Source organism: Kitasatospora sp. NPDC048296 (genome assembly GCF_043201815.1).
Taxonomy (GTDB): domain Bacteria; phylum Actinomycetota; class Actinomycetes; order Streptomycetales; family Streptomycetaceae; genus Kitasatospora.
Map to the genome: position 1 here is coordinate 1 of NZ_JBICZB010000057.1, position 52,492 is coordinate 52,492.

At 72.3% G+C, this 52,492-nt stretch carries 43 protein-coding genes and 2 pseudogenes; 15 read left to right on the forward strand and 30 right to left on the reverse strand.

Annotation, left to right across the window (positions count from 1 at the left end):
- Positions 1–176 precede the first annotated feature (176 nt).
- The 7 genes from ACGF12_RS27825 (at position 177) to ACGF12_RS27855 (ending at position 6,761) form a co-directional block, all read left to right on the forward strand.
- Positions 177–827 (forward strand): hypothetical protein, encoded by a 651-nt coding sequence (locus ACGF12_RS27825; RefSeq protein WP_393035586.1) that lies wholly within the window; start codon positions 177–179, stop codon positions 825–827.
- Positions 828–1,045: 218 nt separating this feature from the next.
- Positions 1,046–1,831 carry a thioredoxin domain-containing protein gene (locus tag ACGF12_RS27830; protein ID WP_393035589.1) on the forward strand — a complete coding sequence of 262 codons (786 nt, stop codon included), beginning with the start codon at positions 1,046–1,048 and terminating at the stop codon, positions 1,829–1,831.
- A gap of 19 nt (positions 1,832–1,850) precedes the next feature.
- Positions 1,851–2,495: a vitamin K epoxide reductase family protein gene (locus ACGF12_RS27835; RefSeq protein WP_393035592.1), complete on the forward strand. Its 645-nt coding sequence runs from the start codon at positions 1,851–1,853 to the stop codon at positions 2,493–2,495.
- A 147-nt stretch (positions 2,496–2,642) separates the two neighbouring features.
- Complete coding sequence (locus ACGF12_RS27840; RefSeq protein WP_393035594.1) at positions 2,643–3,644, forward strand: hypothetical protein; 1,002 nt, start codon at positions 2,643–2,645, stop codon at positions 3,642–3,644.
- Positions 3,645–3,792: 148 nt separating this feature from the next.
- Complete coding sequence (locus ACGF12_RS27845; protein WP_393035597.1) at positions 3,793–4,893, forward strand: ABC transporter substrate-binding protein; 1,101 nt, start codon at positions 3,793–3,795, stop codon at positions 4,891–4,893.
- Positions 4,894–5,952: a FecCD family ABC transporter permease gene (locus ACGF12_RS27850; protein WP_393035600.1), complete on the forward strand. Its 1,059-nt coding sequence runs from the start codon at positions 4,894–4,896 to the stop codon at positions 5,950–5,952.
- Complete coding sequence (locus tag ACGF12_RS27855; RefSeq protein ID WP_393035603.1) at positions 5,952–6,761, forward strand: ABC transporter ATP-binding protein; 810 nt, start codon at positions 5,952–5,954, stop codon at positions 6,759–6,761. The genes ACGF12_RS27850 and ACGF12_RS27855 overlap by 1 nt, the downstream gene beginning before the upstream one ends.
- Positions 6,762–6,825: 64 nt before the next feature.
- On the opposite strand, the gene ACGF12_RS27860 is transcribed toward ACGF12_RS27855, so the two are convergent.
- The 10 genes from ACGF12_RS27860 to ACGF12_RS27905 form a co-directional block, all read right to left on the reverse strand.
- Complete coding sequence (locus ACGF12_RS27860; RefSeq protein WP_393035606.1) at positions 6,826–7,770, reverse strand: L-tyrosine/L-tryptophan isonitrile synthase family protein; 945 nt, start codon at positions 7,768–7,770, stop codon at positions 6,826–6,828.
- 118 nt (positions 7,771–7,888) lie between these two features.
- Positions 7,889–9,160 (reverse strand): cytochrome P450, encoded by a 1,272-nt coding sequence (locus tag ACGF12_RS27865; RefSeq protein ID WP_393035609.1) that lies wholly within the window; start codon positions 9,158–9,160, stop codon positions 7,889–7,891.
- A 39-nt stretch (positions 9,161–9,199) separates the two neighbouring features.
- Positions 9,200–11,032, reverse strand: a complete 1,833-nt coding sequence (gene asnB, locus ACGF12_RS27870; protein ID WP_393035612.1) for an asparagine synthase (glutamine-hydrolyzing) — start codon at positions 11,030–11,032, stop codon at positions 9,200–9,202.
- A 40-nt stretch (positions 11,033–11,072) separates the two neighbouring features.
- The gene (locus tag ACGF12_RS27875) at positions 11,073–12,434 is read right to left on the reverse strand and encodes an MFS transporter (RefSeq protein WP_393035615.1); all 1,362 of its coding nucleotides are present in this window, start codon (positions 12,432–12,434) and stop codon (positions 11,073–11,075) included.
- 301 nt (positions 12,435–12,735) lie between these two features.
- A complete protein-coding gene (gene rpmF, locus ACGF12_RS27880) occupies positions 12,736–12,900 on the reverse strand; it encodes a 50S ribosomal protein L32 (RefSeq protein ID WP_393035618.1) in 165 nt (54 codons plus the stop codon).
- 14 nt (positions 12,901–12,914) lie between these two features.
- Complete coding sequence (gene rpsR, locus ACGF12_RS27885; protein WP_393035621.1) at positions 12,915–13,157, reverse strand: 30S ribosomal protein S18; 243 nt, start codon at positions 13,155–13,157, stop codon at positions 12,915–12,917.
- 38 nt (positions 13,158–13,195) lie between these two features.
- On the reverse strand, positions 13,196–14,359 hold the full coding sequence (locus ACGF12_RS27890) for a CobW family GTP-binding protein (RefSeq protein WP_393035624.1): 1,164 nt from the start codon (positions 14,357–14,359) through the stop codon (positions 13,196–13,198).
- Positions 14,360–14,364: 5 nt separating this feature from the next.
- Positions 14,365–14,670 (reverse strand): 30S ribosomal protein S14, encoded by a 306-nt coding sequence (gene rpsN, locus ACGF12_RS27895; RefSeq protein WP_393035627.1) that lies wholly within the window; start codon positions 14,668–14,670, stop codon positions 14,365–14,367.
- A complete protein-coding gene (rpmB, locus tag ACGF12_RS27900) occupies positions 14,670–14,906 on the reverse strand; it encodes a 50S ribosomal protein L28 (protein WP_393035630.1) in 237 nt (78 codons plus the stop codon). Before rpmB ends, rpsN begins: the two co-directional genes overlap by 1 nt.
- A gap of 85 nt (positions 14,907–14,991) precedes the next feature.
- Entirely contained in the window at positions 14,992–15,177 is a 186-nt protein-coding gene (locus ACGF12_RS27905) for a hypothetical protein (protein ID WP_393035633.1), read from the reverse strand.
- 84 nt (positions 15,178–15,261) lie between these two features.
- Between ACGF12_RS27905 and ACGF12_RS27910 the strand changes: the two are divergent.
- A pseudogene (locus tag ACGF12_RS27910) lies at positions 15,262–15,570 on the forward strand (hypothetical protein); the annotation flags it as partial.
- Positions 15,571–15,694: 124 nt separating this feature from the next.
- On the opposite strand, the gene ACGF12_RS27915 reads toward ACGF12_RS27910, so the two are convergent.
- Positions 15,695–16,453 carry a DeoR/GlpR family DNA-binding transcription regulator gene (locus ACGF12_RS27915; RefSeq protein ID WP_393035636.1) on the reverse strand — a complete coding sequence of 253 codons (759 nt, stop codon included), beginning with the start codon at positions 16,451–16,453 and terminating at the stop codon, positions 15,695–15,697.
- A 141-nt stretch (positions 16,454–16,594) separates the two neighbouring features.
- Here ACGF12_RS27915 and nagA point away from each other — a divergent pair, with 141 nt between their 5' ends.
- Entirely contained in the window at positions 16,595–17,770 is a 1,176-nt protein-coding gene (gene nagA / locus ACGF12_RS27920; protein WP_393035639.1) for an N-acetylglucosamine-6-phosphate deacetylase, read from the forward strand.
- A gap of 202 nt (positions 17,771–17,972) precedes the next feature.
- Here nagA and ACGF12_RS27925 read toward each other — a convergent pair whose 3' ends face one another.
- From ACGF12_RS27925 to ACGF12_RS27940, 4 genes are all read right to left on the reverse strand, one after another.
- On the reverse strand, positions 17,973–19,952 hold the full coding sequence (locus tag ACGF12_RS27925; protein ID WP_393035642.1) for a hypothetical protein: 1,980 nt from the start codon (positions 19,950–19,952) through the stop codon (positions 17,973–17,975).
- Positions 19,953–19,963: 11 nt separating this feature from the next.
- Positions 19,964–20,824, reverse strand: a complete 861-nt coding sequence (locus ACGF12_RS27930; protein ID WP_393035644.1) for a carbohydrate ABC transporter permease — start codon at positions 20,822–20,824, stop codon at positions 19,964–19,966.
- Positions 20,821–21,765: a carbohydrate ABC transporter permease gene (locus ACGF12_RS27935; protein WP_393035647.1), complete on the reverse strand. Its 945-nt coding sequence runs from the start codon at positions 21,763–21,765 to the stop codon at positions 20,821–20,823. Before ACGF12_RS27935 ends, ACGF12_RS27930 begins: the two co-directional genes overlap by 4 nt.
- 125 nt (positions 21,766–21,890) lie before the next feature.
- Entirely contained in the window at positions 21,891–23,204 is a 1,314-nt protein-coding gene (locus ACGF12_RS27940) for an ABC transporter substrate-binding protein (protein WP_393035650.1), read from the reverse strand.
- A 346-nt stretch (positions 23,205–23,550) separates the two neighbouring features.
- On the opposite strand from ACGF12_RS27940, the gene ACGF12_RS27945 reads away from it, so the two are divergent.
- On the forward strand, positions 23,551–25,308 hold the full coding sequence (locus ACGF12_RS27945; protein WP_393035653.1) for a DUF885 domain-containing protein: 1,758 nt from the start codon (positions 23,551–23,553) through the stop codon (positions 25,306–25,308).
- Between the two features lie 252 nt (positions 25,309–25,560).
- Here ACGF12_RS27945 and ACGF12_RS27950 read toward each other — a convergent pair whose 3' ends face one another.
- Entirely contained in the window at positions 25,561–27,051 is a 1,491-nt protein-coding gene (locus ACGF12_RS27950; protein ID WP_393035656.1) for a hypothetical protein, read from the reverse strand.
- Between the two features lie 324 nt (positions 27,052–27,375).
- On the opposite strand from ACGF12_RS27950, the gene ACGF12_RS27955 reads away from it, so the two are divergent.
- Entirely contained in the window at positions 27,376–27,957 is a 582-nt protein-coding gene (locus tag ACGF12_RS27955) for a TetR/AcrR family transcriptional regulator (RefSeq protein WP_393035659.1), read from the forward strand.
- Positions 27,958–28,143: 186 nt separating this feature from the next.
- Complete coding sequence (locus ACGF12_RS27960; protein ID WP_393035662.1) at positions 28,144–29,259, forward strand: LacI family DNA-binding transcriptional regulator; 1,116 nt, start codon at positions 28,144–28,146, stop codon at positions 29,257–29,259.
- Between the two features lie 100 nt (positions 29,260–29,359).
- Here the strand turns inward: ACGF12_RS27960 and ACGF12_RS27965 are convergent, their stop codons facing one another.
- Positions 29,360–31,240, reverse strand: coding sequence for a glycoside hydrolase family 27 protein (locus tag ACGF12_RS27965; RefSeq protein ID WP_393035665.1), 1,881 nt, complete (start codon positions 31,238–31,240; stop codon positions 29,360–29,362).
- A gap of 738 nt (positions 31,241–31,978) precedes the next feature.
- Here ACGF12_RS27965 and ACGF12_RS27970 point away from each other — a divergent pair.
- Positions 31,979–33,055 (forward strand): LacI family DNA-binding transcriptional regulator, encoded by a 1,077-nt coding sequence (locus tag ACGF12_RS27970; RefSeq protein ID WP_393035668.1) that lies wholly within the window; start codon positions 31,979–31,981, stop codon positions 33,053–33,055.
- A 156-nt stretch (positions 33,056–33,211) separates the two neighbouring features.
- On the opposite strand, the gene ACGF12_RS27975 is transcribed toward ACGF12_RS27970, so the two are convergent.
- The 11 genes from ACGF12_RS27975 to ACGF12_RS28025 form a co-directional block, all read right to left on the reverse strand.
- Positions 33,212–35,146 carry a hypothetical protein gene (locus ACGF12_RS27975; protein ID WP_393035671.1) on the reverse strand — a complete coding sequence of 645 codons (1,935 nt, stop codon included), beginning with the start codon at positions 35,144–35,146 and terminating at the stop codon, positions 33,212–33,214.
- A 205-nt stretch (positions 35,147–35,351) separates the two neighbouring features.
- Positions 35,352–37,298, reverse strand: coding sequence for a glycoside hydrolase family 5 protein (locus ACGF12_RS27980; protein WP_393035674.1), 1,947 nt, complete (start codon positions 37,296–37,298; stop codon positions 35,352–35,354).
- A gap of 124 nt (positions 37,299–37,422) precedes the next feature.
- Complete coding sequence (locus ACGF12_RS27985; RefSeq protein WP_393035677.1) at positions 37,423–38,718, reverse strand: alkaline phosphatase family protein; 1,296 nt, start codon at positions 38,716–38,718, stop codon at positions 37,423–37,425.
- Positions 38,719–39,101: 383 nt separating this feature from the next.
- Positions 39,102–40,184: a glycerate kinase gene (locus ACGF12_RS27990; protein ID WP_393035680.1), complete on the reverse strand. Its 1,083-nt coding sequence runs from the start codon at positions 40,182–40,184 to the stop codon at positions 39,102–39,104.
- A complete protein-coding gene (locus tag ACGF12_RS27995) occupies positions 40,181–40,993 on the reverse strand; it encodes a sugar phosphate isomerase/epimerase family protein (protein WP_393035683.1) in 813 nt (270 codons plus the stop codon). The genes ACGF12_RS27990 and ACGF12_RS27995 overlap by 4 nt, the downstream gene beginning before the upstream one ends.
- A 5-nt stretch (positions 40,994–40,998) precedes the next feature.
- On the reverse strand, positions 40,999–42,156 hold the full coding sequence (locus ACGF12_RS28000) for a dihydrodipicolinate synthase family protein (protein ID WP_393035685.1): 1,158 nt from the start codon (positions 42,154–42,156) through the stop codon (positions 40,999–41,001).
- Between the two features lie 5 nt (positions 42,157–42,161).
- Positions 42,162–43,313: a Gfo/Idh/MocA family protein gene (locus tag ACGF12_RS28005; RefSeq protein ID WP_393035688.1), complete on the reverse strand. Its 1,152-nt coding sequence runs from the start codon at positions 43,311–43,313 to the stop codon at positions 42,162–42,164.
- A 54-nt stretch (positions 43,314–43,367) separates the two neighbouring features.
- Positions 43,368–44,348, reverse strand: a complete 981-nt coding sequence (locus ACGF12_RS28010) for a hydroxyacid dehydrogenase (protein WP_393035706.1) — start codon at positions 44,346–44,348, stop codon at positions 43,368–43,370.
- 122 nt (positions 44,349–44,470) lie between these two features.
- Positions 44,471–45,367 carry a carbohydrate ABC transporter permease gene (locus ACGF12_RS28015; protein ID WP_393035691.1) on the reverse strand — a complete coding sequence of 299 codons (897 nt, stop codon included), beginning with the start codon at positions 45,365–45,367 and terminating at the stop codon, positions 44,471–44,473.
- Positions 45,364–46,323: a carbohydrate ABC transporter permease gene (locus ACGF12_RS28020; protein ID WP_393035709.1), complete on the reverse strand. Its 960-nt coding sequence runs from the start codon at positions 46,321–46,323 to the stop codon at positions 45,364–45,366. Before ACGF12_RS28020 ends, ACGF12_RS28015 begins: the two co-directional genes overlap by 4 nt.
- Before the next feature lie 2 nt (positions 46,324–46,325).
- On the reverse strand, positions 46,326–47,672 hold the full coding sequence (locus ACGF12_RS28025; protein ID WP_393035694.1) for an ABC transporter substrate-binding protein: 1,347 nt from the start codon (positions 47,670–47,672) through the stop codon (positions 46,326–46,328).
- Positions 47,673–47,932: 260 nt separating this feature from the next.
- On the opposite strand from ACGF12_RS28025, the gene ACGF12_RS28030 reads away from it, so the two are divergent.
- Both ACGF12_RS28030 and ACGF12_RS28035 read left to right on the forward strand, forming a co-directional pair.
- The gene (locus ACGF12_RS28030) at positions 47,933–49,888 is read left to right on the forward strand and encodes a DUF2264 domain-containing protein (protein WP_393035697.1); all 1,956 of its coding nucleotides are present in this window, start codon (positions 47,933–47,935) and stop codon (positions 49,886–49,888) included.
- 5 nt (positions 49,889–49,893) lie between these two features.
- A complete protein-coding gene (locus ACGF12_RS28035) occupies positions 49,894–50,670 on the forward strand; it encodes a sugar phosphate isomerase/epimerase family protein (RefSeq protein WP_393035700.1) in 777 nt (258 codons plus the stop codon).
- A 20-nt stretch (positions 50,671–50,690) separates the two neighbouring features.
- Here the strand turns inward: ACGF12_RS28035 and ACGF12_RS28040 are convergent, their stop codons facing one another.
- Complete coding sequence (locus ACGF12_RS28040) at positions 50,691–51,743, reverse strand: substrate-binding domain-containing protein (RefSeq protein ID WP_393035703.1); 1,053 nt, start codon at positions 51,741–51,743, stop codon at positions 50,691–50,693.
- A gap of 146 nt (positions 51,744–51,889) precedes the next feature.
- A pseudogene (locus ACGF12_RS28045) lies at positions 51,890–52,492 on the reverse strand (ABC transporter permease); the annotation flags it as partial.

Sequence of the window (52,492 nt, forward strand, 5' to 3'; positions counted from 1 at the left end):
CGCCGGCGGGGGGCCCCCCCCCCCGGTCTTCCCGGCCGCCGGGGCCGCCCCCCCGCGGCGACCCCCCCGGCTACTGGGCCGGGGGGGGGGGGGCCCCCCCCCCCCCCCCCGCCTCCGCCCGGCAACCGCGCACCGACGGGGTCAGAAATCGAACAGGCCGTGCCATACTCGGCCGCATGGAGCCCGGGACGGCGGTCCGCACAGCACGCGCGGGAGTGTTCACCGCGCTGCTGCTGTCGCTGTCGGCCGGCGGCCACGTCCTGCTGACCGGCACGCCACTGCCCGCCACCGTCATGGCCATGGCCGCCGTGGTGGTCTTCGGCGCCGCGCTGCTGCTGTCCTCCGCCGAGCGGGCCTTCCTCCAGATCGCCGCGGTCCTCTTCCCGCTCGAACTGGCGCTGAACGCCGTCTACAACGTCGGCCAGGACACCTGCGGAACCGGCCGCCGCCCCAGCGGTGGCCTGCTGCCCGACCTGCTGTGCGGCGGTGGCCCCGTCCACGGCACGGGCCCCGTACCCGAACTGCCCGGGCAGCTCACCGGCGGCCAGCTGGCCGCCGTGTTCCTCGCCCACCTGGCCGCCGCGCTCGTCGCGGCCGTGTGGCTGCGCCAGGGCGAGAAGGCCGTCTTCCGGCTGCTGGGCGTGGCTGCCGCGCTCACGATGCGGCCGGTGCGACTCCTGCTGGCCTGGCTGGTTCCGGCCGAGCCCGAGCAGGCCGTGCGCACCCGGGCGCTCCCCGACGACGATCGTCCGGCGCCCCAGGAGGTCCTGCGGCGCGGCGTCCAGCGGCGCGGCCCGCCGTCACTCCTCCCGGCGCTGAGCGGCTGACCGGGCGGCCCGACGCTCGTCCACCGAGTGTGCCGTCCGCGGGGTGATCGCCCCGGCAGCCCACCGCGCCCGTCCCTGCAGCCCACCCGGGCGGAACCGCGTCGGCGCGCGCCCGCCCGTACTTCCCCTTCCCCGAACCTGCACGGAGACGTCCCGGACCCGGGTTTCCGGCCCTCGCGGCCGTGCCCGGCGTCCGCGAGACGGGAGACGAGGCCACCATGAGCGACCGGAACAGCCAGGACGCCAAGAAGTCCGCACGCGAGCGGATGCGCACCGAGCGTCAACGTCAGCAGCGGGCCGCATCCCGCCGCAAGAAGATCGTCATCGGCGGCATAGCCGTCGCCGTCGTCGGCGCGGCCGTCGGCATCAGCATCGCGCTGGCCGGGAACGGCGGCAGCAGCGGCCCGCTGGTGGTGCCCGCGAACGCCAGTGGCCCCAACGGCACCGTGATCGTCTACGGCAACCCGGACAACAAGAACGTCCTGGACGTGTACGAGGACTTCCGCTGCCCGGTCTGCGACAAGCTGGAGCAGGCCGACGGCCCGACCATCCAGCAGCTCGCCGACAACGGCACGTACGCCATCCACTACCACCTGGCGACCTTCCTGGACGCCAACCTCGGCGGCAGCGGGTCGAAGAACGCCCTCGCCGCCGCGGGCGCGGCACTGAACGAGAGCACGGCGAAGTTCAAGCAGTTCCACGACGTGCTCTACGCCAACCAGCCGAACGAACAGGACGACGCCTTCGCCAACACCGGCCACCTGCTCGACCTCGCCGCCAAGGTCCCCGGCCTGGTCACCCCCGACTTCACCAAGGCGGTCCAGGACGGCACCTACAAGCCCTGGGCCGGGAAGGTCAACGACGCCTTCAACAGCAGCGGCGTGTCCGGGACGCCCACGCTGAAGCTCAACGGCAAGCAGCTCGAGGTGTTCGACAGCCAGGGCAACCCGATCACCCCGGACCAGTACACCCAACTGATCCAGCAGACCATCGCCGCCAAGTAGAGCCGGGGGACCACACACCATGACCGCCTCCGCCCGACCCGGCACCGGACCGACGACCGGCCGGCTCACCGAAGCCGTCCGTAGCAGCCGGGCGTTCGGCCTGCTGCTGCTCATCGCCGGCGCCCTCGGCCTGGCCGCCTCCGTCACCCTCACGCTGGAGAAGATCCGGCTCCTGGAGAACCCCGCCTACGTCCCCAGCTGCAACATCAACCCGATCATCAGCTGCGGCTCGGTGATGCGCACCCCCCAGGCGTCGGCCTTCGGCTTCCCCAACTCCCTCATCGGCGTCGGCGCCTTCGCCGTCGTCGTCACCATCGGGGTCTGCGTGCTGGCCGGAGCGCGGCTGCCGCGCTGGTTCTGGCTGGGCCTCCAGGCCGGGACCCTGTTCGGGGTCGGTTTCGTCACCTGGCTGATGGACCAGACGCTGTACGAGATCGGCGCGGTCTGCCCGTACTGCATCGTCGTGTGGATCGCCACCATCCCACTGTTCTGGTACACCACCCTGCACAACGTCAGGCAGGGGGTGATCCCGCTGCCCGCGCGGTGGCGCCCGGCGACCGAACTGGCCGCCCGCTACCACTGGGTCGTCCCGGCCGTCTGGTACCTGGTGATCGCCCTGCTCATCCTCAACCGCTTCTGGTACTACTGGCACACCCTGCTGTGACATCCCAGGGCAGCTGTGCACACCGTCCTCGCCCGCACCGTCGGAAGGAACGCCTCCCCGCCCGCAGCTTTTCGTTATCGCCACCGGCCGCTCGGATCTCCTGAATAGCACGGCCCAACCGGCCGGACGAGAGGAGAGCGGGCAAGGATGAGCACCGGCACCGAACACGAGAAGTCGGCGTCCCCGGACCGGGGAAGCCCCTCATCGACCAACCGCTGGCCGGCCCATCGCATCCTCTACGCCTGCTCCCTCGCCCTGGCGGTCTGCGCGATCGCCCTGCTCACGCTGGCCGCGCGCGGGCCGTCCACGCAGGCGGGACAACCCGGCATGCCCGGCATGGACCACGGCGCGATGGCCATGTCGGGCACGGCGCCGTCGGGCATGCCCACCATGCCAGGGATGCCGGGGATGTCCGGGATGCCAGGAATGTCGCCCGGTGACGGGCTCGCCACCGAACACGACGGCTACCGCCTCGACTCCGCGGCCACCAGCCTCCCCGCCGGCCAAGCGGTGACCTACCCGTTCACCGTCACCGGCCCGGACGGACGCCCGGTCACCGACTTCACCGACGTCCAGACCAAGCGGCTGCACTTCTACGCGATCCGCTCGGACCTCACCGGCTATCAGCACCTGCACCCCACGATGGCACCCGACGGCGCCTGGACCGCCGACCTCGCCGCCCTCGAACCGGGCGACTGGCGTCTGTACGCCTCGTTCACACCGAACTCCGGCCCCCACAAGGGCAGGGAATTCGTCCTCAGCCGCACCGTGACGGTGCCCGGCCAGGCCACCGCGGTACCACTGCCCACCGCGACCGACAGCACTACGGTCGACGGCTACACCGTCGCAGTCCGAGGAGAGTTGACGGCCGGAACGCCCGCCCCGCTCACCGTCACCATCAGCAAGGACGGTCAACCGGTCACCGACCTCCAGCCGTACCTCGACAGCTACGCCCACCTCAGCATCTTCCACGAGGGCGACCAGGCGCTGGCCCACCTCCACCCCGTCACCCCCGTCAACGCGGACCACGGCGGGCCGACGCTGACCCTCTACGCCCTGCTCGGCGAACCCGGCAACTGGCGGGCCTATCTGCAGTTCCAGACCGCCGGACAACTCCACACCGCGGCACTCACACTCCACGTCACCTGACACGCCGACGGTCTCACGCCGTCGGCGCCCGACCGCGCCGGAGGACTTTCCGGACGCCCTTCGGAACTTTCCCCGGCCTCGATCCGACTACCAGTGCCGGGCCCGCACACCGCTGGCCCCCGCCCTCGGATCGTCCCAGGAGAGTTCCATGCGTTCTCGTGTTCTGTACGGCACGGCCGCCGCCGTCGCCCTGCTCGTGACGGGCTGCGGCAGCGGTGGGAGCGCCGAGTCCGGCGAGGCGGGCGCCACCACGGCCGCCGCGCCGGGCGCCGGAGCCTCCTCGGTCGCGGCGGCCTTCCCGGTCAAGGTCACGGACTGCACCGGGAAGGAGACGGTGTTCGACTCCACGCCGAAGAGGATCGTCACCAGCAACGCCTCCAGCCTGGAGATGCTGCTGAAGCTCGGTGCGGGCGACAGAGTGATCGGAACCGGCTTCCCGCCCGGCAAGGGCGCGCTGCCCGCCGACGTCGCCGATGCCGGGGCGAAGGTCCCGGTCCTCGGTGACATGGTGATCCCGAAGGAGAAGCTGCTCGGCTCCGGTGCGGACCTGTACGTGGAGACCTTCGCCGACATGGGCGGCATGGGCGGTGGCATGGGCACCGCCCCGACCGCCCAGGAGTACCAGGCCGCCGGGATCAAGCGGGTCTTCCTGCACTCCACCGCCTGCGCGGCCATGGCCCCGGCCGCGGTGCGGGACCTGACCGGCGTCGAGGGCGACATCAAGAGCCTCGGCCAGGTCACCGGCACCTCCGCCAAGGCCGACGCGCTGGTCGCGGACATGGAGAAGAAGGTCGGCGCGGTGAAGACCGCGCTGGCGGGCGTGGCGGCGGACAAGCGTCCCGGCTACTTCTTCTTCGACTTCGACGCGGGCACCAAGCAGCCGATGGCGGTGGGCAACCGGCAGGTCGCCAACGCGGTGATCACCCTGGCCGGCGCGCGCAACGTGTTCGGCGACGTCGACGGCGACTTCAAGCCCGTCTCCTGGGAGGACGTCGTCGCCAGGAACCCGGACTGGATCCAGCTCGGGGTGCGCAACCGCGGCAGCGACGCCGAGAACAAGAAGGCCTTCGACGACGCCGAGAAGTTCCTGCGCGAGTTCCCCGCCACCAAGGGCCTCAAGGCCGTCCAGGAAGGCCACTTCGTGCGCATCGGTTCCGAGCTGACCACCATCGCCGGCACCCGCGACGCCGACACCGTCCAGCAGATCGCCCACACCCTCTTCCCCGACCAGGTCAAGGACGCCCGGTAGATGACCGCCGCCACCGCGGCGACCGGCCGCCGGCCCGCGCGCGCCGCGCGGGCCGGCCTCGTCGCGTCCGCGCTCTCCCTCGCCCTGGTCCTCGCCCTCACCCTCGCCGTCTCCCTCGGCGCGGTGGACATCCCCGTCCGGGAGGTGTGGACCGTCGTCGGCCACCGGCTCACCGGTTCGGCCCCGGAAGCCGGCACCCGGGACCTGATCGTCTGGCAGCTGCGGGTGCCCCGCGCCCTGCTGGCCGCGATCGTCGGAGCCGGACTCGGCCTGGTCGGCACCGCCGTCCAGGCCCTGGTCCGCAACCCGCTCGCCGACCCCTACCTGCTGGGCATCTCCTCCGGCGCCTCGCTCGGCGCGGTCGCCGTCATCGTCCTCGGCGCCGGCACCGGCTTCGCGTTCGGTTTCGGCGTCTCGGCCGCCGCGTTCGCCGGAGCCCTGGCCTCCTTCGCCCTCGTCTGGGCGATCGCCCGGCGCGGCGGCGGCTTCGCCCCGATGCGCCTGGTCCTCGCCGGGGTGGCCATCGGGCAGTTCCTCTCCGGCTTCACCAGCTTCCTCGTCCTCCAGGCCGGCGACGACCAGCAGACCCGGGGCGTGCTGTTCTGGCTGATGGGCAGCCTCGGCGCCGCCACCTGGGACCAACTCGCCGTCCCGGCCGCCGCCGTCGCCCTGGGCTGGCTGGCCCTCCAGGGCCGCGCCCGGCACCTCAACGCGCTGCTGATGGGCGACGAGACCGCCGCCGGCCTCGGCGTCGACACCGCCCGGCTGCGCCGTGAACTGTTCGCCGTCACCAGCCTGCTCACCGGCGTCCTGGTGGCGGTCTCCGGCGCGATCGGCTTCGTCGGCCTGCTGGTGCCGCACGTGTGCCGGCTCGTCGTGGGCGGCGACCACCGCCGGCTGCTGCCGCTGTCCGCCCTGACCGGCGCCGTCCTCCTGGTGGCCGTCGACACCGTCGCCCGCACCGCCCTGGACACCCAGGAACTGCCGATCGGCGTCGTGACCGCCGTCATCGGCGCACCCGTCCTGCTGTACCTCCTCGACCGGAAGCTGGAGCGCTGATGAGGATCACCGTCGAGGACATCACCGTCACCCTCGGCGGGCGCGACGTCCTCTCCGACGTCGGCCTGATCGCCGCCGAGGGCGAGATCGCCGGTCTCGTCGGGCCCAACGGCAGCGGCAAGTCCACCCTGCTGCGCACCGTCTACCGGCATCTGCGCCCGCACGCCGGGCGGGTGCTGCTGGCCGACCGGGACGTCCGGTCCCTGGCCCCGGCCGAGGCGGCCCGGCACATCGCGGCGCTGCCCCAGGAGCGCGGCTCGGACTTCGAGTTCACCGTGCGCGAGGTCGTCGCGATGGGCCGTACCCCGTTCAAGCGGGCCTTCGCCGGGGACGACGAACGCGACCACGCGACGGTGGCCGAGGCCCTGGAGCGTGTCGGTCTCCAGCCGTACGCGCAACGCCGGTTCGCGGAGCTGTCCGGCGGCGAGCGCCAACGGGTCCTGCTCGCGCGGGCGTTCGCCCAGCAGCCGGATGTCCTGGTGCTGGACGAGCCGACCAACCACCTCGACGTCCAGCACCAGGTGGAGCTGCTCGCCCTGCTGCGCGAACAGCGCCGCACCACGCTGATCTCGCTGCACGACCTGAACGCCGCGGCCTCGCTCTGCGACCGGCTCCACGTCCTGCACGACGGCGCTGTCGTCGCCTCCGGGACACCCCGGGAGGTGCTCACCCCGGACTTGCTGGCGAAGGTGTTCGGGGTGCGGGCCACCGTGGTCGAGCACCCGCTGACCGGCGACCCGCTGATCGCCTTCGACCACCGGAACACCCTGTCCACCCCGACCGCCGAGGAGTCACCCGTCACGGTGTGAGATCGGTGCGGGTGGCCCCCGGTCCCCCCACGGGACCGGGGGCCACCCGCACTCCCGGAGGTGGTCAGAAGGCCTCGAAGTGGCTCGGCCGGCCGTCGCGCAGCACCAGGGTGCCCTGCCGCTCGGCGTCGGCCCGGCGCATCAGCTGCCGGCTGCCGTCGGGCCGGTGCAGGACGGCCGAGTGCCACGGGGTGGTCCAGGCGTCGGGGGCGTCCAGGAGGCGGATGCCGAACTTGGCGGCGCCGCGCGGCTGGGGGTGGATGGACAGGCGGACGGTACGGGGGTGGTGCTCGGCGATGAGGTCGCCCCAGGCGCGGCTGCGCTGGATGACGCCGTAGGCGCGCTGCCGGCATTCGCGCTGGAGGGCCGACCTGGTGCCGGTGAAGTCGACGGTGTCCTCGGTGAGGAAGCGGGTGATGCCGCAGTAGAGGGCGAGCGTGTGCTCGTCGCTCTTCACCTCGGCGCGCAGTTCCTCGACGGTCGGGGCGTGGGCGGCGTGGACGTGGGCGCGCTTCTCGTCGTACGGGAGGTCGCCGAGCACGTCACGCAGGTCGAAGACGGACAGGTGGGTCAGGCCCTCGCGCCGGATCACGGCGGCGAGTTCGTCGGAGTAGGCGTCGATCTGCGGGTCGGGGACGCGGATCAGATCGCCGAAGACGTGGCCGTCGGAGCAGATCTCCATCCGCGCGCCCGGCTCGTACACCTCGCCGATCGCGCGGCAGAGGTCGTCGAGGAAGGTGAGGGAGAGGCGCTCGCCCTCGTCGGGCAGGTGGCCGAGGACCTTGTCGGGGCTGGGGGACTTGCAGGGGAAGCCGGGCAGGGTGAACACGATCGGATCGCCGTACTCGGCGAACTCGCCTATCTGGCGCAGCTGTTCGGGGAAGTCGTCGACGGTGGCCGGGGTGGCGGTGTCGGTGGCCCGGCGGTGGGGCAGGAGCAGTTCCAGGACGGCGGCGCTGATCTGCCGGACGTCTCTGGACCTGGGTGTGGCGGTACCGGTGGTGGTCATGCGGCTTCTCCGTGAGGGCATGGCGGGATGGCGTCCCGGCGCGCCCGCGCCCTCCGGTGGGGGCGGGCGGGCCGGGCCGCCTGAGACGGGCGGGTCGGGGCGCGGTGGGGCCGGTCGGTCAGATGCGCTTGTCGTAGGCGACGGGCAGCTGGTTGACGCCCCGGGCGAGGACGGCCGGAATCCAGGTCAGGTCGTCCAGGGGGCCCGCGGGCCGCAGGCCGGGCAGGCGGGTGAGCAGGGTGGCGACGGCGATCTGGAGTTCGGCGCGGGCGAGGGCGGCGCCGGGGCAGAAATGGATGCCGTGACCGAAGGCCAGGTGGGGGTTGGGGCTGCGCTCCAGGTCGAGGGTGTCGGCGTCCGGGAACTGGTCGCCGTCGCGGTTGGCGGCGCACAGCGAGACGATGACGGAGTCGCCGGCCGGGATGCGGGTGCCGTGCAGGTCGCTGTCCCGGGCGAAGAACCGCCAGGTGGTCAGCTCGAAGGCGCTGTCGTAGCGCAGGAGTTCCTCGATCGCCCGGGGCATCAGGGCGGGGTCGTCCCGTAGCCGTTCCAGTTGCTCGGGGTGGCGGAGCAGAGTGATCAGCATGGTGGTGATCTGGTTGGTGACGGGCTCCTGGCCGGCGACCAGGAGCTGGAAGATCATCGAGTCGAGTTCCTCCTGGGTGAGCTCCTTGCGGTCCTTGGCTACGACCAGGCGGGAGAGCAGGTCGTCCTCCCAGTGCTCGCGCTTGTGGGCGACGACGTCGGCGATGTAGGTCTGCAGGCCGAGCAGCCTGGCCTCGTAGGCGGGGCGGCCCGGGTCCTGGGGGCCGACCGGCTGGACGACCTTGCCCCAGTCGCGGTCGAAGCGGGCGGCGAGCTCCGGGGGCAGGCCGATGACCTCGGCCAGGACCTTGAAGGGGTAGTGCGCGGCGAAGCCCGCGACCAGGTCGGCGCCGTTCTCGGCGGGCAGCGCGTCGACCAGGGCGTCGGCGATCTCCTGGAACCTGGGCCGCAGCGACTCCACCCGCCGCGGGGCGAAGGCGTCCAGGACGAGGCGGCGCATCCGGGTGTGCTCCGGCGGGTCCTGGTGCAGCAGGTGGACCTGGAGCTGGGAGTGCTGGGGCTCGGGCATGATCGAGGCGAGGGAGCGCCAGTAGTCGTTGCCCAGGCGGTGGTTCTTGCCCAGTCGGGGGTCGCCCAGCGCGGCGTGGGCGGCCTCGTAGCCGGTGACGAGCCAGGCGGCGATGCCGGAGGGGAAGCGCACCCGGTGGACGGGCCCGGCGTCGCGCATCCGCCGGTAGAGGTCGTACGGGTCGGTCTTGTACGCGGCTCCGTACAGCGGTATCGGCTCGCCGGCGGTGGCGCCGGCGACGGGGCAGCGGCCCTCGGTGCGGTCGGGGGTGGTCATGTCCGGGTTCCTCCGGGAGGGGTGGTGCGGTGGAGAGGTTCAGAGGGCGAGGGCGGGGCGGTGGTGGTCGAGCCAGAGCGCGAGGTCGACGACCCGTTCCAGGCGCAGGCGGTGACCCCATGCCAGCTGGTCGGCGGGGGTGTCGAGGGTGGCCTCGATGACCGTCTCGTCGGCGATGTCGCGCACGTGCGGCGCGTCCAGCGCCTCCCGGGCGAGCCGCTGGAGGCCGGCGTTGTAGTCGGCGTGGTGGGTGGCCGGGTAGTGGTTCTTCGGCCGCCACAGCACCGAGTCGGGGGCGATTGCCCGACCGGTGTCGCGCAGCAGGCTCTTCTCCCGGCCGTCGTGGCTCTTCATCGCCCAGGGGGTGTTGAAGGCGTACTCGACGAGGCGGTGGTCGCAGTAGGGGACGCGGACCTCCAGGCCCTGGGCCATGCTCAGCCGGTCCTTGCGGTGGAGCAGCTGGCGCAGCCAGCGGGTGAGCGAGAGGTGCTGCAGCTCGCGCCGGCGGTGCTCGGCCGGGCTCTCGCCGTCCAGGTGCGGGACGGCCGCGAGGGAGCTGCGGTAGGTGTCCTCGCGGAACTCGCGGATGCGCAGGTGGGCGGCGAGGTCGGGGGCGATCGGCATGGCGGCGGCGTCGCCGGTGACGAGCAGCCAGGGGAAGGTCCGCGCGGCGAGCGCTTCGGGGGTGTGGAACCAGGGGTAGCCGCCGAACACCTCGTCCGCGGCCTCGCCGGAGAGCGCGACCGTGGAGTGCTTGCGGATCTCGCCGAACAGCAGGTAGAGCGAGGTGTCCATGTCGCCGACACCGATCGGCGAGTCCCGGGCGACCACGACGGCCCGCCGGTTCTCCGGGTCGAGCAGCGCGCGCGGGTCGAGGACGACGGTGGAGTGCTCGGTGCCGATGAAGGCGCCCGCCTCGGCGGCGAACGGGGTGTCGTGGCCGGTGCGCAGCACGTCGCCGGTGAACCGCTCGGCCTGGTCGCTGTAGTCGACGGCGTAGGAGCGCAGCTTCGCCTCGTGCCCCTGGGTGCGCCGGAGTTCGTCGGCGACGAGGGCGGTGACGACGGTGGAGTCGAGGCCGCCGGAGAGCAGGCTGCACAGCGGGACGTCCGCTTCCAGCTGCGACCTGGCGGCGCGGTCGACCAGCTCACCGACCCGTTCCTTGGTGGTCTCCAGCCGATCTGCGTGCGGGCGTGCGGTCAGCTCCCAGTAGCGGCGCTCGCGGACGCCGTCCCGGTCGAGGACGAGCAGGCCTCCGGGGTGGACCTCGCGGACGCCCGCCCAGACGGTGGGGCCGGTGTTGAACAGCAGGCTGTACGCCTCGCGCAGGCCGTCGGCGTCCACAGTGGGGGCGACCTCGGGGTGGGCGAACAACGCCTTGGGCTCGGAGCCGAAGACCAGGCCACCGTCGACGGCGGCCCAGAACAGCGGCTTGACGCCGAGCCGGTCGCGCACCAGGACGAGCCGCTGTTCGCGCTCGTCCCAGATGCCGAAGGCGTACATGCCCTCCAGGTGGTCGACCAGGGCATCGCCCCACTCCAGGTAGGCGCGGAGCACGACCTCGGTGTCACTGCGGGTCCCGAAGCGGTGGCCTCTGTTTCTGAGGCGCTCCCGCAGTTCGTGGTGGTTGTAGACCTCGCCGCTGTAGGTGAGGACCACCTGTGGCCGGTCGGGGCGGTCGGCCATGGGCTGGGCTCCGCCGTCGACGTCGATCACGGCGAGCCGTCGGTGGCCGAGCGCGGCGTTGCGCCCGAGCCAGACGCCGGCGGCGTCGGGGCCGCGCAGGGCCATGGTGGCGGTCATCGCCTCGATGACCGGGGCGTTCTGGCGGACGTCCTGGTGGAAGGACACCCAGCCGGTGATTCCGCACATGCGTGTGCTCCTGACGGTGAGCGGGGTGGAAGCGGAGGGTTCAGGCCGTACGGGGCCCGGAGCGGCCGTGCGACGCCAGCAGGGGGACGGCGAGGCAGGCGCCGGCCGCGGCGAGGCCGAGGCCGGCGTGCAGGCCGGCCGTACCGGATCCGCCGAGGCTCCAGGCGGCGGTGGCCAGGGCCGGGCCGAGGGTGAAGCCGAGGCTGCGGGCGAGCTGGACGGTGGAGCTGGCGGTGGCCGTCGTCGCCGGGGTGGCGGCGCTCATCACGAGGGTCTGGGTGGGGCCGCCGTACAGGCCCATGCCGGCTCCGGCCAGGGCGAGGCGCCAGGCGATGTCCGGCAGGCTCCAGGTGTCGTCGAGCGGCACGAGCAGGAGGAAGCCGAGTGCGGTGAGCGCGATCCCGGCGGTGGCGGTGGGCCGGGCGCCGAAGCGGTCGGCCAGCCGGCCGCCGAGCGGCCCGCCGATCCCCATGGCGAGGGGGAAGCACAGGATGGTCAGGCCGGTGGCGGTGGCGCTCTCGGCCTCGTCGCGCCGCAGGTGCAGGGCGAGCAGGTAGTGGACGACCGCGAAGGCGGCCGCGACGGCCAGGACGGCCGTGTTGATCCCCGCCGTCCGGCTCTCGCGCAGGACGGCCCGGACCGGGCGGCCGCCTCCCCGGCGCAGCCACCACAGGACCGGCGCAATCGCGGGGGCCGCCAGCAGCAGCCAGGCGGCCGAGTCGGCCGACAGGGTGAGCCCGAGCAGCAACGCGGCGACGGATCCCCCGATCAGGCCGGCGTCGGCGAGCTCGGCCCGGCCGGGTGCGCGCAGGACGCCTCCGGCGGGGACCTGGCGGCGGGCGACCAGCCAGGCGGCCAGGCAGACCGGGAGCTTGACGAGGAAGATGGCCCGCCAGCCGAAGTGGTCGAGCAGCAGCCCGCCCAGGGCGGGGCCGGTGACGGCGCCGAGCGGTCCCAGCGTCGCGGGCACGCTCATCGCCCGGGCCCGTAGCTGTGGCCGCACCGAGCGCATCGCCAGCACCGGCATCAGGACGAACAGCACGGCGCCGAAGGCCCCCTGGGCCACCCGCGCCGCGATCAGCGCGCCGGCCCAGGGCGCCGCGGCGGCGGCGGCGCTGCCCAGCGCGAACCCGGCGACGGCGGTGAGTACGGCCGGCCGGGTGCCGACGGCGTCCAGCCAGCGGCCGGCGGGCAGGAGCAGGGCCACCAGCGGGAGTTGGTATCCCAGGACGGCCCACTGGGCGGTCCTGGCGGAGACGTGGAAACCGTCGGCGATGTCGGCGAGTGCGATGTTGACGATGTTCATGTCGAGCATCGCCACGAACGACAGCATCCCGGCGACCGCGACCAGGCTCCAGCGGTCCGCCGACCGCGGCACCTCCTGTGCCGTCGGCGCGCTCACCGGGCAACCCCCTTGACGGCGGGTCCGAACCGGTGCGACGAGCGTTCGCTGGACCGCATGCTCCGTCCTTCCTCCTGGAACCGGGCGCCGTCGGCAACGGCACCCGGCACACGAGTCGGACCGGAACCCCACAAAGTTCCGAACGCCTGCGTGATTCTTTTCCGAACAGAGGAGCGACACCGGGCCGGGAACCGCGGCACCTCGCGCCGACTACCCGGACGACGACACCGCCCTCACCACCTCCCGACCCCCAGCACCCACAAGGAGCCGCGGCGCCCCCGCACCGCGGCCCTCTCCTCCCTCACGGCTTCAGCAGACCCCCCTCGTACGCCTTGACCAGACGGCGCGGCACCAGGTGCTCACGCCCCTCGATCGTGATCGGGACGAGCTGCGGAGCCGCGGCCTTCCACTGGGCGCGGCGGTGCCGGGTGTTGCTGCGGGACGTCTTCCGCTTGGGTACGGCCATGGGAGGTCTCTCCTCTATCGGGTGGTGGAGGCGTAGGGCAGCAGAGCCATCTCACGGGCGTTCTTGATCGCCCGGGCCATCGCCCGCTGCTGCTGGACGGTGAGGCGCGTGACTCGGCGGCTTCGGATCTTGCCCCGGTCGGAGACGAACCTCCGCAGCAGGTCGGTGTCCTTGTAGTCGACGTACGTGATGCCGGCTTCGATCAGCGGGTTCGGGCGCGGGCGGGCCGGACGGCCGCCGGCAGTGCGCTTGGCCATCTGAATGTCTTCCTTCCGTTGCGCAGGAGCAAGAGGAGTCAGGAGACGGGTTCGAGGAAGTCCTCGAAGGCGTCCGGAAAGGCCTTCCAGCCCTGTTCACCGTCCATCAGTTCGGCGTCGGTGAGCAGGCAGGAGTCCAACAGCCCGACGATGCCGCCGACATCCAACCCCTCGGCGATGAAGACGAGTTGCTGGACGCGGTCACCGTGCAGCGGGTGCCAGTCCATCGCCGCGGCGGCCCGCCGGGCAGGCGGGTACAGCTCCCAGGAGGCGTCCGGCAGCGCGGCCAGCCACGGCCCGCACTCCTCCACCGCGAGGCTCGCTCCGGCAGCGTCCCAGGCCAGCATCAGCTCCGGCCGGTTGGCCAGCCAGAACCGGCCGCGGCTGCGCTGCGCCGCCGGGACGAGCTGCTCCAGCGCCTCGTGCAGCCGGACCGGGTGCAGCGGCCGACGGCGCTCCCACACCAGGGTGGCCACTCCCGCCTCGTCGTGTTCCTGCGGCAGCAGCGCGAGAGCGGGGTTGACCCGGTCCCGGGCGGCGGCCACGTCGAAGCCCCCGAGTGCGGCGCGCAGCAGCTCGCCGGTACCGAGCAGGACCCGGCGGGCGGTCGGGTGCAGCTGGCGCAGCATCGCCAGTCCCGCCTCGCCCCCACGGGCCACCGCGACCGTGGTCGCGTACTCGACCTGGTGGGCGAGCGCCTCGGCGCGCGTGCGGGTGTCGTCGGGAGAGGTGTGCTCGCCGTGCTCGGCCAGGTCGTCCGGGACGGAGAGCTCGCCCAGCAGCCGGTCCGGGTCGACGGCGACCACCACACCCGCGAGTTCGACGAACTCCTCCAACGGATGTCCGTCCACCTCACCGCCCGCGATCACCTCGACCACCGGGTGCGGGTCGCTGCCGCCCCACAGCTCGACGACGGCCAGCCCGTACTGTCCTTCCTCGGCCAGGCGCCGCAGCTCGGGCAGCAGGTCCTCGCGCAGCGCGCAGCAGGCGCAGTCGTTACTCAGCGGGACGTCCGCCGTGGCGACGGTGCCGGTGGCGTCGCGGAGTTCGCGGTGGACCGTACGGCGCGGGGCGTCGCGCAGGTCGTGGTGGAGGACGATGCCGTTGACGCAGCCGTCCATCAACTCCTGGACGGCGCGGCGGCGTTCGGCGCGGTGCAGGCCGGCCACCACCACGACGGGAAGCCTGACATGTTCGGGCACCGCGCTCACCAGCTCGACTTCCGCACGCCGGGCAGCTGTCCGGCGTGAGCCATGGTGCGCAGGTTGATGCGGGACAGGCCGAAGGCGCGCTGGTAGCCGCGGGGGCGCCCGTCCACGCTGTCGCGGTTGCGCACCCGGGTGGCGCTCGCGTCCCTGGGCTGGCGGGCGAGCTCGGACTGCGCGGCGGCGCGCTCCTCCGTCGTGCTGGCCGGGTGGGCGATGACGCGCTTCAGCTCGGCGCGGCGCTCGGCGTACCGCGCGACGGTCGCACGCCGCTGCTCGTTCTTGGCGATCTTGCTCTGCTTCGCCATCAGACCTTCTCCCCCCGGGCGCGGATGCGGGCGACGGCGGCCTCGATGCCGATGGCATCGACGGTCTTCAGGCCCTTGGCGCTGAGCGCGAGGCGCACGTACCGGCCTTCGCCGGGCAGCCAGTAGCGCTTGCGCTGGATGTTCGGGTCGAAGCGGCGGCGGGTGCGGCGGTGCGAGTAGGAGATCGCATTGCCGAAGGACGGCTTGCGACCGGTGAGTTGGCAGTGGGCGGACATGGGGACGACTCCGTTGCTCATCGTGCGGGCAGGCAGGCGTTCGCCCCCCGGAACCGGCGTGGCGATCCCGGGGGCGCGTCCCACACTACGCTAGATGAAAACGGATTTCATTTCGCTGAACGCCTTCGCCGGCCACCCCTTCCGCTCCGGCGCTCACCCGCCCCTTCCGGATGGTGAGACGCCCTGCAGAACGGATCGTCAGCAGGCCACGATGGTCCGCATGGATCGCCACGCCCACCTGTGCCGTCGACTCGACGTCGACCTGGCGCACGCGTGCTCCGCGATCTGTCGCCGCGCCCACTGAACGCGGTGGCCCGCCCGGCTGTTGCCGACTCCCCTCCGTCCCGCAGAACTGGTCGACGTCCACCCGGACGGCTCGGGCTGCGACCTCACCTGGGACACCGAGGTGCGCTCGTCGGCGGTACCCCTGCTGTCCACCGCCGACGGGCTGATCCACACCGTCCTGCGCGAGCCGATCGTCCCCCGCACCGAAACGACCACCGCCCTCGACCCGTACTACTACGCGGAGATCGACCCGGAGACGGGAGCCGTGGTGCGGAAGAAGTGGCTGGGCAGCGGATTCATCTACGACACCCCGCAGATGGCCGGGACGATCGCGCCGGACGGGGTCGTGTACCAGGGGGTGCGGGTCGCCACGAACTAGACCACCAGGCCGTCCGTTCACAGGCAAGGAGCGGTGGGCGTCCCCGTCGCAAGGCCCGGGTCCGCGACTCGGGCCTTCGCGCATTCCCGCGCGCAATCTGCGGCGCGGGACCCGACCCGGTTGCTCAGGCCCGTCGCACCCGGACGCCGCAGTCGGCGATCGCCTTCTCGTCGGCGTCGGGAAGCTCGGTGTCGGTCACCAGGTCGTGGACGTCGGTGAGCGGGCAGATCGAGGCGAAGGTGACCCGGCCGATCTTGGTGCGGTCGGCGAGCACGACCGTACGGGCGCTGCTGCGCAGGAAGGCGCGGTCGGTCTGGGCCTCCATCTCGTCGTGGGTGGTGCAGCCCTGCTCCGCGGTCAGACCGTCCACACCGATGAAGGCGAGGTCGAGGTGGTAGCGCTGGAGCATGCTGTCGGCGGCCGGGCCGACCAGTTCGTAGCTGGCCGAGCGGGCGATGCCGCCGATCACCACCAGGCGGACCTCGGGGCGCACGATCAGCTCGGCCGCGATGTTGACGGCGTTGGTGACCACGGTGACGTTGCCCCGCTCGGCCAGGACCCGGGCCAGTTCGGTGGTGGTCGTGCCGCCGGTCAGGCCCACCACGGCGTCTTCCGGCACCAGCTCGGCGGCCGCCCGGGCGATCCGGCGCTTCTCCTCCTGCTGCTTCTCACTGCGGTGCCGCAGCGGGAGCTCCAGGTTCACCGATCCCGTCACCGCCCCACCACGGGTGCGATGCAGCAGGCCCTGCTCGTGCAGTTCCTGGAGGTCGCGCCGGACCGTCGCGCCGGACACCCCGAGCAGCTCGGAGAGCGCGTGCACGTCGGCGCTTCCCGCTTCGGCGATGTACGACAGGATCCGGGCAGCGCGATCAGCTTTGAGCATGAACGGAGTGTAGGTCAGGCCTTGTCGCCTGCCCAACAAACGGATGCTTCTCCCCCAACGCCCGACAAGACATGGAGACTCTCTGCTCATAACTGATTATACTTTCGCCAAATCGAGCATCTGCACGCACCCGAGGAGGCTGTGATCGTCACGGACCGCATCACACTGGCCGGCCGACTGATTCTGCCCGGCAGCGTCATCGAGGCCGGCCGCCTGGCGATCGAGGGCTCCCGCATCGCCGCCGTCACGAGCGGCGAGACCGAGCCCGGTGACCTGGACCTGACCGGCCACACCGTCGTCCCCGGCTTCGTCGACCTGCACGTCCACGGCGGCGGCGGCGCCTCCTACGCCTCCGGCATCGCCGAGGAGGCCCTGCTCGCCGCCCGCACCCACCTCGACCACGGCACCACCACCACCGTCGCCTCCACCGTCACCGGCGAGATCGACGACCTCGCCCGCCAGGCCCACGTCCTCTCCGAACTCGTCGAGGACGGCGTCCTCGCCGGCATCCACTTCGAGGGCCCCTTCATCTCCCCGGGCCGCTGCGGCGCCCACCGCCCCGACCTGCTGCGCGACCCCGACCCCGCCCTCGTCCGCAAACTCGTCGACGCCGCCCGCGGCCACGCCAAGATGGTCACCCTCGCCCCCGAACTCCCCGGCGGCCTCGACTCGGTGCGCATGCTCGCCGACCTCGGCGTCATCGCCGCCGTCGGCCACACCGACTCCGACTACGCCACCACCCTGAAGGCCATCGACGCCGGCGCGACGGTGGCCACCCACCTGTTCAACGGCATGCCCGGCATCGGTCACCGCGCCCCAGGCCCGGTGGTGGCCCTGCTGGAGGACGAGCGCGTCACCGTCGAGCTGATCAACGACGGCGTGCACCTGCACCCCTCCGTCCTCGACCTCGCCTACCGCACCGCCGGCGCCCACCGCGTCGCCCTGATCACCGACGCCATGGGCGCCGCCGGCATGGGCGACGGCCTCTACCCCCTCGGCCCCCTCCAGGTCCAGGTCACCGACGGCGTCGCGATGCTGGCCGACGGCAGCTCCATCGCCGGATCGACGCTGACCCTCGACCGCACATTCCAAAGATCCGTCCAGGTGCACAAGTTGACGATCCATCAAGCTGTCGAGTCAATCTCCACGACCCCGGCCCGCCTCCTTGGCCTGAGTGACTCGGTCGGCTCCCTGGAGACCGGCAAGCTCGCCGACCTGGTCGTCCTCGACTCCGACAGCTACGACCTGGTCGCCGTGATGCGCCACGGCCGCTGGGTCCGCGGCGGCGAGCAGTTCGCCACCGTCACGTCAGCCTGAGCCCAGCCAGCCCCGAGAAGCACGACAGCGAGGCCCGTCCCACTCGGGACGGGCCTCGTCTCGTCAACACCCTCAGGCCGTTGACGCCTTGAGACGTCGTTGTCATCGGCGTGTTCACCGATCGGGTTGACCCGCCCGAAGGCCGTCCGGCCGGTCGTCGTTCACGGGGCTCCTCGCCGTCGAGGGCCCCGGTTGTCCGCCGCTACCGCCAGTCGAGGAGCAGCCAGCCGCGGTGCGGCAGGTTCCGGTCGACCTCGACGGTGCGGCCGCTACTGGTGGCGGCGACGGCCTCGGGATCGGCCAAGGGGCGGAGCAGGGTGGCCTCGGCGCGGCCGGCGTCGCCGGGCAGGTGCACCTGCGGACGGGCCGGGTCGTCGCTGCCGTTGGCGACGGCGAGCCGCCAGCCGTCCTCGGTGCGGGTCAGGTGCGGGATCAGGTGGGGGCCGCCGGTGACCAGCGGCAGGGTCGGCATGTCGCCTTCCAGGTAGCGGACCATGGCGTGCAGCAGGCGCTGGCCGTCGTCGTCGCAGGGCAGCAGCTCGACGCCGGTGGCGGCCAACACTCCCACGCGGCCGCCGAGTTCGTTGGTGAAGACGCACCGGCCGGCACCCCAGACCCGGTGGTCCGGGGTCAGGATCTCGGTCCAGGTCTCGGCTTCCGCCGCGGGCCTGAGCCGGGCCAGGGCCGACTGGACGTTGACGCTCAGGTACGCGCCGACGCCGTCCCCCGAGAGCACGCGCTCCAGCGCGTACGGGCCCGGCTCACACGGGCTCTCGCGCTCGACGACGTCCTCGACGGTGACGCCCAGCAGGTCCCCGAACCCGCGTGCCCGGAGGATGTAGGCGGCGGTGCCGTCCAGCAGCAGGCCGCCGGCCAGCATCCGGCGGAGCTCGTTGTCGCCGTAGGCCCAGGCGAGCTGCCCGAACAACACCCTGACCGGGGCGTCCTCGGCGGTGACCGGCACGCCGTAGCGGAGCAGGAAGTCCGCGGCCGGACCGGGGTCGACGGCCAGTTCGGCGAGGTCGCCGCCCCGCCGGGTGCGGACGTGCGCGGCGGCGTCCTGGCGCACCGGCAGCGCCACGCCGAAGGTGCGCCGCGCGGGCCCGGCGATCAGGTCGAGCGCGGGCCGGGAGCGGCGCAGCAGTTCGGCCACTCGGGGAAAGCGCTGGGCACGGCCGGACTGCATGGGGTGGACGTTGAGGAACATGGCATCCGAACCCGCGAGCTGGGCGGCGACCAGTTCGGACCAGGTCTGGGTGTCGGACTTGGACCAGGCGGTGTGCGGCCAGTTCTCGATCTCGGGTTCGCTGCGCACGTAAGCCGGCCGCAGCGCCCGCTGGACCTCCAGCATCCAGACGGAGAAGCTGAGTTCGCGCCCGGGGGCGTCGCCGTAGCGGGCGAAGTGCGGACGGTGCGCGGCCTGCCTGTCGACGGCGAGGGCGTCGAAGAGGGCGAGCCAGTCGCGGCCCTCGACGGAGTGGACACCGGGCTCGGAGCTCATCAGGCCGAGCTGCGAGCGTCCGCCGGACGCCTTCGCGACCGCTGCCGCCACCTCGCCTGCGACCTCCAACTGCACCGTGCGCCAAACCTGTTGGAGGAGCGCGCGCCACGGGTGCGGGGCGCCGGGGGCGGTGACGGCGGCGACGACCCGTTCCCGGGTCACCGGCTCCCCCACCAACGCGGCGAGGCACTCCAGCATCAGCGGTTCGAAGCCTCCGCCCCAGGGCAGCGGTGCGTGGTTGTGGTAGCGGAAGTCGTCCTCCAGCCACAGCACACGGAAGCCGAGGTCGGCGAAGCGCGTGTAGTGGGCGGTGATCCAGGCGCGGAAGCGCGGGCAGGCAAGCGACGCCTGGGCCGTGGCCACCGTGCCGTCCGGTCCGACCATGGGGGTGAAGCCGAGGCGGTCGGCCCGGCCTCGGTCGGCGTGACCGGCGGTGACCCAGGGGTTGAGGCTGACGTCGAGCCCGGCCTCGCGCAGGATCGTGACGGCCGTCGCCGCCGTGTCGTACAGGCGGTCCTCGGCCTCACCCGCGGGGTGGCCGGTGTACAACTCCTCGGCTCCGAGCAGCAGGACGACCTCGTCGACGCCCGACTCCCGGCAGAACGAGGCGAGTTCGGCGGCGCGTTCGGCGGCGTCCGGGGTGGGGTGGAGCTGGAACCGCAGGTGGTACCGGGCGGGCACGCCGGGCCTCCTCATTTGACGCTGCCGGCGGTGAGGCCGGCGCGCCAGAAGCGTTGCAGGGACAGGAACAGGACGACCAGGGGTATCGCGGAGACCATGGCGGCGGTGACCACGATGTTGAGCGGCGGCGCGCCGGGGCCGATCGCCCGCTGGGCCTGCCAGCCGACGACCCCGACGGTGACCGGCTGGAGGTGGTCGTTGGCCAGCATCAGCACGGGCAGCAGGTAGTTGGTCCAGATGGAGACGAACTGGAACAGGAAGATCGTGACCAGCGCCGGGGACATCACCCGCAGCGCGATGGTGGCGAAGATCCGGAACTCCCCGGCGCCGTCGATCCGTCCGGCCTCGATGAGCTCGTCGGGCACGGAGGCGGCGGCGTAGATCCGGGCCAGGTAGACCCCGAACGGGCTGACCGTGCTGGGCAGCAGGACCGCCCAGTAGGAGTTCACCAGGTGCAGCTGGGAGAACATCAGGTAGAGCGGCACGGCCAGCAGCGGCTGCGGGACGAGCACCGCGGCGAGGACCCCGTTGAACGTCAACTCCCTCCCCCGGAAGCGGTACTTGGCCAGCGCGTACCCCGCCATCGCCGCGATCAGGGTGCTGACGCCCGCGCCGCCCACCGCGTAGAGGGCGCTGTTGCCCAGCCACTGCCAGTAGATGCCGTCCTGGCGGGTGAACACGTCCCGCAGGTTGTCGAAGAGGGCGAAGTCGCCGAACCAGAAGCCGTTTCCGGAGAACAGGCCGCTGCTGGTCTTGGTCGAGGCGACCATCAGCCACCACACCGGGGCGAGGAAGTAGACCGAGGCGATCAGCAGCACGCCGAGCGTGAGCCAGCGGGAGGCCGTGTACCGGGCCGCGCGGGTGGTGTTCACAGGGCGGCTCCGCGGCGCTGGACGAGCTTGAGGAAGCCGAAGGACAGCACGAACGCCAGCAGCGCGAGCACGACGGACTCGGTGGCGGCGATATTGAAGTTGTTGGCGTCCACGGCGTTGTAGGCGGCGAAGATGGGGGTGTAGGTGCTGCTCAGGTTGGGAGCGACGTTGTGCAGGATCGCCGGCTCGTTGTAGAGCTGGGCGGTGCCGATGATGGAGAACACCGTGGTCAGCACCAGGGCCGGGCGGATCATCGGCACCTTGATGCGCCAGGCGATCCCGAAGGCCGAGCAGCCGTCCATCGTGGCCGCCTCGCTGAGCTCCGCCGGGATGGCCTGCAGCGCGGAGTAGATGATCAGCATGTTGTAGCCGGTCCAGCCCCAGGTCAGCATGTTGCCGATGGTCGGGCCGAGCATGCCGTCGGAGGTCAGGTTCAGGTGCAGGCCCAGGTGCTGGGCGGCGGCGGTGACCGGGCTCAAGCCGGGGGCGACCAGGTACGACCACATGATCGCGCCGACCACGCCGGGGAGGGCGTAGGGCAGGAAGAAGGCCAGCCGGAAGAACCGCTTGAACATGGTCGACTTCGCGTCCAGCAGCAGTGCCAGGACCAGCGCCAGCAGCAGCATCAGCGGCACCTGGACCACGCCGATCAGCAGCACCCGCAGCAGCGAGCCGCGGAACTGCGGATCGCCCAGCGCGGTGGCGTAGTTGCCGAGGCCGGCGAAGGCCTGGGTGGGTGCCGAGAGGCCGAGGCCGGAGCGGTGCATCCGGAACAGGCTCTGGTAGACGGTGTAGCCGATCGGCGCCAGGTACAGGGCCGTGAACAGCAGCAGGAACGGACCCAGGAACAGTGCGACGGTCCGGGCCGGGCCGCGGCGGCGCCGAGCCGGCCGGGCGGCCGGGTCCTGCGGTGCTGTCCGCCCGGCGAGGGCGGTGGTCATGGGTGTCGTCTCTCCTTGATCGGGCCGGGCTGCCCCGGCCTGACCGGTCCTTCGCGGCTGGTGCGGGGCCGGTCGGAGGGTGGCCCCGCACCCGTGGGGACGGCGCGGGACCCGTCGGTGGGGCGTCAGCCGGCGACGGCGAGGCCCTGCTGCTTCATGCCGGCCACGGTCTTGCCCTGCACGTCGGTGAGTACGTTCGGCAGGGTGGCGCCGCCGGTGCCCGCCTTGCCGAGCCCGTCGCCGAGGTCGGTGGAGGTCTGGGTCATGGTGGGGCCCCACTGCCAGGTGGTGGTGATGTGGGCGGTCTCGGCCTTGAAGACGTCGTAGATGGTCTGGCCGCCGTAGAACGCGTCCGGCTGGGTGAGCGCCGGGTTGGACAGGCCCGAGGTGGCAGCGGGGTAGATGCCGGTGACCTTGATCAGGTTGCCGACGCTGTCCGCGCCGGTGCTCATCCAGGTGGCGAACTCGGCGGCCTCCTTGGCGTGGGCACAGCCCTTGAGGACGGCCGTGGCCGAGCCGCCGTCGTTGCCGTACGCGGGGTTGGCCGCGTCCCAGACCGGCATCGGGGCGACGGCCCACTGGCCGGCGCCGTCCTTGACGCTGGTGGCGATGATCGGGGCGTCCCAGACCGCGTTGACGTCGGAGAGGATCTTGCCGTTCGCCATGTCGCTGAACTGCGAGGCGTCGTTGCTCGGGTCGGTCTTCAGCAGCTTCTTGTCCAGCAGGTCCTGCCAGTAGGAGGCGACCTTCTTGTTGGCGTCGCTGTTCAGGCTCACCTGCCACTGGTCGTTGCCGGTGCCGAACCACTTGGCGCCGGCCTGCCAGGCGAGCCCGGCGTAGGTGTACGGGTCGTTGCCGAAGTTGCCGAGGTAGACGGTCGGGTCGGCGGCGTGCACCTTGGCGGCGTCGGCCGCGTACTCGTCCCAGGTCACCGGGGGCTTGTCGATGCCGTACTTGGCGAACAGGTCCTTGCGGTACATCAGGGCCATCGGCGCGGTGTCGACCGGGATGCCGTAGGTGTGGCCGTCGACGGTGACCTGGTTCCAGGTCCAGTCCGCGAACTGCCCCTTGGCCTCGGCGGTGTACTTGCCGACGTCGGTGAGGGCGCCCGCGGCGGCGAAGCTGGGCAGGGTCTCGTAGCCGACCTGGGCCAGGCAGGGGGCGTTGCCGGCCTTGGCGGCGGTGAGCATCTTCGTGTAGCCGCCCTTGGAGCCGAAGGCGGTCTTGTCGAAGGTGACCTGGATGTCCGGGTGGGTCTTGTTGAACAGGGCGATCGACTCGTCGTAGCCCGGGGCCCAGCCCCAGAAGTCGAGCTTGACCGGGCCCGACGCGGCACCCGGGTCGCCGCTTCCGCCGCCGCTGGACGAGCAGCCGGCGACGAGGGCCGCGGCCGTCACGACCGCGAGCGCGGCGGCCATCGAAACAGGTCTTGCCTTCACGTGTGTCTCCTCGGACCCAGGTGGGAAAGCGGGAACCAGCTAATTCGTTCGGTTATTGTTTGAACCTCCCCCACCCACTCCTGTGGAACTGCACCACCGCCGCCAACCAACAGTGGAGCACGGCATGAGCACCACCCGTCGTCGCTGCCGGGCTCGCCCGGCAGCGACGCACCGTTCCGGAACACGGCGAAGGCGTCGACCCCACTCCCGTCCGCCCCACTCCTTCGACCCACGACCACGCTGAACCTCCGCGGCACAGGCCCTCCTACCGGCCTGCGCCGCTTCCACGGGGGCGGGCTCCAGGCCGGACCTGACACACAGCACCCGTTGCTCCAGGATGGTCACCATGCCCGAACACCCACTCCCCGGCCAGAGCCCCACACCCGACACCACGTCAGCTTCGGCACCGTCAGATCGCCTACCGGCCGCCCCATCCGCCCCCGGCTCGCCGCGCCGGATCGCCGACGACCACGTCGCCGCCACGGTCGCCCATGACCCCTCCACCGCCGCCTGGCTGGGAGAACCGGTCGGAGCGGACCGGCAGCCCGACTTCACACCCGAGTGGTACGACGAGACCGCCGAACTGGCCCGGCGGACGCTGGCACAGCTGGCGCACGCGACGGTGCCCACCACCGGAGCGGAGGCGGACTGCGCGCGGCTGCTCCGCGAGCGGCTGACGGCCGAACTGGCCGGCCACGAGGCAGGCGACCACCTCTGGTCGCTGCGGCCCCTGAACTCGCCGCTGCACACGCTGCGCCGGACCCTGACCCTGTCGCCGGCCGGGACCGAGACGGACTGGGAGAACCTGGGCGGCCGGCTGCGGGCACTGCCGGGAGCCCTGGACGGGTACCGGCGGACGCTGCGGGCCGGCATCGACCGCGGGCTGCTGTCGGCGCCGCGCCAGGTCGAGGCGGTGATCGGGCAGCTGACCGCCTGGCTCGGCGAGGAGAGCGGCGGGCCCAGCTGGTTCACCGCCTTCGTCGCGCCCGGCCCGGAGCGCCAGCAGGCCGCGCTGGACCGGGCCGCGCTCGACGCCACCACCGCGATCGCCGCCTTCCGCGACTGGCTGCGCACCGACTACGCGCCCGCCGCGGTCGGGGTGCCGGACGCGGTCGGCGAGGAGAAGTACCTGCGCGCCGCCCGCCAGGCCACCGGCGCCGACCTGAACGTCACGGACGCCTACGACTGGGCCTGGACCGAGTTCCACCGCACCCTCGACGAGATGCGCCGCGCCACCCGGCAGGTGCTGCCCGGCGCGAGCGTGCTGGAGGCGATGAACCACCTGAACGAGCAAGGCCACGCGATCGAGGGCGAGGAAGGCATCCGCGCCTGGCTGCAGGAGCTGATCGAGCAGGCGATCGAGGACCTGGACGGCACCCACTTCGACATCGCCGGACCGCTGCGGCGGGTGGAGACCCACATCGCGCCGCCCGGGACCTCGGTGGCGCCGCACTACGCGGGCCCCAGCCTGGACTTCCGCCGCCCAGGCCGCACCTATCTGCCGGCGCTGGGCCGCACCCGGTTCCCGACCTGGCAGCTGGTCAGCACCTGGTACCACGAGGGCGTCCCGGGTCACCACCTGCAGCTCGCCCAGGCCGTCACCCTGCAGCACCGGCTGACCCGCTACCAGGTCACCCTCGGCAAGATCAGCGCCAACAGCGAGGGCTGGGCACTGTACGCCGAGCGGCTGATGGACGAGCTGGGCTTCCTCACCGACCCGGCGAACCGGCTCGGCTACCTGGACAAGCAGATGCTGCGGATCATCCGGGTGATCATCGACATCGGCATGCACCTGCGCCTGCGGATCCCGGCCGACTCACCGTTCCACCCCGGCGAGCACTGGACACCGGAGCTGGGCACCGCCTTCATGGCCGCCTACCACGGCAGCCCGGCGGCACGGCGCAACGGCGAGATCGAGCGCTACCTGGGCTGGCCCGGCCAGGCGATCGGCTACAAGCTCGGCGAGCGCGCCTGGCTGGCGGGCCGGGCCGAGGCCGAGCGGCGCCGCGGTGCCGAATTCGACCTCAAGACCTGGCACATGGCCGCCCTCTCCCAGGGCTCACTGGGCCTGGACGACCTGGCCACCAGCCTCGCGGCGCTCTGACGGCCCACCACCCGGCACCGGGTCGGGTCCGGTTCGACGGCCCCTTCCCCCACCGGAAGGGGCCGCCGGCCGAGCCGCGGTGGGCACCTGCTCCCCCGACGGGCCGCTACCTCGGGCCGAAGGTGTCGAGGAAGGCGCCGGGTGCCGCCGGTACCGCGGCCGCGGGGGTGGTGAGTCCGGTGCCGATCGCGGCCGTCAGGGCCGCTGCGGCGAGGAGTTCTGCCCTGCTGCTCCTCTGCAGGAGACCTGCCGTCAGTTCGCCGGTGCGGTGGCGCTCGGGGTCGCGTTGCTGTACGAGCCGGCCACGATGGGCCATTCGTTCTGGTAGAGCTTGAACGGCAGGTCCTTCTCCAGCAGCGGGGTGCCGAGGATGGCGATGCGCGCCATGACGGCCCCGTTCACGTTCAGCCCGCCGTAGAGGCCGGCCTTGCCGGTGACGACCGGCTTGCCGGCGCTGGAGTCGATGCTGACCGCGCCGTCCACCGCGGCGCGCAGGTACGGCTCGACGGTGGCCTTCACGCCCACGGTGTCGTAGAGGGCGACCGAGCCGTCGGCGACCAGGCCGGTGCGGACGTTGGCGTTGCCGTTGAAGGCGGCCTTGACCGGGGAGACGGTGGTCTTGACCGGCTCGGTGGCACTGGTCCAGCCGGCGGCCTTGGTGTAGTCGGCGTGGACGCCCCAGGCCCCGTCGATGTTCTGCGTGGTGTCGACGGTGACGGTGCCGTCGGCGCTGACCTCGGCGTAGACGGTGAGGTTGAGGGTGATCACGACGGGCACCTCGCCGACCATGATCGTGGGGGTGGCGGTGAGGGTGGCGATCGGTATCTTGACCTGGCCGGTGGAGCCGGTGAGTCCGGCGGTGATGTGCCAGTTGGCGTGCGCGCCGAGGTCGAAACCGACCTTGGCCTGGTCGGCGCCGAGGATGCCGTGGGTGCCCTGGTAGCTGAAGTCGAGGCTCGGGTCGAGTTCGAGCGAGCCGGAGAGCGTGGCCTTGCCACCGCCGGGCAGGGGGACGCTGTCGTTGGCGTCCAGCTTCAGCACCGCCGAGGCGGACCCGGTGCCGCCGTTGGGGTTGGGGACGTAGGAGGCCTTGAGGTCCTTGAGCTGCGGGGTGACCTTGATGTTGTGCGGGTCCAGGGCGGTCTTGATCTTGGCCCAGGTCTGGCCGAGCAGTTCGGAGATGGTGGCCGGGCGCGTGCTCGCCTCGACCTTCCCGCCCGCGACCGGCTTGACCTCGGTGATCGCGAGCAGCGCGCCCTGCGGCGCGGCCGGCGTCGGCGGGCTGTCGATCAGCTGACCGGGCTGGACTGCCGCGGTGGCCGCAGCGGAGGCCGACGGGCTGGGGCTGCCCTTGACGGTGTCGGCGGCGGCGAGGACGACCTTGCCGCTCTGCTTGTCGTAGGAGTCCAGCTTGAGGTCGGGCGTCTTGGCCGGGGTGGGCTGCCCGGAAGCGGGCGCGGCGGGCGCGCCCGACACGATGGGGGTGGCCGGGGTCGCCTTGGGCGTGCCGGAGGCGGTCGGGCCGGTCGACGACTGGCCGGCGGCCGGAGTCACCAGGGTCACCTTCGGGGTGCCGGCGGGGGCCTGGGCGGCCGCCGGGGTCCCGTCGGTCAGGACGGGGGCGGCCGGCGCGGTCGCGGAGGCGGCAGTGGAGTCGGCGGTCGGCGTGGTCGGATCACAGGCGGTGAGCGAGAGCACCACGGACGCGGCGAGCGCGGACAGCGCAACGGTGCGCATGGACATGCGGAGGGTCACCTTTGACGTCAGGCGGACAGGAATGCAGGCGACTGCCGTCAGATCAGGGGGTGGTCAGGCCGGAAGTGACCGCTTTCGCCGCCGGCCGGAGCGTCAGAAGCGCTCTCGAAGGCCGGTCTTGGCGCCGCACAGGGCCACCAGACGTCCCACCGGGCACCCCCTAAAACTAGAGCCAGTAGTTTTGCCTGGGCGAGAACGTACACTAGAGGGAACATGGGCTCCAACCCGGAGGAGGGCCGGACCGGCGCAGAGGAAGCAGGAGGACAGCAGATGGGCAGACCGTCGAGACCGCTGGTGACGAAGGAGCGGATCATGCGGGCCGCTCTCGCGCTGATCGACGAAGAGGGCCCTGACGCCCTGTCGACTCCCCGCATCGCCGCCCGGCTCGGTGTCAAGGGCCCGTCCCTGTACAACCACATCTCAGGACGCGACGAGATCATCGACGGGATCTGCGAGCTCATCGTCGCCGAGATGGACCTCGACATGAGCGTCCGCCCGTGGACCACCGCTCTGGACACCTGGGCACGCCACTACCGAGCCGGCCTCAGCGCCCACCCGAACGCGGTGCCACTGTTCCGGACCCGACCGGCCCAGTCCTCCTCCGCGCTCCAGGGCTACGCCGAGACCTTCGCCATGCTGCGTGAAGCCGGCTGGCCCGAGGAATACCTCCTGCCGATCGTGCACTCGTTCCAGTCCCTCATCGTCGGCTCGATGCTCATCGTGAACACACCGCGCGATCTGCTGGGCCCGGCCGAGGAGTTGCCGCCCGGACTCGACCCCTTGTTGAACCCGCCGCCCAACCACCGCGACCTCACCTTCGAGATCGGCGTGACCGCGCTCATCCGCGGCCTCCAGGACACCCTGGACCTCATCCACCCCGCCCACCGCTCCTGAACGGACCTCCGGCGGCGAAGCAGACAGCCGCCGGTTCGGGCCGGTCGGCACTCGATCCCCGGATTCATTCGGGATTCATCCGGCGGGCCTACCGTTGACGGGCGGATGACCCGGGGCGAATCATGGCCCCACCGCCCGGAGTTCACGCTCCGCTGTCCGGACGGTGCGGTGAGGAAAGGGACGGGCATGGATGCTCCCTCGGCTTCCGAGGTGAGAGAGCTGAAATTTCAGCGGATCGCCGGTTGGCTGCGCCGGGACATCGATGACGGCACCCGTCCCCCCGGCAGCCGCCTGCCCACCGAACAGGAACTGGCGCGGATCTGGGCGGTCTCGGTGAGCACGGTCCGACGCGCGGTGGACGACCTGGTCGCCGACGGTCTGGTGGTCAGACGCCAGGGCGCCGGTACGTTCGTCCGCGCGTCCCGACCGGACGACGCCAAGCGGTCGCTGATCGGCGTCATCGTCCCGCACGGCAGCTTCTACTACCCACAGGTGCTGCGCGGGGTGGAGGAGGTGCGCGCCGCCACCGGTGTCCGCGTCCAGTTCGCCACGTCCGACTACCAGCAGCCCGTCGAGGCCAGGCTGGTGCAGGAGATGCTCGACGCCGAGGTCGACGGTCTGCTCCTGGTTCCCACGCTCAGCGGACCCGAGTCCGCCGAGGACTATCTCCACCGGCTGGGCGGCCTCCCGGTGCCGGTGGTGCTGATGGAGCGGCGGGGCCGGTCGCTGGATGACCGGACCGAGTACGTGTGCTCGCACCACGAGGCCGGCGCCTACGACGCCGTGCGCCACCTGGCCGCTCTGGGCCACCGCGCCATCGGCCTCGCGCTGCGCTCCCCCAGCCCGACCGCCGATCCGGTGACCGTCGGCTACCGCCAGGCGGTGGCCGAACTCGGCGGCGAGCCGGTGGAGTTCCAGGCCGCGCTGAACGAGTGGGGTCCGGCCACCGCGGACCGCTGTCTCAGCCGCCTGCGCGAGGCGGGATGCACCGCGGCGCTGTGCTTCGGCGACCGCCAGGCCGCGCTGCTGGTCTCCGCGACGCGCCGCGCCGGCCTCACCGTTCCGGGCGACCTGGCTCTGGTGGCCTACGACGACGAGATCGCCGATCTGCCCGACGTGCCCCTCACCGCGGTGGCACCGCCGAAGCGGCTGGTCGGGCGTACCGCGGCGGAACTGCTGCTGAGCCGGCTGAAGGACCCCGGCCGGGCGCCGCACCAGGTCCTGGTGCGGCCCGGGATCACCGTCCGCGATTCCTGCGGTGCGAAGCAGCCACGGGAATCGCGGACGTACGCCGAGGTGTGACGAGGGGAGGGCCTCCGTCGGCGGCCCTGCCCTCGTCACTGCGGCAGACACCGCTGCCCGACGCGTCCGGTCACGGCCTACCGCGTCCGGTCACGGCCTGTCAGGACTTGGTGATCGAGAAGACGTGCAGCGCCGGAAGGTTCGGCAGGGTGATCGAGACCAGGCTCTTGCCCGCCGTGATCGCCACCGGGGCGTAGGAGACCACGTAGCCGGTGCCGAACCGGTCGGGCCCGGTCGGGGTGTCCCGGTGGGTCGCGGTGACGGCGGTGCTGTCGCCGAACGCCGTCGGGTTGCCGGTGACCCAGTTCGGGAAGCCGAAGCCGGCCGTGCTGCTCGTTCCGTCGCTGTAGTGCAGCGTGATGGTGCCGGAGACGTCACCGCCACTGGAGGCTCCCAGGAAGCCGAGCGTGCTGCCACTTCCGTAGTAGTCGATCGTCTGGCCCTGGGCCGCGATGCTGTCGAAGCGGCCGGAGCCGTTGTTCAGCCAGTCGAAGGTCTGCCCGTTCACGGTCACCTTGCCGCCGGCCGTCGCCCCGCCGTCGGCCAGGGCATCGGCGGAGAAGCTGTCGCAGACCCGGTCGAAGCAGCCCTCGGTCGCCGCGTCGTCGTCACTGATCGCCGTGGCGTTCAGTGCGGTGCGCCATGTGGTGAAGTGGCCGGACTGGTTGGGGTGCAGCCGGTACAGGACGGCGCTGGTGGCCGGCAGAGTCGCCGAGATGGCCCCGGAGCCGGAGGTGACGCTCTTGGACCACAGGTCGGTGAGGGTGAAGTCTGTCGACGAACTGCCGATCGCCGCGGCGGTGGTGCCGACGGTCTGCGTGGACGTGGACTTGTTCAGCAGCAGCACCGCGTAGTCGCCGTTGGCCAGCGGCTTGGAGTAGACGTCCGCGTTCGCGTCGGTGGAGACGAGCCTGCCCTGCACGCCGAGCCGGTCCTGGTCGACGGCGATGACATCGGCGTTGCCCGCGTCGGCGACGACCTGCGGCGTGAAGCCGGCGGTACCGGTCACCTTGATGTTCAACGGCGCGGCCAGCACCGACCACAGGCTGAACTCGGCCTGCTGCTGCACCTCGGTCATCGAGGACTGGCCGATCGTCAGCTGGTCGAGGTCGTTGAAGTGCCCGGCCCGGGCGAAGCGCGCCGAGGCGACGCCCTGCGCGGCGACGGTCAGCATCGACGCCCAGTTGCCGCCGCCGCTGTCCGCGGCCATCCGCCACTCCTGCGCCGACAGCCCCGCCCCGACCATCACCTGCTGGAACACCGAGCTGCCGGTGCTGGCGTCGTCCCAGTTGAAGTAGGCCGGCGCCGAGTCGTTCAGCACCATCTGCGTCCCGTAGGCGTCGTTCGCCGCCGCGATCGCGTTGGCCGCGTCCTCGTACGCGGTGACCGCCTGGTCCGCGTCGTGCTGCGTCGTCAGGTGCAGACCGGACGTCGAAGTCCTCTGGTACGGGTAGCAGTAGTCCATCTTGACGTAGTCCACGCCCAGGGACGCGAAGTAGTTCATGTCCTGGGTGAAGTGGCCCCAACTGCCCGAGCCGCCGTCGCAGGTGAGCGTGCCGCCGTCCTCGTAGATGCCGAACTTCAGGCCCTTGGAGTGGACGTAGTCGATCGTCGCCCGGATGCCCTGCGGGTACTTGCTCGGCGAGGCGATCAGGTTGCCGTTCAGGTCGCGCCCGTTCTGGCCGGCCGGGACCACCTGGGTGCCGTCCCAGTCCTTGCCGTTCGCCTGGATCATCCAGTCGTCGTCGACCGCGACGATGCTCCAGCCCTTGGCGGCCAGGCCGTTGGCGACGGCGGCATCGGTGTCCTGGCGCACGAGCGCGTCGTTGGTCTGCCGCCACGAGCCGGGGCGGATGACCATCGTCGGGACACCGGCCAGCGTGTGATCGGCGATGTTGCCGTCGGCGGACACCGCCGACGCGGGGCCGGCCGCGGCCGCCCAGATCGTTCCCGACGCCGCGACGGTCACGCCGACCGTCAACAGCGAAAGCGCTCTTCTTCTCACGATGGCCTCTGCCTTCAGTGGGGGGAGGAGGAGACTCGGGATCCGGGCCTCGCCGCACACCGACCGGTGCGACCGCGGCGACGAGCCGGAAATGGAGTACCCGAGGCGGCCGGGGCCGGAATCCGCCGTCATATCCGGTGAATTGGCGGCGGATCCGAAGACGGATCCGGACGTGCAGAACGGTAGGCAGGACCTCGCCGGCAGTCAACAGCCCTCCGGCCCATGAATGGCCATATGTTTCCGCGATTCCACTCCGACGATCGGAGCATGGCGATCGGAGCTTTCTGCGCAGCACCGATTCATGGCCGATTCATCCGGTCGAAGGCCGTTGACCGGCGCGCCGTCTCGGCGAAGAATTGCTCCGAACGGCCGCGTACGGCCCGAATCGCCGGAAGCGGTCCAGCCGATCCTCCCAGGTGCTCCAGCGCGAACGGCAGGAAGCCGATCCCCTTCGCCATTCGGAGCGTATTCGAATCATTCGACTCTTCATCGCCACCGAATCGACAACGGATTCGTCGGCTGCGGGCGGCCCTCGGATGCGGATATGGGGGATGGCCAAAGGGCGTGTACGTATTCGGCTGCCGAGGTCGCCGCACGGCAGGCGGCGGGTGCCCCGCGCCCCGACCGGCCGACGGCGGAACGGCCTGGCACACCCCGGCGCCGGCCGCCGCCGACCCCGTCCGGCCTGCGGACCCGGTCGGGTACCTTACCGCCATGGCGAGGAGTCCGAGGGCACGCAGCACCGGAGGACGCTCCGGCGGGGCCGTCACGCTCCAGCAGGTGGCGCGGCACGCGGGCGTCTCGATCGCCACGGCCTCCCGGGCCCTGCACGGTGCCACCGGCCGGGTGGTCGGCGAGGAGCTGCGCCGCCGGGTGCTGGCGGCCGCGGCGGAGCTGGGCTACGTGTCCAACGCGCCCGCCCAGGCGCTGGCCCGCTCCCGCAGCTCGGTGGTCGGGCTGATCGTGCACGACATCACCGACCCGTACTTCGGCGAGATCGCCGCCGGGGTGATGCGAGTCGCCCGCGAGGGCGACCTGATGGTGATCCTGGCCGCGACGTTCCGCGATCCGCAGCTCGAACTGGAGTACCTGCTCCGGGTCCGCACCCAGCGGGCCAGTGGTGTGCTGCTCGCCGGGAGCGGCTTCACCGACCCGGCGTTCGTGGCGCGCCTGGGTGAGAGGCTCGCGGGGTTCGTCGAGGACGGCGGCCGGGTGGTCTGCATCGGGGAGCACGGTGCGGACGCCGACCTGGTCACCGTCGACAACCGGCGCGGAGCCGAGCTGGCCGTCGCCCACCTCTGGGAGCTGGGGCACCGACGGATCGGGGTGATCGCCGGGCCTGGGGAACTGGTCACCGTCCAGCACCGCCTGGACGGGGTCCGCCGCGCGCTGGCCGCACGGGGCGCGGCGCTGCCGCCCGACCGCGTGGTCGAGGCGGACTTCACCCGGGACGGGGGGCGGGTGGCCACCCACGAGCTGTTCGCGGCCCGACCCGACCTGACGGCGGTCCTGGCGCTCGACGACGGCATGGCGGCGGGTGCGCTCGCCGCGCTGCAGGAGGATCTCGGCAGGGCCGTCCCCGCCGAGGTCTCCGTCGTCGGCTTCGGCGGCCTGCCCTTCACCAGCGACCTCCACCCGGCCCTCACCACGGTGCGGCTTCCGCTGGAGCGGATCGGCGCGCGGGCGATGGAGCTGATCCTGGACGAGCCCGATCACCGCGGGGCCCGGCGCATCGTCGAGCTGGACGTGGACCTGGCCGTGCGCTCCAGCACCGGGCCGGCCCGCGGCTGAACCGGTGAGGACCCGGCTGTGGCCGGCACCCGGGTCACGGTTGTCGACGGGAGGAGGGCAAGCGCTTTCCCGAAGGGTCGTCACCGGGTGAACGACGCGGTCCGGCCCGGCTCCCCGCGCGGGGAGCCGGGCCGGACTGGTGCAGGTGGCGCCGGGTCAGGCGAGCTTCTGGCAGAGCAGCGCGTACGGGCGCGAGGCCCAGAGCTCGTACCACGGCTGGCTGTAGGCCACCCCGGCGATGAACTCGTCGTCCGCGCACTGGCCCTTGTAGAAGCCGTACGCGAAGTCGCCGCCGCCGGCGGCGGCCGGCCGGGTGTCGCCGTTGTTGAACCACACCGTGCGGCTCGCCGTGCCGAGCGGCGCACCGGCCTTGGCGCACAGCGCGCCGATGGTCCTGCCGTTGCGGCTGTACCCGGTCACGGCGGAGCCGGCGGGGCACTGCGCCTTGGTGTAGCCGCGCGCCCAGTCGGTGGTCACGTTGGTCTCGTCGTGGACCACCGTGAAGGCGTGGCCGGAGTCCCACAGGTCCGTCCGGGTGAGGGTGGTGCACAGGCCGCGGTCGCCGCCGAAGCTGAGACCGATCAGACGGGATCCGTCCGGGCAGGAGGCCTTGCGGGCGGACGGGTCCCAGTCCGGCCGGGCCTTCAGGTCGGCGGAGCGGTTGTCGTCGCCCATGCTGGAGTTGAGCGAGGCCCAGGTCACGTCCGGCGCTGGGGCCTGGCCGAGGTTCTGCGAGGTGATCGGCCACTCCTGGTGGTAGGCGAGGAACGGCAGGTCCTTCTCCAGGATCGGCGTACCGAGGATGGCGAGGCGGGCCATCAGCGCCCCGTTGATGTCGAGTCCGCCGTAGAGGTTCACCGTGCCGTTGACGCTGGGCGCCGCGCCGCCGCCGAGGACGACGGAGCCGTTCACGGCGGTCCGCAGGTAGGGCTCGATGGAGGCCTTGACGCCGACCGCGTCGTACAGGGCGATCGAACCCTCGGCCAGCAGGCCGGTCTTCACGGAGGCGGCGCCGCTGAGGTTGAGCTTCAGCGGGGAGACGGTGGACGTCCCCGGGTCGGTGGCGGTGGTCCAGCCCTGGCCGTTGGTGTAGTCGGAGTGGACGCCCCAGTGGCCGTCGTAGCTCTGCTCGGCGTCGACCGTGATGGTGCCGTCGGCGGCGATGTCCAGCGAGAGGGTGAAGTCCAGGTTGATCACGACCGGCAGCGGGCCGACCATCACCACGGGGCTGGAACTGAGCTTGGCGAGCGGGATCTTGACCGAGGCACCGGCGGCGAGGTTGGCGCCGCTGACGTGCCAGTCGGCGTGCGCGCCGAGGTCGAAGCCGATCCGGGCCTGCTGGGGGGTGAGCACGCCGCCCTGGTAGGAGAAGCTCACCGTCGGGTCGATCTCGACCGATCCGGACAGGTGCGCCGAGGAGCCGTTGGACAGCGGAACGGTGGCGTCGGCGCTCAGCCCCAGGCCGCCGCTGACGGAGCCCTGACCGCCGGTCGCGGTCGTGTTGACGGATACCTGGAGGTCCTTGACCTGCGGCTGGACGTGGAGGGCGGCGGGGTCGAGCGGGGCCTGCAGGCTCGCGGTGGTGCCGCCGAGCAGCTCGGGGAGGGCCGCCGGGCGGGTGCTGACGGCCACCGTCCCGTCGGCGGACTGCTGGACGCCGGTGACGGCGACCAGCGCGCCCTGCGGGGCGGCCGGCGTGGGCGGGCTGTCGATCAGCTGACCGGGCTGCACGGCGGGGGTCGAAGTGCCGGACGCCGACGTGGAGTTCGCGGCGGGCTTGAGTACGGCGTTGCCGGTGCTCGGGTCGTAGGAGGACAGCGCGAGGGCGGGCGCGGCGGGTGCGGCGGGCGCAGCGGGCGCGGCGGATGTGCCCGCCTGGGCCGGGGTCGCGACGGTGGCGGCCTGGGTGCCGGTGGCCGGGGGCGCCAAGGTCGCCGGGGCGGTGGGCGCGGCGGTCGGTGCGGCCTGGGACGGCGCCGGCGCGGTGTCGGCGGCGGCGGGCGCCGCCGCCGCGACGTTCAGCGCGCAGCCGGAGAACACGAGCAGGGCGGTCGTCGCGACGGCAGGCAGCACGAGCTTGCGTTTGGCCACGTTGGGTCCTTCCGGATCGGGGGAGGGAGCGCGGTGTTGTGTAGCCAACACGGTGTCAGGAAAGCGTTTACCTAGGTTCCCGCAGCGGGCGAAGATATCCCGGCCGCGTCGTGAACTTCCCATGTCCGCTTCGGAGTCGAACGATCGAACGCGGAGGGGCAGCCCGACCGCCGAATCGGCCGGGCTGCCCGTCGGGGTGGTGCGCTCAGCCGAGCGGGCGGCAGAGCAGGGCGTCCGGGACGCCGTAGTGGAGCCACTTCCAGGTGTACGCGACGCCCGCCACGTACTCGTTGGAGGCGCACTGGCCCTTGTAGTAGCCCGGCGCCCAGTCGCTCGCCGCGGAGTCGGAGCCGGTGGAGGCCGAAGGGCGGTTGTCGGCGTGGTCGAACCAGACGTCGCGGCCGGTCAGCGGCAGCTTCGCGGCGGACGGGGCGCACAGCAGGGCGGACATGGCGTTGCTGTGCACGGCGTATCCGACGGCGAAGGTGTTGTCCGGGCACTGCAGCTTGTTGTAGCCGGACGCCCAGTCGCCCTCGGTGACGTACCGCTCGTCGGTGACGGTCACCCAGTCCCCGGCGACGGTCGCCGGCTCGCCGGCGTCGGTGCACAGGCCCCGGCTGTCGCTGCGGCCGAGGCCGATCAGGCGCTCACCGTCGGGGCAGTTGCCCTTGCGGTTGCCGCCGCTCCAGTCGGGCAGCGCCGTCATGCGGGCCGACACGTTGTAGTCGCCGTGGTCCAGGTTGAGCTGGTTCCAGTGCGCGGACTTCGCGACCTGCCCGCTGTACGAGGGCGCGTTCACCAGCTTGTTCCAGTCGGCGGCCCGCCAGTCGCCCTGGTCCTCCAACGACAGCTGCCCACCGTTCGCGTCGTACGAGAGCAGCGCCCAGTTGTCGTTCGGGACACCGCCGTTCTGCCAGCCGACCAGCGGCCAGACCGCGAAGTCGGTGTCGTTGGCGACCAGGATGTCGGTGAAGTTGCGGAACCAGGCCTGTTCCTTGGCATCGGTCGAGCCGCGCCCGCCCGCGCCGAACTCGCTCACCCACACCGGCGCCGTGAAATGCTGGCCGGTCTGCGTGACGAACAGCGCCTCCTGGTTGACCACCGAGGCCAGCTGGTCCGGCGTGAAGTCCTCGTAGCGCGGGTCGCTGGTCGCGCCCGGGCCGCTGCCGGCACCCGTGTTGGCCGGTCCCGTGTAGGCGTAGAAGTGGGCGGCGTAGACCAGCTTGCCGGAGTTGATCAGGGTGTTGGAGAGCGTGGCGACCGGGGTGAGCATCGGGCGCCCGTGGGAGAACCCGGCAGCGGGGATGCCGTACCAGTTGATGCCCTCCATGATGATCAGCATGTCGGGGTCGGCCTGGAGGATCCCGTTGCCGGCCTCCTCGAAGGCGGCGTTCTCGTCATGGCTGTCGCCCATGCCCCAGTTGGGGTCGTCCAAGATGTCGCGGCGGACCTCGTTGCGCAGGTCGGCACCGACGACACGCTTGTTGGCCTTGTACCGGTTGGCCATGAACACCCAGTCGTCCTCCCACTGCTGGGTGCTCTGACCGCTGTTCCAGCGCTCGTTGCCGTCCAGGCCGCAGCAGAACCGGTAGCTGGTGGTGTGGTTGTTGAGGATCACCGCGAAGCCGTCGGCGGTGAGCGCCGCCACCACGGCGTCGTAGACCTGCAGCGGGGTCCTGCCCTTGAGCTGCGGATTGGCCGCCACCGCCACGTCCGGCACCGTCGAGGTGTCGTGGATCAGCGCGTTCGCGAACGGCAGCCGGATGCTGTTGATCCCCAACTGGTGGAACCCGTTGAGGATTTCACCGATCGGCGCGCGGTCCAGCCCGAGCGGGAGGTTGTACGAGACCTGGCCGGCCTGGTTGTTCGCGGGGTCGGTGGTCGAGCCGCTGCCCTGCCACGTCCCCTGTGCTCCCGCCCAGTTGCCCGCCTTCAGCTTGAAGCGGTTGCCGGAAGCGTCGACGATGTACCGGCCCCGGGTGCTGAGCGGGCCGTCCCAGGAGGCCGCCAGCTGGGCGCCGGTCAGGACGGTGGGCGTGGTGGAGGTGGCCGTGGTGTCGGCCGACGCCGTCGCGGTACCCCCGACGGTTGGCATGGCGAACGCGAACAGGGCTGTTGCCGCCGCCAGGGCGCGGATCACAGGTCTTCTCATGGTCATTCCCGGACGTGATGGTGAGGGTGGGTGCGCGCACACGCGGGCCTGCCGTCGGACTGCCGAGAGCGCGGTCCGGCAACAGGCCTGATGTGTGCATGGTAGGGGCGGGGCGTGCGCCCTGTCAGGAGGGCAGGCGCCAGAGCTGGTTGGCGCCGGCCTTGCAGTCCCAGATGATCAGCTGCGGGCTGCCGAGACTGGCGCCGGGGTCGTCCAGGCACCGGCCGGACTGCGGGTTCATCAGGGTGCCGTCGGCCTGGGCGACCCACTGCTGGGCGCCGCCGCCGTTGCAGTGGTAGAGCTGGACGACGGTGCCGTTGGCGGTGCCGCTGTGCAGCACGTCCATGCACTTGCCGAAGACCTGGACCGTGCCGTCGCCGGGCATCGTCCAGGCCTGGTTGGCGTTGCCGGTGCACGAGTAGAGCGTGACCGGGTTGAAGTCGGCGGTGCTGCTGCCCTTGTCGTCGAGGCACCAGTTGTCGAGGCCGGTGACAGGGCCGGGGCCGCTGCCGGTGCCGAACGTGGTCGAGCCCCAGGTGTCGAGGATCGGGGCCGCGTTGGCGTCGTTGGCCAGGTACGGCAGGCCGTACATGTCCTCGATGGTGCGCAGCATGTTGTAGTGGTTGACCGTCTCGCTGTAGCTGCCGGGCTTGACGTCGGCGCCGTAGAGGACGGTCGGCATGTGGTTGGCCTGGGTGAAGTTGTCCTCGTCCCAGGTGACGAGCAGCAGGCTGTTGTGGGTCCTGGCCCAGTCCGCGTAGCCGCCGAAGGTGTTCTTGACCCAGGTGTCGCCGCCGAGGACATTGCCGTCGTGCATGGATTCGGAGGCGTTGCCGTGGACGAAGGTGACGGTCGGCAGGTTGGCGTAGCCGGTGGCGTCGGTCGGGAAGCCGCAGGCCTGGCCGGGCGTCGGGGAGGGGCAGTGGAGCCACTTGTCGACCGGGTTCGGGGCCGTCGCGGTCCCGGGCAGGTCGGCGAAGCGCAGCCAGGCGGCGGGGGTGGCCTCGTCGGAGTAGTCACCGAAGCTGTAGCCGTGGGCGGCCAGTTCGTTGGGCAGGTTGTCGGCGTTGACCGAACCGACGGGCGGGGGCGTGCTGTTGGTCAGGCCCTGGGTCGAACCGGACAGCAGCGCGTAGTAGTTCGGCAGGCTCGGGTGCCACTCACCGTGTGCGTCGCTGAACGAAGCGCCCTGCCGAGCGAGGGAGTTGATGTACGGTGCCTGGGCGGTGTTCCCGATGACGGCACCGTAGTCCTCGTTCTCCATCATCACGATGACGACGTGGTCCGGGGTGGGCAGCGAACTGGCCGCGGAGGCCTGCGCAGCCGGGGAGCCGGCGACGGAGAGCGCGGCGGCCAGGGCTGCGGCGAGGCCGCCGAGCGCGCGCAGCACTCTCGGGCGACGGTTCGGACGGGTGGTCACGTGGGATTCCCTCTCTCTTGGAAAGCGCTTACCCGAGACCTCTGGAGGCGCCGCGTTCGCTCAGTTCGACGAGGCGGGCGAAAGCAGGAGCAGGGGTGATGGGGCAAGTGCGGCGTACGCCCACAACAGGGCACCGAGCGCCGACGGTCGGGAATCTATCGTGCGCAACACCCGGTCGGTACTGCTCCTCCCGGCCCAAGGGCGATTCGGAGATCAATTCATGACGCCGTCATCGGACATTTCCTTCTGCTTCAGGACCGCCTTGCGCGGGACCTCGCGGGATGCCCGACGTCGAAGTCCCCGTCCCGGAGAAGCAGGGTCGGCCCTTCGGCGTCGGGCATCGGCCTTCGCACCGGGCCGGCCCTCCCACGGCCCGGTGCGCCTCACCCGCCCGCGTGGGCCGCCGAGGCGGCGAGCCGCGCCCCGGCCCGGTAAAGCCAGTGGACGGCGTTGCCCCGTGCCTCGGCCCGGCCACCGGCCAGGCCCGTGAGGGTGACGGCCCGGGGGTCGGCCGATTCTCCGGCGACCACCTCGCACCGGACCCCCGCCCGGTCGGCGCGCCGGATGACCTCGCCGACCGCCTTGCCGCGCAGGCTGGTCGCGTCGAACCGGCCCTCTCCGGTGACGACGAGGTCGGCACCGGAGAGCGCCTGGTCGAGCCCGACCAGGTCGGCGATCGCGGCCGCACCGGGCGTCACGGCGGCGCCCCAGGTGGCCGTCAGCCCGTAGGCGGCGCCGCCGGCCGCACCGGCCCCCGGCGCGGCCGGGTCACCACCGAGCAGCTCGCCGAGCCGGGCCAGCCCGGCTTCCAGACGGCTGATGTCGAGCGGGCCCGCGCCCTTCTGCGGCCCGTAGACCGCGGCCGCGCCGTCCGGCCCGAGCAGCGGATTGGTGACGTCCGTGAGCAGCCGCACGTCGCCGGGCGGCGGCCGCAGGGAGCCGGCGTCGACCGTACGGGCGCGGGCCAGCTCGCCACCGCCGTCCGGGAGTTGGACACCGTCGGCGTCGAGCAGCCGCAGGCCCAGGGCGTACAGCAGGCCGGTGCCGCCGTCGGTGGAGGCGGAGCCGCCGAGCGCGATCAGCAGCCGGTCGGCTCCCTGGTCGAGGGCGGCGGCGATGGTCTCGCCGGTGCCCCGGGTGGTGGCGGAGAGCGGGGCGAGGTCGCGCATCAGGGGCAGGCCGCTCGCGACGGCGAGTTCGACCACGGCGGTGCCGTCCGACAGCAGGGCGTAGGCCCCGCTGACCGGACGGCCGTCGGGTCCGGTGCACCCGTCCACCCGGTACGGGGTGGTTCCCGGGTGGGCCGCCGCGAGGGCGGCAAGGGTGCCCTCGCCGCCGTCGGCCATGGGACGGATCAGCAGCTGATCGTCCGGTCTGACGGAGCGCCAGCCATCGGCCAGCGCCCGGGCCGCCTCGGTGGCCGCCACCGTGCCCTTGAAGGAGTCGGGCGCGAGGACGATTCTCACGGGCCCGCCACTTCGGTGCGATGGCGTTCGATCATCGTCCGCAGGGTCCGCTCGCCCGGGGTGTCCCAGATCTGCTGGTTGAAGATCTCGACCTCGATCCAGCCGGTGTACCCGGCGTCGAAGACCAGCTCGGTCATGGCCCGGAAGTCGATGTGGCCGTCGCCGACGTGGCCGCGCCCGAGCAGCGGGTCGACCGGCAGCGGCAGGGTCCAGTCGCAGACCTGGTAGGAGGCGATCCGCTCCCCCGCGCGGGCGATCTGCTGGGCCAACTGCGGGTCCCACCAGACGTGGTAGCTGTCCACCACCACGCCGACCTGCTCGACCGGGAACTGCTCGGCGAGGTCGAGGGCCTGCCCGAGGGTGGAGATCACGGCCCGGTCCGCGCAGAACATCGGGTGCAGCGGCTCGATCGCCATCCGGACGCCGAAGTCGCCCGCATGCGGCGCGAGTTCACCGAGCAGTTCGGCCACCCGGGCGCGCGCGCCGACCAGGTCGCGGCTGCCCTCGGGCAGGCCGCCGACGACCATGACGAGGGTGTCGGTGCCCAGTTCGGCGGCCTCCTCCAGGGCGCGGAGGTTCTCGGCGAGGGCGGCGCGGCGGCCCTCGGGGCCGGGGCCGGTCAGGAACCCGCCCCGGCACAGGGTGCTCACCGCCAGTCCCGCGTCACGGACCAGCCTGGCCGCCTCGGCGACACCGGTCTCGGCGACCTTGTCCCGCCACAGGCCGATCGCCGGAATGCCCGCGCGCACGCAGCCGTCCACGGCCTCGGCGAGGCTCCAGTTCCTCGTGGTGATCTGGTTCAGCGACAACCGGTTCAATGCTCGACTCCCGCCACCGCGAGGTACTGCCGCATCCGGTGGGCGGCCAGCTCCGGGTCCGGCAGCACGCCGGCCGCGTCGGCGAGCTCGAACAGCTCGACCAGGTGCGGCACCGAACGGCCGCTCTGGGCTCCCGCCACCATGGTGAAGTGGCTCTGGTGGCCGGCCAGCCAGGCGAGGAAGACCACGCCCGTCTTGTAGTGGTACGTAGGCGCGGCGAACAGGTGCCGGGCCAGCGGCAGGGTGGGCGCGAGCAGGGCGTCGTAGCGCTCCAGGTCGCCGGCATCCAGGGCCTTCAGGGCGGCGGCGGCCGTGGCGGCGATCGGGTCGAAGATTCCCAACAGGGCGTGACTGTGGCCCAGTTCGTCGCCGCGGATCAGCTCCGGGTAGTTGAAGTCGTCACCGGTGTAGAGGCGTACGCCCTCGGGCAGTGCGCGGCGCAGCAGGATCTCGCGGTCGGCGTCGAGCAGCGAGACCTTGATGCCGTCGATCCGGGTGGCGTGCTCGCGGATCAGCGTGAGGACGGTCTCGGTCGCCTCGTCGAGGTCCCGCGAGCCCCAGTAGCCGGCCAGCGCCGGGTCGAACATCTCCCCCAGCCAGTGCAGGATGACGGGCTGACGGGCCTGAGCGATCAACCGACCGTAGACGCGCAGGTAGTCCTCCGGTCCGGCGGCCGCGGCGGCGAGCGCGCGGCTGGCCATCAGGACGGGCTGTGCTCCGGCGGCCTCCACAACGTCCAGCTGCTGCTCGTAGGCGGCCGGGATGTCCGCCAATGCGGTCTCGCCGACGGGCAGTTGGTCCGTGCCGACGCCGCAGGCCAGTCGTCCGCCGACGCACCGGGCCTCGGCGCCGGAGCGGGTGATCAGCTCGCGGGTGGCGGCCCAGTCCAGGCCCATGCCGCGCTGAGCGGTGTCCATGGCGTCCGCGACGCCGAGGCCGAGGCCCCACAGGTGGTGCCGGAAGGCGAGGGTGGTGTCCCAGTCGACGGCGGCCGGGGCGCCGGGGGTGTTCTCCCCGTACGGGTCGGCGACCACGTGGGCGGCGGCGAAGGCCACCCGGCCGGTGGGCGCCGGAAGGCGGGGTGGCAGCGGGGCGGGCTCGCGCACGCGGATGCCCTCGGCGCCGAGCGGGTTGAGCGGGTTGAGCGGGGGCATGGTGGTCAGATCTCCAGTTCCGGCACGTCCAGGCGGCGGCCCTCGGCGGCGGAGCGCAGGCCGAGTTCGGCGAGCTGGACGCCCTTGGCTCCCGCCAGCAGGTCCCACTGGTACTCCGAACCGGTGACGACGTGCCGCAGGAACAGTTCCCACTGGATCTTGAAGCCGTTGTCGAACTCGTCGTTGTCCGGCACCTGCTGCCACTGCGCGCGGAACGGCTCGGTCGCCGGCAGGTCCGGGTTCCAGACCGGCTTGGGGGTGGCCGCGCGGTGCTGGAAGCGGCAGTTGCGCAGGCCCGCCACGGCGCTGCCCTCGGTGCCGTCGACCTGGAACTCCACCAGCTCGTCGCGGTCGACCCGCACGGCCCAGGAGGAGTTGATCTGAGCGGTGATACCGCCCTCCAGCTCGAAGATGCCGTACGCGGCGTCGTCGGCGGTCGCCCGGTACGGGTTGCCCTGCTCGTCCACCCGCGAGGGGATGTGGGTGGCGGTGTGCGCGTAGACCGAGCGGACCGGGGCGATGACGTTGTCCAGCACGTAGCGCCAGTGCGGGAACATGTCGAGGATCATGCCGCCGCCGTCCTCGGCCCGGTAGTTCCAGGACGGGCGCTGCGCCGACTGCCAGTCACCCTCGAAGACCCAGTAGCCGAACTCGCCCCGCACGGACAGGATCCGCCCGAAGAATCCGCCGTCGACCAGCCGCTTGAGCTTGAGCAGTCCGGGCAGGAAGAGCTTGTCCTGCACCACGCCGTTGCACACCCCGGCCTCCCGCGCGAGGCGGGCCAACTCCAGGGCGGCGTCGAGGGATTCAGCGGTCGGCTTCTCGGTGTAGATGTGCTTTCCGGCCGCGACGGCCCGGCGGATGGCCGCCTCGCGCACCTTGGTGAGCTGGGCGTCGAAGTAGACCTCGGCGAGCGGGTGGGCGAGCGCTTCGTCCAGCGAGGTGGTCCAGTGCTCCAGCCCGTGCCGGTCGGCGAGTTCCTTCAGCTTGTGGGCACTGCGGCCGACCAGGATCGGCTCGGGCCACAGCACCTGACCGTCGCCGAGGGCCAGGCCGCCCTGCTCACGGATGGCCAGGATCGAGCGGACCAGATGCTGGCGGTAGCCCATGCGACCGGTGACGCCGTTCATCACGACGCCGATTACCCTGCGGGACATGGATGGCACTCCTCTTTCACGAGGTGGTTGAGCGGAAGTTGAATTGACGGATCGTCAGGCAGATCGAGGCAGATCCTGCGGCAGCACCGGGTGCGCGAAGGGCAGGCCCGCGGCGTAGCAGGCGAGCTCGTCGGCGGCCGCCACGGCCATCCGGTGCAGCTCGGTGCCGAGCGACCCGGCGACGTGCGGGGTGAGCAGGACGTTGGGCAGCTCGTACAGCGGCGAGTCCTCGGGCGGAACGTCCGGGTCGGTGACGTCGAGCACCGCGCTCAGACGCCCGGTGACCAGTTCGCCGGTCAGCGCGTCCTGGTCGATCAGGGCGCCGCGCGCGGTGTTGACCAGCGTGGTCCCGTCCTTCATCATGGCGAGCCGGTGACGGCTGATGAGCCCTCGCGTCTCCGGGAGTTGGGGTGCGTGGACGCTCACCACGTCACTCAGCGCGCACAGTTCGTCGAGCGGGACCAGCCGGGCGCCGAGCGCGCCGGCCTCGTCCGGATCCAGGTAGGGATCGTGCAGCAGCAGGTCCAGGTCGTACGGGCGGAGCAGTTCGAGGACCCGGCGGCCGATCTGGGAGGCGCCGACGATGCCGACCGTGCGGCGGTAGTTCCCGGCGGTGCCGTACGCGGCCAGGATGTCGTACCCGGCGCGGAGTTCGCGGTAGTCGGCGCTGCTGCGCAGCACCTGCTTGTTGGCGAACAGCACGGCGGCCACGGTGTACTCGGCGACCGGCAGGGCGTTGGCCCAGGCCGCGGAGGCGACCTGGATGCCGCGTTCCCAGCAGGCGTCCGTGATGTGGTGCTTGACGGACCCGGCGGCGTGGATGACGGCGCGCAGCCGGGGCGCGGCGTCGAGCACGGCGCGGTCCAGGGGCGGGCAGCCCCAGCTGCTGACGATCACCTCGGCGTCGCCCAGGGCGGCGCGGGCCTCGGAGGTGGTGAAGTCGTCGAGGACGAGCCCGGGGTCGAGCTCGGCGAGCTGGGTCAGCCGGGTCAGCGTCCGTCGGTCGAACAGCCGCTCCACGAGCCCGGGTTGCATCGCGAGGACGGCGCGCGGGCGGGGCCGGGCACCGGCGCGGGACGCCGGCCCGGGGTCGGGGACGGTCGGGGGGTGGGGCACGCGGATCTCCGGGGAGTCGTCGACGTGGACGGTCGGAACGGTCACTTGACACTTCCCGCGGTGAGGCCGGCCTTCCAGTGCCGCTGCAGGGCGACGAACGCCACGACCAGCGGGACGACGGCGAGCAGCGAGCCGGTGACGACCAGCGGGTAGGAGTCCGGGAAGGCGCGGGTCTGGGTGTTCCAGGAGTACAGACCGAGGCTGACCGGGAAGAGCCTGCTGTCGGAGAGCATCACCAGCGGCAGGAAGAAGTTGTTCCAGATCGCGGTGAACTGGAACAGGAACACGGTGACGAAGCCCGGCATCACCATCTTCAGGCCGATCGACCAGAAGGTGCGAAGCTCACCGGCGCCGTCCATCCGGGCGGCCTCCAGCACCTCCCCGGGGACGTACCCGGCGCAGAACACCCGGGCCAGGTAGACCCCGAAGGGGTTGACCAGGCTGGGGACGAAGACGGCCCAGAAGGTGTTGACGACACCGATCTTCGAGGCGAGCAGGTACATCGGCAGGGCGAGCGCCGTGGTGGGCACCAGCACGCCGAGCAGGACCAGTCCGAACAGCTTCTCCTTGCCGCGGAAGGCGTAGACCTCGAAGGCGTAGCCGGCGCAGACGCAGACGAAGGCGCAGAGCAGGGCGCCGAGCCCGGCGTAGAGCAGGGAGTTGAGGTACCAGCGGAAGTAGATCCCGCCGTCGGCGGTGGCCAGGTCGTGCAGGTTCCGCCCGAGGTGGAAGTTGGCCGGTGTGAGGGTGTTGCCGCCGACCAGGTCGGGGGTGTTCTTGGCGGCGGCGGTCAGCAGCCAGCCGAGCGGGAGCAGGGTGTAGGCGGTGGCCAGGACCAGCGCGCCGTTGACGGCGGCCTTCGAGAGGGTCCACGGGCGGCGCGCGGTTCGTCCGGGAAGGGCGGCGGCGCGGCGCCCGGAGAGGGAGGGCGTGGTCATGCCGGGGCCTCCGTTCGGCGCTCGGACCGGCCACGGGTGGCCCGGGTGACGACGTAGGACAGCACGGCGGCGAGCAGGGCCAACAGCACGGAGGAGGCCGCGGCGAGGCCGTAGTCGTTGTGGTCGAAGGCCGCGGTGTAGGCGTACATGTTGGGCGTCCAGGTGCTGGTCACGGCGGGCGCGGCGCCGCGCAGGATCATCGGCTCGGTGAACAGCTGCAGCGACCCGATGACGGTGAACAGGCCGACCATGGTGATCGAGGCGCGGATCAGCGGGAGCTTGATGCTCAGCGCGGTGCGCAGCGGCCCGGCCCCGTCCATCACGGCGGCCTCCAGCACCTCGCGGCCGATGGCCTGCAGGGCGGCATAGAAGATCACCATGTTGTAGCCGGTCCACTCCCAGACGGCCGCGTTGACCACGGCCGACAGCGGGTGGCCGAGCACGTCGAGGTGGGCGCCGGCCGAGTTCAGCGCGTCGAGCACCGGGCTGATGCCCGGGGTGTAGAGGTACGTCCAGATCAGCGCGGCGATGATGCCGGGGACGGCGTGCGGCAGGAAGAGCGCCAGCTGGAAGAAGCGCTTGGCGCGGGCGAGGGCCGAGTCCAGCAGCAGGGCCACGGCCAGGGACAGGCCGAGCATGACCGGGATGTAGACCAGGCAGTACTCGCCGATGGTCAGGAAGCCGGCCCGGTAGGCGTCGTCGCCGAGGGCCCGGGCGTAGTTGCCGAGGCCGGTGAAGACGGTCTCGCTGTCGCCGAAGCCCAGCCCGGAGCGGTGTTCGGTGAACAGGCTCAGGTAGACCGCGTAGCCGATCGGGACCAGCATCACGGCGGTGAAGAGCAGCAGGAAGGGGGCCAGCAGCAGGGCCGGGGCCCCCAGCCTCCCGGGCCGCCTGACGGTGGCGGCCCGGGAGGAGGCGGTGGTGGTGCCCCGCGGCGGAGCCGCGTGTTGGTTCAGCGTCACTGGGCGGCGACCTTGAGTCCGCGGTTCTTCATGGCGGCGACGGTGCCCTGCTGGGCGGCGTCGATGCCCTGCTGGACGGTGCCGCCCTGGCCGAGCTTGCCGAAGACGTCCGCCATCGCGCTGTTGGTGACGCTCATGGCCGGGCCCCACTGCCAGTCGGACTTGATGGACTTGGCGGCGTCGATGAAGACGGAGTAGATGTCCTGGCCGCCGTAGAAGTCGGTGTTGAAGGCCGCCTTGGCGCCCGGGACGAGGTCCTGGGCGGCCGGGAAGACCGAGGAGACGCCGGAGGCGATGCGGGCCTTGATGCCCTCCGGCGTGGTGGTGGCCCAGGTGGCGAACTCGACCGCGGCCTTGGCCTTCTTGCTGTTCTTGGAGACGGCGAAGGTGGTGCCGCCGAGCATGCCGCTGGCGGGCTGGGCGTCCCAGGTCGGGATCGGGGCGACGGCCCACTTGCCGGCCGCGTCCGGGGTGCCGGCCAGCGTGCTCTTCAGCACGCCGCCGCCCCAGGCGGCGCCCAGGTAGGCGGCGGTCTCGCCCTTCTGCAGCGAGGCGGTCCACTGCTGGCTGAAGGAGGGCTGGACGCGCACCAGGTCGTCGGAGATCAGCTGCTGCCAGTAGTCGGTGACGCGCTTGGTCTCGGCGCCGCCGATGTCCACGCTCCAGGTGTCGCCGACCCCGGTGAACCAGTGCGCCCCGGCCTGCCAGGACATCGCCTCCAGGGGGCTCGGGTCGTCCGGGAAGAAGGTGCCGATCCGGGTGTCCGGTATCGCGTTCCTGAGCTTCTCGGCGTCCGCGCGGTACTCGTCCCAGGTCTTCGGCGGGGCGGTGATGCCCGCCTTGTCGAAGAGGTCCTTGCGGTAGAAGAGCGCCTGCGGGGCGGCGTCCAGTGGCAGGCCCCAGTTGCGCTGGCCGAGGGTGGTGAGTTGGAAGACCTGCGGCAGGTACTTCGCCTTCAGGTCGGGCGTGACGAGCTTGGTGATGTCCTGGACGGCTCCCTGGCTGACGAAGTCCGGCAGGGCGGCGTACTCGACGTTGAACACGTCGGGGGCGTTGCCGGCCTTGGCCGCGTCGGAGAGCTTCGCGTAGCCGCCGGCGATGCCGGAGGGGATCTGCTGGTAGTCGACGTGGACGTCCGGATGGGAGGCGTTGAACGCGTTCACCACGTCCTGGGTGCCCTTGGCCCAGCCCCAGAAGGTGATCGTGACCGGGCCGCTGCCCGCGCTGTCACTGGATCCGCCGCTGCCACAAGCCGCGAGGGAGGACATCGAGACGACGACGGCGGTGAGCGTGGCGGCCGAGCGCAGGGTTCTGCGGCCGCGCCGGCGGGGGGTGGTGGACATGACTCGGCTCCTGTGGATGGGGGTCGGCCCTGGGGGTGTCGATATGCTGCGACCGCCGTCGATCAAAGTCAAGCATGATGGATCGAATGATCTAAAGTGATCGCTCATATCCGGCCGAAAGACCCACCAAAACCTCTGAGAACAAGAGGGCCATGGAGTCTCGCAAACCTCTCACGGCGGATCATTCGGTCAGGATCATTGACGATCGATCCGACCACCCCTAGATTCGATCCGCCGTCCCGCACCAAGGAGCGTCAGCCATGTCCCCGATCCCGCTGCCTCCGGAAGACCGGACGCTCAGCCCTCGCACCGGCTTCACCCGGGCCCACTGGGAGGCCGTAGCCGACACGCTGCTGACCGCCGTACAGCGGCACGCGGGCCCGGAGCACGCGCTGATCCCCCTGCCCGGCCCCCGCCCCAGCATCTCGGGGCCACGCTCGGACGCCCTTGAGGGCTACGCCCGCACCTTCCTGCTGGCCGCCTTCCGGATCGCCGGAGCCGGCGGCGACGACCCGCACGGCCTCCTGCGCCGCTACGCCGAGGGCCTCGCCGCCGGCACTCGCACCCCGACCACCGACCTCGACCTGACCGATCGCGACCCCGTTTCGTGGCTGGCCATCGGCGACCGCAACCAGCCCATGGTCGAGGCCGCCTCGATCGCCCTCGCGCTGCGCCTCACCCGCCCCTGGCTGTGGGACCGGCTCGACGAGGAGACCCGCGGGCGTGCACGCGACTGGCTGGCCGGTGCACTGCACCACACGCCGGTCGACAACAACTGGTGGCTCTTCCCCTTCACGGTGGGCGGCTTCCTGGTCGAGGCCGGCCTGGACGAGGACGGCTCCGCCCAGGCCGCCGTCGACCGCGGACTGGCGAAGATCGAGCAGTGGTACCTCGGCGCCGGCTGGTACACCGACGGCCGTCCGCGCGCCTTCGACCACTACAACGGCTGGGCCTTCCACCTCTACCCCCTGCTGCACGCCCACCTCTCCGGTGACCGGGCCCTGCTCGACAGCCACGGCCCGCGACTGACCGCCCACCTCGACGGCTACGCCCACACCTTCGGCGCCGACGGCGCCCCCATGCACCAGGGCCGCTCCCTCACCTACCGCTTCGCCGCCGCCGCACCCCTGTGGGCGGGCGCACTCACCGGCCACACCCCACTGACACCGGGCACCACCCGGCGCCTCGCCTCCGGCGCGCTGCGCCACTTCCTCGACCGCGGCGCGCTCGACGACGACCACCTGCTCACCCTGGGCTGGCACGGTCGCCATCTGCCGCTGGTCCAGGAGTACTCCGGCCCGGCCTCGCCGTACTGGGCGAGCAAGGGGTTCCTGGGTCTGCTCCTGCCACCCGAGCACCCGGTGTGGACGGCCACCGAGGAGCCGGCCCCCGTCGAGCGGGCCGACGCCGTCCTCCCCCTCCCCCGGCCCGGCTGGCTGATCCAGTCGACCGCCGCCGACGGCATCGTCCGGCTGCACAACCACGGCAGCGACGACCAGCCCGCCGACCAGGTCCTGCCCGACAACCCGCTGTACGCCCGGCTCGCCCACTCCACCGCCACCGGCCCGGCCCACGACGGATCCCCGGACAACCACTTCGGCCTGGTCGTCGACGGCGAACTCAGCCGGCGCGGCCGCATCCGACCGCTCGGCGCGGGCCACGGCTGGGCCGCCTCCGCCCACCGCCCCCGGGTCGGCGGCGCCGAACTGCCGGGGGTCGACGTGACCTCGGTGGTCCTGGTCGCCGGAGCCGGGGAAGTCCATGTCCACCTCGTCACCGGTGCCCTCGCAGGTACGGAGGTTCGGCACAGCGGCTGGGCGGTGGCGGGCAGCACGGCGCGGCACGGGGAGGACGGGCTGCGCGGCTGGGTGGCCGCCACCCGTGCGGACGGCACCCGGCTGACCTCGGCACTGGAGGGCGTCGAGGGGTACACGTCCGCGTGCTCGCACCGGCTGCCGCGTGGCACAGCCTTCGGCAGCGTGGGCGCCGTCCCCGTCCTGACCGGCCGCACCACGGGCGGGACGGCGCTGTTCGTCAGCGCGGCCGGGCTCGCCGGCCAGGCCGCCCCGCCGTTCCAAGCCGCCCCGCCGTTCCAGGCCGTCACGGTGGACACGGAGAAGTCCCGGATCCGCGTGCGCTGGCCGGACGGCACCGAGCACCACGTCCTTCTCACCCCCGGCACCACGCCCCTCGTCACCGTCCTCCGGAAGCGCTGACTCCCGTGCGACTCGCCTTCTCCACCCTGGGCCTGCCCCGCCTGCCCCTCACCACGGCCCTGCGGCTCGCCGCCGCACACGGCTGGCAGGGCCTCGAACTGCGCTGTGCTCCCGGCGAACCCGTGCACCCCGCCATGCCTGCTGCCGAACGGCGCCACGCCCGCGAGGCCCTCGCGGCCTTCGGCATCGCCCCGCTCGCCCTCGCCGGATACCTCGGCATCGCCGCCCCCGGCGCCGACGAGCCACTGGTCCGCGCGCTGTGTGGGCAGCTCCGGCTGGCCGCCGACCTGGGCGCCCGCCATCTGCGCGTCTTCCCGCAGGGCGGGAACGGCCCTGCCGAGGAGGCCGACCACCGCGCGGCCCGACGCCTCGCCGCGGCCGCCGACACGGCCCAGCGGCTCGGCGTCCGCATCCTGCTGGAGACGCACGACTCGCACCGCGGCGGACGGGACGCGGCCCGTCTGCTCCAGCTGGTCGCCCACCCGGCCGTCGGCGCGCTCTGGGACCTGATGCACACCCACCTGGCCGGCGAGCAACCCGTGGAGACCTTCGCCGCGCTCGCCCCGCACCTCGGCTACGTGCAGGTCAAGGACATCGCCGGGCCGCAGGACCTGACCCCGCTGCCGCTCGGCGCGGGCGTGCTGCCGATCGCCGAGTGCCTGCGCCTGCTGCCGGCCGACTGCTGGGTGTCCTGGGAGTACGAGGCCCCGTGGTTCCCGGACGCCGCCCCGCTGGCGCCCCTGCTCGGGCCGGGCGCCCGCCACCTCGCCCGGCTCCGCTGACGATCCCCCGGACCGCCGCCTCAGACCGCCTTGCCACAGGACGTGCGGACCTTCAGTTCCGGCAGCAACTGCAGGTGATGGACCGGGAGTTCACCACCACTGCCGAGCCGGCGCAGCAGGAGCTCCAGCGCCGCCGCGCCGACCGCACGCTTCGGCGGGGCGACCGCGGTCAGCGGCGGGGCGGCCAAGGCGGCGAACACGTCGTCGTACGAGATCAGCGCCACCTCCTCGCCCACCCGCAGCCCGCGGGCGCGCAGCACCGGCACCAGCTGGATGGCCTCCTGGTCGTTGTGCACGAGCACCGCGCGCACGCCGTCCGCCACCCCCTCGGCGATCCGGGCGGCGACGGCCTCCGTGTCGCGGCCCGGTTGCTCGATGTCGATCACGGGCCGCGCTTCCAGACCGAGCAGCCGCGTGGCCTCCGCGTAGCCGGCCCGCACCTGGTGCGCCGTCCAGCTGTCCATGCGGGCGGCCAGCAGCACCGAGCGGTGCCCGAGCCCGGCCAGGTGGCGCAGCGCCAGCATGACGCCGTGGTGATGGTCGGAGCCGACCGAGTCCAGGTCCGCGCACGGGCTGTCGGCGGGGGCGCGGCGCTCCACCAGGACGGTGGGCAGCGGGAGTTCGCAGATCCAGGCGCTGCGCCCGGTGGGGCCCTCGGGCAGCCAGTTGGGGGTGACCAGCAGGCCGTCCACACCGGACTCCAGGAGCTGGTCCACCTGCGCCCGGTCCTCCCCGGCCTCGTACGGGGCGATGCCGAGCACCAGGCGGGCCCCGACGGCCGTGGCGGCGGCGCGGGCGCCGTCGATGATCTCGTCGAAGTACGAGCCCACGGTGGGGACCAGCATGCCCACGACGCGATCACGCCCCTCCGGCACGGCGGCGGCCCCGGAGGGCATCGAGACCGACCCGTGCGAACGGTGCAGCTCCCCCGCGTCAGCCAGTGCCGCGACGTCGCGGCGCACCGTGACGGCCGCCAGACCGAGCCGTTCGGCGAGCTCCACGACCCGGACCGTGCCCAGCTCTCGGACCACCTCCACGATCGTGGCCCGCCGTTCCTCTGCCGTGCCGGTCATGGTCTCCCCTGGCTAGGTCCGCGTGCCGCGCGCACGAATCACTGTCTGATCAATTTGTATCATTCGATCGGTATCGCGCGCAGAATTGTCAATCCGCGGGGCCCTGCCGACGTTCCTCCTGGCGGCCGTCCGCACAGCCGGAGCGGTCACACCGCGGCCGCCGCCTTCCGGGCGGCCCGCAGGTCGAGGACGTACTGGACGGCCAGGCAGCCGAGGATCCAGGCGGCGAGCAGGACGAGGCCGCCGGTCAGGTGCGCGCAGTGGTAGTAACCGGCGCCGCGCAGGGCGCGTACGGCGGCAGCCGGGGGCATGATCTGCGCCAGCGGGGCCAGCCAGGGCGGCAGGAAGGAGGGCGGCAGGATGCCGCCGGAGGTGGCGTTGCCGAGGATCAGCAGCACCACCGACGCCACCGGCATGCCGAGGGGGCCGAAGAGCCGCAGCAGCACTCCGGCCGCGGTGGCGGTGGCCATCGCCAACAGGCCCGCGATCACGGCCACGGTGATGAACGCGGCCGGCAGGGCGTGCAGGGCCTGGTGACCGATGACCGCGACCATCGTGCCGCTCGCGGCCGCGAAGACCACGGTGGAGGCCACCCGGGCGGCCAGCGGCAGGCGCGGGGCGATCTGGTAGGAGGCCACCGAGAACAGGAAGCCGGCCAGCACCACGCCGAAGGAGGCGTAGAACACCGACAGTCCGCGGCTGTCGCCGGAGGCCAGCGGTACCACGTCCTGGACCGCCACCGGATGGCC

Excerpts from the sequence above, each read along its gene's own strand:
- ACGF12_RS27915 (WP_393035636.1), bottom strand. The coding sequence starts at position 16,453 with ATGCTCAAAGCTGATCGCGCTGCCCGGATCCTGTCGTACATCGCCGAA.
- ACGF12_RS28040 (WP_393035703.1), bottom strand. The coding sequence starts at position 51,743 with ATGACCGGCACGGCAGAGGAACGGCGGGCCACGATCGTGGAGGTGGTC.
- ACGF12_RS27855 (WP_393035603.1), top strand. The coding sequence starts at position 5,952 with ATGAGGATCACCGTCGAGGACATCACCGTCACCCTCGGCGGGCGCGAC.
- rpmB (WP_393035630.1), bottom strand. The coding sequence starts at position 14,906 with ATGTCCGCCCACTGCCAACTCACCGGTCGCAAGCCGTCCTTCGGCAAT.
- ACGF12_RS27865 (WP_393035609.1), bottom strand. The coding sequence starts at position 9,160 with ATGACCACCCCCGACCGCACCGAGGGCCGCTGCCCCGTCGCCGGCGCC.
- ACGF12_RS28005 (WP_393035688.1), bottom strand. The coding sequence starts at position 43,313 with ATGTCCCGCAGGGTAATCGGCGTCGTGATGAACGGCGTCACCGGTCGC.
- ACGF12_RS27970 (WP_393035668.1), top strand. The coding sequence starts at position 31,979 with ATGGCGAGGAGTCCGAGGGCACGCAGCACCGGAGGACGCTCCGGCGGG.
- ACGF12_RS27835 (WP_393035592.1), top strand. The coding sequence starts at position 1,851 with ATGACCGCCTCCGCCCGACCCGGCACCGGACCGACGACCGGCCGGCTC.
- ACGF12_RS27945 (WP_393035653.1), top strand. The coding sequence starts at position 23,551 with ATGCCCGAACACCCACTCCCCGGCCAGAGCCCCACACCCGACACCACG.
- ACGF12_RS28025 (WP_393035694.1), bottom strand. The coding sequence starts at position 47,672 with ATGTCCACCACCCCCCGCCGGCGCGGCCGCAGAACCCTGCGCTCGGCC.
- ACGF12_RS27850 (WP_393035600.1), top strand. The coding sequence starts at position 4,894 with ATGACCGCCGCCACCGCGGCGACCGGCCGCCGGCCCGCGCGCGCCGCG.
- ACGF12_RS27860 (WP_393035606.1), bottom strand. The coding sequence starts at position 7,770 with ATGACCACCACCGGTACCGCCACACCCAGGTCCAGAGACGTCCGGCAG.
- ACGF12_RS27955 (WP_393035659.1), top strand. The coding sequence starts at position 27,376 with ATGCGGGCCGCTCTCGCGCTGATCGACGAAGAGGGCCCTGACGCCCTG.
- asnB (WP_393035612.1), bottom strand. The coding sequence starts at position 11,032 with ATGTGCGGAATCACCGGCTGGGTGTCCTTCCACCAGGACGTCCGCCAG.
- ACGF12_RS28030 (WP_393035697.1), top strand. The coding sequence starts at position 47,933 with ATGTCCCCGATCCCGCTGCCTCCGGAAGACCGGACGCTCAGCCCTCGC.
- ACGF12_RS28015 (WP_393035691.1), bottom strand. The coding sequence starts at position 45,367 with ATGACCACGCCCTCCCTCTCCGGGCGCCGCGCCGCCGCCCTTCCCGGA.
- ACGF12_RS27825 (WP_393035586.1), top strand. The coding sequence starts at position 177 with ATGGAGCCCGGGACGGCGGTCCGCACAGCACGCGCGGGAGTGTTCACC.
- rpsR (WP_393035621.1), bottom strand. The coding sequence starts at position 13,157 with ATGGCCAAGCGCACTGCCGGCGGCCGTCCGGCCCGCCCGCGCCCGAAC.
- ACGF12_RS27980 (WP_393035674.1), bottom strand. The coding sequence starts at position 37,298 with ATGAGAAGACCTGTGATCCGCGCCCTGGCGGCGGCAACAGCCCTGTTC.
- ACGF12_RS27840 (WP_393035594.1), top strand. The coding sequence starts at position 2,643 with ATGAGCACCGGCACCGAACACGAGAAGTCGGCGTCCCCGGACCGGGGA.
- rpmF (WP_393035618.1), bottom strand. The coding sequence starts at position 12,900 with ATGGCCGTACCCAAGCGGAAGACGTCCCGCAGCAACACCCGGCACCGC.
- ACGF12_RS28000 (WP_393035685.1), bottom strand. The coding sequence starts at position 42,156 with ATGCCCCCGCTCAACCCGCTCAACCCGCTCGGCGCCGAGGGCATCCGC.
- ACGF12_RS27950 (WP_393035656.1), bottom strand. The coding sequence starts at position 27,051 with ATGTCCATGCGCACCGTTGCGCTGTCCGCGCTCGCCGCGTCCGTGGTG.
- ACGF12_RS27845 (WP_393035597.1), top strand. The coding sequence starts at position 3,793 with ATGCGTTCTCGTGTTCTGTACGGCACGGCCGCCGCCGTCGCCCTGCTC.
- ACGF12_RS27935 (WP_393035647.1), bottom strand. The coding sequence starts at position 21,765 with ATGACCACCGCCCTCGCCGGGCGGACAGCACCGCAGGACCCGGCCGCC.
- ACGF12_RS28010 (WP_393035706.1), bottom strand. The coding sequence starts at position 44,348 with ATGCAACCCGGGCTCGTGGAGCGGCTGTTCGACCGACGGACGCTGACC.
- ACGF12_RS27830 (WP_393035589.1), top strand. The coding sequence starts at position 1,046 with ATGAGCGACCGGAACAGCCAGGACGCCAAGAAGTCCGCACGCGAGCGG.
- ACGF12_RS27960 (WP_393035662.1), top strand. The coding sequence starts at position 28,144 with ATGGATGCTCCCTCGGCTTCCGAGGTGAGAGAGCTGAAATTTCAGCGG.
- rpsN (WP_393035627.1), bottom strand. The coding sequence starts at position 14,670 with ATGGCGAAGCAGAGCAAGATCGCCAAGAACGAGCAGCGGCGTGCGACC.